The sequence below is a fragment of the Mycoplana sp. 10N416 genome (assembly GCF_056394765.1).
The window spans coordinates 223,834-281,504 of record NZ_JBFTIM010000008.1; the positions used below are offsets into that span (position 1 = coordinate 223,834).

Genomic DNA, 57,671 nt, shown 5'->3' on the forward strand with positions numbered 1-57,671 from the left:
GGAAACCGGACACGAGATAGAGCACCGGGTTGAAGTGGCTGACCGTCTGCCAGAACGGCGGCAGCATGTCGATCGAGTAGAAGCTGCCGCCGAGGAAGACGAGCGGCGGGATCACCAGCATCGGGATCAGGTTCAACTGCTCGAAGTCCCTCGCCCAGATGCCGATCATGAAGCCGAACAGGCTGAAGCTCACCGCCGTCAGCACGAAGAACAGCAGCATGATGAAGGGATGGGCGATGGTGATGTCGACGAACAGGGAGGCGGTCACAAGGATGATCGTGCCGACGATCAGCCCCTTCGTCGCCGCAGCCCCGACATAGCCGATGACGATCTCGACCGTCGAGATCGGCGCCGACAGGATTTCGTAGATCGTGCCGGTGAACTTCGGGAAGTAAATGCCAAAGGCTCCGTTGCCGATGCACTGGTTCAAGAGCGTCAGCATGATCAGGCCCGGYGCGATGAAGGCGCCATAGGGCACGCCACCGACCTCCTGCACTCGCGAGCCGATCGCCGCACCGAAGACGATGAAGTAGAGCGAGGTGGACACCACCGGCGAGACGATGCTCTGCAGCAGCGTCCGGCGGGTGCGCGCCATCTCGAACCGGTAGATGGACTTGATCGCCTCGACGTTCATTTCGCCTCTCCCACCAGTTCCACGAAGATGTCCTCGAGCGAACTCTGCTCCGTCGCCACGTCCTTCAGTCGCAGCCCCTGCTCGGCAAGGGCCGCCAGCAGGCCGGTGATACCGGTCCGCTCGCCCGTCGCGTCGTAGTCGTAGACGAGCGTTTGTCCGTCGGCGCCAAGCGACAGGTTGTAGTGCGCCAGCGCCTCCGGCACCGTCACGATCGGGTCGGCCAGTTCCACCGTCAGCTTCTTGCGTCCGAGCTTCTGCATGAGCGCCGCCTTGTCCTCGACGAGCAGGATTTCGCCCTTGTCGATGACGCCGATCCGGTCGGCAATCTCCTCGGCTTCCTCGATGTAGTGGGTGGTGAGGATGATCGTCACGCCGGTGGCGCGCAGCCGTTCCACCAGTTGCCACATCTCCTTGCGCAGGCTCACGTCCACGCCCGCCGTCGGCTCGTCGAGGAAGAGGATCTTCGGCTCGTAGGACAGCGCCTTGGCGATCAGCACCCGCCGCCGCATGCCGCCGGACAGCTGGCGCAGCATGCTGTCCTTCTTGTCCCACAGCGACAGGTCGCGAAGGATACGCTCGATCAGCACCGGATCCGGCTTCTTGCCGTGCAACCCGCGCGAAAAGGAAACGGTGTTGAATACCGTCTCGAAGGCATCGAGCGTCAGTTCCTGCGGCACGAGGCCGATGATCTCACGCGTGTGGCGAAAATCCCGCACCACGTCGTGGCCGGCGACCGTCACGCGTCCGCTAGTCGGCGTGACGATGCCGCAGACGATCGAGATCATCGTCGTCTTGCCGGCGCCGTTCGGGCCGAGCAACGCCAGGATCTCACCCTCCTCGATGTCAAGGCTGACGCCTTTCAGCGCCTGAAATCCACTGGAATAGCTTTTCGTCAGATTTTCGATGCGGACGACGGGCGCCATGGAGAAGTCCATTCGGAAGGAAAAACCGTAGGAAGAACGCGCAATGTGGTACTTCGGATGCGCACTTTCATCCCTTTCCTGTCGAAAAGGCAATCTCAGCCGTAGATGCTGTAGAGAAAGCGCGCGCCGACGAAGAGCAGGAAGATGCCGAATCCCATTTCCAGGTGGCGCTTGCTCATCGCATGCGCCATCTTCACCCCATAGGGGGTTACGACGAGGGCGATCGGAATGATCAGCGCCACGGCGATCCAGTTGATGAAGCCGGTCGACAGCGGCGGCAGGCCCGGCGCGCCCCAGCCGGCCCAGATGTAGCCGAAGATACCGGGAATCGAGATCAGAACGCCGACGCCCGACGAGGTCGCCACCGCCTGGTGGATCGATCGACCGTACATCGTCATGAAGGTGTTGTTCAGCACGCCGCCGCCGATCCCCATCAGCCCGGAGAGCGTGCCGATGACGACGCCGGCGATCCACTTCCACGGATTGGGCGGCAGATCCTTGCCGAGCCGCCAATGCGGCTGGTCCAACAGCATGCGTGCGGCAACCCCAAGCGAGATGACGACGAAGATCAGCCGCAACCCGACGCTCGAGATCATGGCGGCGATCACCGAGGCGAGGATCGCGCCAAGCGGCAGCGCCACGATCCAGCCCTTGAGCAGGTCGATGTCGACCGCACCGCGCTTGCGGTGAGAGGTGAACGAACGAAGCGAGGTCGGCACGATGATCGCGATCGAGGTGCCGACCGACAGGTGCATGCGCACCGCCTCCGGCACGTCGAGATAGCCGAACACCTGGTAAAACACCGGCACCAGGATCGCCCCGCCGCCGATGCCGAAGATGCCGGCCAGCAGGCCCGAGACGACGCCCGCCGCGGCGAGCGCGAGGGCAAACACAATGAGATCGGTGACGGGCGGCATGGCGGCTCCAGACAGGCGGCGGGACTCAGGTGGGAGTCGGGCGGAGGCCGCAACTGTCATGAAACGGCAAGGAAGATCAACCACTGCCTCGATCGAGGCACGCAGGCGTTGCAACCCAATCGCCCCATGCCGCCACTCGCAATGACTGCGAAACCGCCCGCCCCTGCGCGGAGCCGATCGGATGGATGAACGTCCGCCAGAATGCCAAGCACGCACGCCCTGGTGACCGGACAGTGCCTTGCTTTGCCGGTCGCGCCTGCTTCAGCCAGCCTCCGCGCCGGCCTTGTCTATGCGCCTACAGGCTGCAATGCCGATAGCCGGATTTCCGCATCCGCAGGTCGAAGTGAAAATGGTCCTTGTGGAAGCGGTCGCTGCCGGGGCCCAGTACAGTAGTGAAGTACTTGCAGCTGTCGGTGCGCACCGCCTTCAACAGACCCTTTTCACGGAAGGCAAAGAAACCCTTTTTGCGGATCAGGATCTCCTTGCCGTTGTTCAGCACGATCTTGCCGACGTCGATCGCGTTGCCTTTGGCGTGTTCCGACATCGCCGCACCGCTCTGCGAGTTCATCGTCCGGCAGGAATAGGACGACATCTGGTGGATCGACCGCACGCCGGAGAGGTAGCGCAGGCGCGCCGATGGCGCGAGTTCGTTCTTCACCCACTTGGCGAAGGCTTCTGTGATCTGGCAGTTCACCTGCGCTGCCGGCCGGATCTGGATCCCGCCGGAGAGCCCCTGCAGCTCGATCGGATAAGGAATGCCGCAGGAACGGTTTTTCGAGATCGTCGGAATGTCCCGGAACTGCACCCCCAGCCGCTGCAGCCGCTGCCGACAGGCCTTTTCGGAGGCCGGCATGCCGCCTTGCGCCTCCGGCACCGCCATCGGATCGTTGAACCGCGGGATAAAGGCGACCTTCTGTTCCTCTTCAACCGGCGCGGCACGTCGGCCCGGCGCCGAACGCCCGACCTCGGTGGCCGCCTCCGTCATCGGCATCGATACCGGTTGGCCGAGCTGTTGCGGCGCGTCCGTTCCGATACCGTCGACCACCACTTGGGTGGCGTTGCCTTCGGCGATTTCTGCGGCCTGCGCCTCGGCCAAGCCCTGGATCGGCTGCACCCCGAGACCGGCGTCCATGTTCACGCCTTCGTCCGGCAGGCGCAGCGTTCCCCCCGCTGCGGACGCTTGCGACGCACCGAGTGCGTCGTCGCTGTCGATCATCGGCAACCTGCCGTCCGGCTGCGAGGCCATGGGACCGGCTTCCACGGGATAAGCGTTTCCGCCCGCGGTCGTGAGCGGCGCATCGCCGGCCGGATAGCCGGTAGAACTCGAACCGGCGGCGCGCATGGCGCGCCCTTGCCCGACATCCTGGCTCGGCCTGATGGCATTCACCGTGTTCTCGCCGTCAATGCTGGCCGACGGCAGCAGATCGCCGGAACAGCCGGCCACGACCATCGCCGTCAGCACGACCATCGGCATCCGGGAGCAAAAGGCAGACGCAATACTCATGACCGTTCCCGCGTGCGTATCCCGGCATGGTGCGATGCCCATGTGTTCGCATTCGGGAGGAAATCTGCGAACGGATGCCGGCAGGGCCAGGCCGCTGCAAAACAAGGAAAGATTAGGTCGATAAGGTAAATGAACGGTTTCGCAGCGCCCCGCCGGGATCGGTGGGGCTTTCCGGGACAGCAAGAAAAAAGCCCCGGCGTAAACGCCGGGGCAAGCCCTCTCCGATCGTCTTTCTGTAGTCTCAGGCCGCCCGCGCGCGCCGCATCGCCGGCTGCGACGAAAGCTGGAAGTTTTGCAGCAGCACCCTCAACTGGTTGCTCTCCTGCGTCAGCGTTTGGCCGGCGGCGTTGGTTTCCTCCACCATTGCCGCGTTCTGCTGGGTCATCTGGTCCATCTGGTTGACGGCAGTGTTGACCTCGGCGAGGCCGACCGCCTGCTCGCGTGCGGCCGTGGCGATTGATTGCACCTGATCGTTCACCTGGTTGACCAGTTGCTCGATCTCGGTGAGGGCCTCGCCGGTCGAGCGCACGAGCGCCACGCCATTGCCGACCTCCGTCGCCGAATTGCTGATCAACCCCTTGATCTCCTTGGCGGCATTGGCCGAACGCTGCGCCAGTTCGCGCACCTCCTGCGCCACGACCGCAAAGCCCCTGCCCGCCTCGCCGGCGCGGGCGGCTTCGACACCGGCGTTCAACGCCAGCAGGTTGGTCTGGAAGGCGATCTCATCGATCACGCCGATGATCTGGCCAATCCGATTGGATGCCTCCTCGATCCGTCCCATGGCCGAGACGGCATCCCGAACGATCGCGCCCGAACGCCCCGCACTTTCCTTCGTCTGCGCGACCATCCGGCTGGCCTCGCCGGCCCTGTCGGACGCGCTGCGGACGGCGGCGGTGATCTCGTCGAGTGCGGCCGCCGTTTCCTCCAGCGACGCCGCCTGCTGTTCGGTGCGGTGAGAAAGGTTGCCCGCCGCTTCCGCGATCCCGCCGGCGCTGCCGTGCACGACATCGGTCGAATGAGCAATCGCGCCGATCACCTCGTCGAGCGCCCGCGCCGCCTGGTTGAAGTCGTCCCGGAGCTTGGCGTACTCGGGCGAAATAGCACCGATGGTGGCGGAAAGGTCGCCGCTCGCCAGCCGCTCCAGGGCCGCGCCGACGGTGTCCATCGCGTCGGCCTGCGTTTGACTGACATCCCTCTGGCGGCGCTCGACTTCGCTGCGCTCGGCATCGAGGTGCCGCTGCTGCTCGCCTTCGCGGATGCGCAACTCGGCGCGCTCGCGGACGGTATCGCGCAACACCGACACCACCTTGGCCATCTCTCCGATCTCGTCGCGCCGACCCGTTTCCGGGATGTCGCTGGACACGTCCTCCTCGGCGATCGCCTGCATCGCAGCCTTCAGCCGTGCGATTGGCCGCACGACGCTGCGCACGATTGCAAACGCCACCAGCACGATCGCCGCCGCCCCGAGCGCCAGCATGCCGGCCATCGAGACCGCATTGCTGCGGAACATCGCCGCCAGGTCATCCGCGTAGACGCCCGTTCCGACCACCCAGCCCCAGGGCGCAAATCCGGCGACATGCGAATATTTCAGCACCGGCTCGTCCGCGCCCGGCTTCGGCCAATAGTAGTCGACGAAGCCCTCGCCCTGCGCCTTCGCGATCTTGGCGAACTCCTGGAAGATGAACTTTCCGGTCGGGTCCTTCATGCCGGACTGGTCGGTGTTGTCGAGCTCCGGCTTGATCGGATGCATGACGATGCCGGCATTGTAGTCGTTGATCCAGAAGTAGCCGTTGCCCTCGTAGCGCAATGCCTTTACCGCTTCTTTCGCACGCGCCTGCGCTTCCTCCGCCGTCAGCGCCCCGGTGGACTCCAGGCCATGATAATACTCGAACAGTTTGACGAGGTTCTCGTCCATGGCGCGCAGTTTCGACTTGCGTTCCGCCACCATGGCATCCTGATAATGAAACAGGCTGTAGACGGAGACGGCCGAAAACACGGCCAGCGCCAACGCCACAAGCAGGTACAGTCTGAATGAAATCTTGAGTCTATTCACAAGCAGCCCCCTCGCCGATTTTGCTTTCTGCCGGCTTTGCGGGGACGTTCGACCGCGATCAGTTAAATTAGCATGAACTAACGATTATCAAGTCCGGCAGCCATCTGCGGCCCGACACCGCGCGCAAGCAGGTCGTCCAGTCAGCGCGCACTCGATTTCTCCCGGCACGGGAGCGCGCTTGCGCCATTCTGGAAGGTGCCGCCGATCGAAATGCCGATTTTCTCCCAGGGCTAGAAAGATTGAAGATTCAAACCCTTCTGTCCAATTGGCACCGTCGTCACCGCGCTCGACTCGAACCGGTTGCGGCGAGAGAGCGCTGCCCGCACCCAAAATACCGCCGGTGTCATTGAGCGAAGGGCATCAGTCCAGGAGCAACGTCACAACGGGACTGGCCGCCCCTCTTACGACTAAAGTCCCATGCGAATTCGCGCCGCCCGGCAATATTCTCACCACTACGGACGATAAACGGCGCCGCCGTCACGCAAACAGATATCGACCGGCGGGCGAGTAGGCTAAGAGGTTGAGTCTCAGAAGGAGAGATACCAGCGATGACCGAAACCGCACATCCCCACGGCCAATTGACCCTTCGTACCCTCGCCATGCCGGCCGATGCAAACGCCGCCGGCGACATCTTCGGCGGCTGGGTGATGTCGCAGATGGACCTCGCAGCAGGCATCCGCGCCGCCGAGCGGGCGCACGGACGCGTCGTCACCCGGGCCGTGAAGGAAATGGCCTTCCAGCTGCCAGTCAAGATCGGTGACACGATCAACGTCTTTACGGAGATAGGCGCGGTCGGGCGAACCTCGATCACGCTGCAGGTGGAAGCCTGGGCACGACGCTATCTGACCGGTGAACTGGACAAAGTAACGGCCGCGACCTTCATCATGGTTGCCCTCGACCACGAAGGCCATCCAACGCCGGTGCCGGCCGAGTAATTCCGCCGCTGCACTTGTGCACCGATCCCCGCTCGGCTCCGGCGGTCTCGAAGCCGAACGGGTTTCCGATCATTGGCAGCGTGCCAGCGTCAGCCGTGCAGAAAGCTCGCGCCCGTGTCGAGCGACAGGCCCGGAAAGATCCGGTTCCCTAGGTCATGCGCCGGAATTCCGAACTGTTGGTAGAGCATCGCCGCCGCCAGTTGGCGCAGGTCCGTCGTCGGCGCAAGGTCGCGATCGTCCAGCAGGCTACCCTCCTTCAGCGTCGGCCAGACCCCATGCACCTTACCGCCGGCGACCGCGCCGCCGGCCAGGATCGCCAGCCCGCCCGTGCCATGGTCGGTGCCGTTGGAACCGTTCTCCCGAGCCGTGCGGCCGAATTCCGTAATCGCCAGGATAGCCGTCTTTTCCCATATGGCCGGGGCAAGCTGCGCCTTCAGCGTCAGGATGGCAGTGCACAAGTCCGTCACCGGCCGCTTGAATGTCTTGTCTTGGCCGACATGCGTGTCCCATCCGTTGATGGAAAAGCTGGCGATCCGATGCTCGCCCGACAGCATTCCAGCCGCCAGCTTCGCCACGTCGGCGACACCCGTGCCGCGCTTCTCGCCGGCAAAGATGCCATCGGAAAACATGTCGGCCTCCACCGCCTCGCTCATCGCAGTCGAAAAGGCCGGATCGTTGCGGTAGAGCCGCTGGAAGAAGGCCTGCTCATCGAGACCAAGTTTCAGATCGGCGCGTGGCGACCAGACATCGACCGGATTGGGGCCGGTCAGGATGAGCTCCGACGTTGTGTTGACGTCGATCGCCTTGCGCTCGGAACTGCGCGGAATGGTGGCGATGGCCCGGTTCAACCAGCCGGTCCGCTCCTCCTGTACCGCGGCGCCGCCGCTTTCCAGCATGTCCTGTCCGTCGAAATGGCTGCGGCCGGAGCGGTAGGGTGTGGAAATCGCATGGACAAAGCCGACTTCATTCGTGCGCCAGAGCGGCATCAGCTCTGCGGCGAAGGGATGCAGCCCGAAGAAGCCGTCGAGATCGATAAGACCCTGATCAGACGTCAGCGAGAGTTTTGGCCGCAGGCGGAGAAGCGCCGGATCGCCGTGCGGCTGCACCAGCGCCAATCCGTCCATCGCGCCGCGCAGCACGATCGTCACCAGTCTATTGTCTCCCGGAACCGCGGCAAAACTCACCGGTGTCGCAAGCGGCGACGCGGCGAGGCAGCAAGCGCCCGCGAGGAAGGAGCGGCGGCTCAGTTCGATCGTCATTGTCGTCTCCTTCGGGGCCGCCGCAGCGTTCTACAGCTGGATGTTCTTAGCGCCGGTTGAATTCGGGTGATGCCAGTACAAACGAAAGACCGGCGTCCCTGCTCGGCGCGCCCGCCACCACCTGGATCGTGTCGTCGCGGGCCGCATCGGCCAGCACGGCCTGCAGCAGCGCTCGCGGGTCGCTCGACCCGCCAAAGCGTTTCACCAGACGCCGGATCCAGGCAATGCGCTGGGCCAACTGACTTGCCGTTACCCAAGTGGAAATACTTTCGTCCCAGCCAGCCGGACTAGGCGGTCGCCAGAGCGGCTGACCAAGGATCTGCAATACGCCGACGGTGAGCGGGTTTGCGCGGATCGGAATCTTGCCGTCGGCGGTAGGTGCGGCGATCAAGTCTGTTTCGGCCATCGCTGCCCCGTCCGCTGGAGCGACCAAAGTTTGGCCCATCTCCAACTCCATCGGCGCAATCATCGATCCATCCACGGTCGCCGTTTTATCGACCGCCGCCGGCAGTGGTTCCAGCGCGTCCACCGGGACATCGAGCGCTCGCAATCCGGCGACGACGAAATCAAAGGGTTGCCGCGCCTTTTGTCCGTCCTGCTCCCAACTGCGCGGATGCTCCAGCATCGCCCGATAGACCTCGACGAGACTGCCGCCGTTTCGTTCCCAGGCCGTCTCCATGGCCTGCACGACCTCAACGGGCGGATCCTCGGTGACGAAATGGGCGACCAGCTTGCGGCAGATGTGTCTGCGTGTTTCCGGCTTTCCTGCCAGATCGGCAAGCAGCGCGTTCACGTCGTCGAGGCTCCGGACCTCGCCGCCATAGCCGCGTCCCAGCACATGATGGACACCAGGCTCTGCCCGGTTCGGTCGATAGCGCGTTTCGAATACCCAGGGTTCGAAGTCGAGGCCGGTCAGGACATACGCCGCGGCGCGCACGTCGTCCTGCGTATAGCCGCTGCCTGCGCCCATGGTGTGCAGTTCGATCAACTCGCGGGCGAGATTCTCGTTCAGACCCCGGCCCTTTTTTGTCCCAAAGGGCGAATTCGGCCCGATCGACTTTGACTGGTCGAGATAGATAAGCATCGCCGGATGCAGCACCGCGGCGCGAAGCAACTGCTCGAATGACCCTGCCAGGTTGGGTCGCAGCGCCTCGGCTTCATAGAGCGCCACGAGGAAACGCATGTTCGGTGCCTTGATGGCGCTGATGGCGAAATGGTCGCTCCAGAAGGACACGAGCCGTTCGTAGAAGCCGTTCGGCGAGGAGACGGCGTGCTGGACCTTGAGATGCTGGTCGCGCAGAAACGCCGCAGTCCGGCCGATCTGGTAGAGATTGACCGGCCGACCGCCGACCTTGCGGACGGTACCGTTCTTGCGCGCCTCCCTGTCAATCTCGGCCAGAAGGCGAAACTGCTGGAAACTGGCGCGCCGGCCAGCGATGCCGTCGTAGGGGAACGGACAGACCTCTCCCACACCCCGATTGACCTGCTGGATCAGTTTGTCCACGTTTTGCGGTGGCACCTCGCCGGACCTCAGTCCGTAACCAAAGCGGCGCGCCGCCATTGTGCCGAAAGAAATGCTCATTGCTCTCACCCAGTCAGCGACCCGCTATAGCAGAATGTGCCGCGCTCGTCGCCGGTCCTATGCTTTGAACACGAAGGCGGCACCGGCCGCGATCAGCGTGAAGCCGATCAAATGGTTCCAGCTCAGGCTTTCTTTCAGCCAGAACACCGAAAAGCCGGCGAATATGATGAGCGTGATAACCTCCTGGATCGTCTTCAACTGTGCCGCTGAATAGACCTGGTGGCCGATCCGGTTCGCCGGCACAGCCAGACAGTACTCGAAGAAGGCGATCGTCCAGCTGGCGAGAACGACGATATATAGCGGCGACGACTTGACCTTGAGATGGCCGTACCAGGCGAAGGTCATGAAGACGTTGGACAGGCAGAGGAGGACGATCGGCCAGACGGCCGCAGGGTTCAGTCCAAATGGCATCGGCGATTCCTTGTTCGGCGCGCAGCCCTTCCTTAGCTCGCCGGACCATCCCGTCAAGCCGCTCGCGGCTCACCGGATGGCGGCGAAGGTCGTTCCGCAGCCTTTGTTCTGTCCCGGCCCAGGCCGAACCAGCGGAGAAGCGCCCACCTCTTCAGCAGCAAGTATATCAAGGCACCCGGAACAACGCCTGCAACCGTACCGAGCAGGATGTGAACAGGAAGTGAACCGATGCCAAGCTTCACCAGAATGATGCGAACGGCGGCGAGCGGGATCACGTGCGTGACGTAGATGGCGATCGACGCGCGCCCAAGGAAGGACATGGGCGTCACGATCGAGACGGGTGCCAACGCGGCGACCCAGGCGATGAAGGAACAGAACGAGAGCGTCGCAATCAGCCCGAACAGGTAGGCCGGCGCCGTGCCGAGCAGCGACCAGTTGTGGGTCGCCCACACCTCGCAGGCGATGAATGCCAGGAGCGCCACCGGACCGGAAGCCGCCCCGAGGCCGAAGCGGATGTTGCCGCTGCGCGTGAGCAAGACGCCTGCGAGAAAGAAGGAAAGGTTGTCGGTCACGAATTCCAGTCGAGGGAACGGCCAGACATCCAGTGCCAGAAGCAACGCAAAGCTGGCCGCGAAAACCGCCAGCACGTGGACCGTCCTTGCGGTGGCGAACAACGATGCCAGGGTCTGTATGAAGAACAGCGACCACAGGAACCAGAAAATATCCTTCGGTGGGAACGGGTAGAGAAGCGCTTCCGTCAGCGAGATCGGCGGACGGTTCGTCAACGATCCGGCAAGTATCAGAAATCCAGCCGTAACCCAGGACCAGATCAGAAGCGGGTAGAGCAGCGTCTCGACACGCTGCCAAAGCGACGGGACGATCCCTGCCCGGCGCACCGATTGCTCGAAAAACAGTCCCGACACGAAAAAGAACAGCGGCATGTGAAACAGGTAGATCGCCGCATCGACGGATTGAAATAGGGGGGCGTCCGAAATAAGCCCCGCCCCGTCCAGACCCCGCCAGACATGCCCGAAGGTAACGAGAACGATGCCGGCGCCCCGCGCGGCATCGACCCACATGACGCGGCTGTCTGTTCGAATGCTCATTCCATGCCTCAGTCGTGCAGCGGCAGCTTGTGCGCTTCTGCCCATGGCTGCTCGACATCAACGCACCTGATAGCCCTCACGACTTCGAGATGACAAGCCGGACCCGGCGAAGTTTGCAAAGATGGTTGACGGCCTTGGGGCGGCGACCCGTTCGATCTGGACCCGTGATGCGGCGCAACGCGATCCGCATCCAAACGACAGCCGATCAACGATCTGCACGGCCCAATTCGTTTCTGTTTTGTACTCACCGCCCCTTTCCTTTCCAACGGACTCTCTCCATATTCCCGTCATGGCCAGATCGACGAAGAAATCCCCCGCCCCTGATGGTTTCGAGGAAGCCCCGCAGTCCGACTTCGAAGGCGCGCCGCTTTCCGGCAGCGTCTCCGACTGGGTGCGGCAGCTTGAGGCCGACGCCGAGGCCTCGGCGATCGAGAGCCAGCGCGAGGTCGCCTCCAAGGCCGGCAAGCACCGCAAGAAGGTCGAGAACGCCGCCCGTCAGCACGCCGAGAAGGTGGCGCTGGAGAAATCAACCGGCGGCCGCAAGCAGGGCGCCGACAAGGTCAGCGCAACAAAAACCGCCCGCGGCGTCTCCATCGGCGCCTCCTCCGACCCGAAGACACGCGCCGCCGCCGGCCTCAACCCGGTCGCCGGCCTCGACGTCGCCCTGGAGGATGCCTCCTCGCTGAACGCCGCCTCCGCGGTGACCGCCACCGTCGAGGCCCTGTCCAAGCTAATCGAATCCGGCAACCCGCTGCACAAGAACGGCGAGATCTGGACGCCGCACCGCCCGGCCCGGCCGGAAAAGTCGGAGGGCGGCATCGAGATCCGCATGGTCTCCGACTACCAGCCCGCCGGCGACCAGCCGACCGCCATCAACGACCTCGTCGAGGGCCTGAACAGCGGCGAGCGCAGCCAGGTCCTGCTCGGCGTCACCGGCTCCGGCAAGACCTTCACCATGGCCAAGGTGATCGAGGCGACGCAGCGCCCGGCGCTGATCCTCGCGCCGAACAAGACGCTCGCCGCCCAGCTCTATTCCGAGTTCAAGAACTTCTTCCCCGACAACGCCGTCGAGTACTTCGTCTCCTACTACGACTACTACCAGCCCGAGGCCTACGTGCCGCGCTCGGACACCTATATCGAGAAGGATTCCTCGATCAACGAGCAGATCGACCGGATGCGCCACGCCGCCACGCGCGCCATCCTCGAGCGCGACGACTGCATCATCGTCGCCTCGGTCTCCTGCATCTACGGTATCGGCTCGGTCGAGACCTATACCGCCATGACCTTCCAGATGAGCGTCGGCGACCGCCTCGACCAGCGCCAGCTGCTCGCCGACCTCGTCGCCCAGCAGTACAAGCGCCAGGATATCAACTTCGTCCGCGGCTCGTTTCGCGTCCGCGGTGACACCATCGAGATCTTCCCGGCCCACCTTGAGGACGCCGCCTGGCGCATCAGCATGTTCGGCGACGAGATCGACGCGATCACCGAGTTCGACCCGCTGACCGGCCAGAAGACCGGCGACCTGAAATCGGTAAAAATCTACGCCAACTCGCACTACGTCACGCCGCGCCCGACGCTGAACGCCGCCATCAAGTCGATCAAGGAGGAGCTGAAATTCCGCCTCGAGGAACTGGAGAAGGCCGGCCGCCTGCTGGAGGCGCAGCGCCTCGAGCAGCGCACCCGCTACGACCTGGAGATGCTGGAGGCGACCGGCTCCTGCGCCGGCATCGAGAACTATTCGCGCTACCTCACCGGCCGCAAGCCGGGCGAGCCGCCGCCGACGATGTTCGAATACATCCCCGACAACGCGCTGGTCTTCATCGACGAGAGCCACGTCACCATCCCGCAGATCGGCGGCATGTACCGCGGCGACTTCCGCCGCAAGGCGACGCTGGCCGAATACGGCTTCCGCCTGCCCTCCTGCATGGACAACCGCCCCTTGCGCTTCGAGGAATGGGACGCGATGCGCCCGGACACGATCGCCGTCTCCGCCACCCCCGGCGGCTGGGAGATGGAAGAGGCCGGCGGCGTCTTCGCCGAACAGGTGATCCGCCCGACCGGCCTGATCGACCCGCCAGTCGAGGTCCGCTCGGCCAAAACCCAGGTCGACGACGTGCTGGGCGAGATCCGCGACACCGCGCAGGCCGGCTACCGCACCCTTGTCACCGTGCTGACCAAGCGCATGGCCGAGGACCTCACCGAATACCTGCACGAGCAGGGCGTGCGCGTCCGCTACATGCACAGCGACATCGACACGCTGGAGCGCATCGAGATCATTCGCGATCTGCGCCTGGGCGCCTTCGACGTCCTCGTCGGCATCAACCTGTTGCGCGAGGGCCTCGACATTCCCGAATGCGGCTTCGTCGCCATCCTCGACGCCGACAAGGAAGGGTTTTTGCGCTCGGAAACCTCGCTGATCCAGACCATCGGCCGCGCCGCCCGCAACGTCGACGGCAAGGTGATCCTCTATGCCGACCAGGTCACCGGCTCGATGCAGCGCGCCATGGAGGAGACCAGCCGCCGCCGCGAGAAGCAGATGCTCTACAATGCCGAGCACGGCATCACGCCGGAATCGGTGAAGGCAAGAATCTCCGACATCCTCGACAGCGTCTACGAGCGCGACCACGTCCGCGCCGACATTTCCGGCGTCGGCGGCAAGGGGTTTGCCGAGGAAGGCCACCTCGTCGGCAACAACCTGCAGGCCCATCTCGACGCCCTGGAAAAGGCCATGCGCGACGCCGCCGCCGACCTCGACTTCGAAAAGGCCGCCCGCATCCGCGACGAGATCAAGCGCCTCAAGGCCGCCGAACTGGCGGTCATGGACGACCCGATGGCACGGGAAGAGGCAAGGAGCCAGGAGCGCAGCGGGGGGAAAACCTCGGCGAAATCGTCCTCAGGCTCTCTCTTCCAGAAGCCCTCGCTCGACAACATGGGTCCGGGCACCGACACCGAAGTCCCGGCCGGCACCTCGCTGTTCCGAAAGAACACCCTCGACGAGATGACCGTCGGCCGCACCGAAAAGCCGGTTGCCGGCACGATCCCGGAAAAACCCGTCGTCCGCGGCAAGATCGGCGTCGGCTCCTACGAGGACCCGGCCGAGCAGGCACGCAAGGCAAAGACGACGGGCAAGACGGGCCGGCCGGGGCGGTAACCAGTCCCACGCCGTCCCTTTTCCTCCGTCATGCCGGACTTGATCCGGCATCCAGCGCGCGATGTCCATCGCGCGGGAGACTCAAAAGAAATCGTGCGAAGCTTAGTCATTCACGGCGCAGACGCGCCGTGGCTGGATGCCGGATCAAGTCCGGCATGACGGTGAGATCCCAGCCAACCGCAACTACAGCTTGCCATCGTACGAACCTACCCGCATCCTTCCGCCATGAAGGGCTACGTCTACATCCTCGCCTCGCGGCGCAACGGCACACTCTACACCGGCGTGACCACCGACCTGCCGCGCCGCCTCTACGAGCACCAACACGCCCTGACGCCCGGCTTCACCAGCCGCTATCGTGTCAAGACGCTGGTCTGGTTCGAGGAACACGACCTCGTCACCGACGCCATCGCCCGCGAAAAGGCCATCAAGAACTGGCCGCGCAAATGGAAGCTCGACCTGATCGAAGCCGCCAACCCCGACTGGGCCGACATCGCCTACCACCTGCACGGACTCTGATCCGGCCTCCGCCTTATCTTCGTCGTGCCGGACCGACGCGTGTTGCCCACCCGCCGTCATGCCGGACTTGATCCGGCATCCAGCCACCGCGCGTCCGTGCGGTGAATGCCTCTTTCCATCACGGTAAAGCCGGCAATGCTCCTCTCACGCGATGGACATCGCGCACTGGATGCCGCATCAAGTCCGGCATGACGGAGGAGCATTCGCCGTCGTCCGCGGCAAGGTCGGCGTCGGCTCCTACGAGGACCCGGCCGAGCAGGCGCGCAAGACAAAGACGAAAGGCAAGACGGGGCGGCCGGGGCGGTAAAAGAACTCATCCCCGACTCATCTCTATGGTCAGCACCGAAGTGTGGTAACCATGATTCAGTACGTTAATAAATCAGGCGTAGAGCGTCCGATATAGCTTGTTAGCAATTTTGGAACGGAACGAGTCCGTCCATTTGCGAATGACCGAAATCGAGAAATAGTCCAACACTGAAAGCAAAACCACTACACTCGCCGCGAGCTTTCCTATAAGCCAAATCGGTGTCCACTCCGAAAAGAGCGAGAATGCATCAATAATCAAGAAAAGTATCACACCTAATGAGGCCAGAATTTCGCCCCAAAAAACCAAGGTATTTGCGATATTTCGACAGCGGTTTTGATGTGTCTCTTGTAATTCTTCAGAATAACCTAAACGACCTGAAAGCTCCCCCTCCGCTTTCGCTTGGATCTTCTCTTCTTGCGCTCGCCGCACACCTTCCTGAACTGCCTCTTCGGCCCTAGCAAGGATATCCGCAGCGCTCAGCACCCGAAGAATTGCCGTCTTACCAAAAGAGTCTTGGCGCGCTATTCGCTTGACCGACGCCAGCAGCGTACTATCAATATTATCTAAATCGCGATACGCACCAACGACATTGAAAAGCTCGGTGTAGAAATTGGAGTCTGGACGCATCGCCTCATAGCAATTGGCCATCAGCTCTTGGCTCGCATTGCGTTCGGAAATATCCCCGTCCTTTGCCAACCAAAAAATAGTACTTGCCTGGGATACATGCATGATGGGCGGCACTTCGAAATTGCGGAGATGCCCCTCTTCGACAAGGAATTGCCGAGCGCTAGCCGCGAGAAGTCTATTCGATGTAATGAATATTGCAGGACACTCAGCAACATCGCGAACGACTTGCGTACGACGCATTCTTACCACGTGAGCCAAAGAAATCGCATCGTGATCGGCATTCTCTTGCGAATATGATCTATTCCTAGCCTTGGCAGATGACATTAGATATTTTGAGAATGCAGCCTCGTCTATTTGCCCTCGCACATTTTTCTGAAAGCCGGACTGCTCGTACTTTGAAGGGAACACTCCCTTCTGGGCCAATCTTTCGACGAAAGTGTACTCCATCGAGCGGATCTCTGATGTAGTTATCTCGCCACGGATTATTGCTTCGCCAGTCTCGCCGTAGATTCCATATCCACCATCTTTGCTGGCAATTATCGCGGATAATATATTCGCAACTTCTTGTTCGTTGTTGGCAAAAAACTCGGTGCTAATGTTGAGGCCTTCGAGATAACGGTGCAGCTCTATTGACGCCGTTTCCAGTAGGGTCCCTGATGTGCCTAATAGCCTCAACAACAGTGACGTATCATAAAATATCTTTAGTTTCGAAAAATCCTGATTCGAGCCGACCGTACTTATTGTCGAAGTAAATTCTTCAATTAAAACTCCAACGAATACGTGAGTAATAGCTTCGTACAAAACAGAATCTTGATCGTGAGCAAATTTAATAAATTCGGCAATCAGGTATCTCTCTAATTCTATGGGATCAGACACCAGAACCTTCTTAAAAGAAACGGTTTTTTTATCGGAATCGCGGGAGGGCTTAAGAAAATTTATAAACGCATCCACAGGATTTCCAGAAATAATCACATCACGCGCATCACGATTATCTATAAATAAATCAAGAGCTCTCTCAATCTCTGTAATCTTCTCACTTATGACAACATCAGATTTATCGTCATCTATCGCATTGGCGACTATGTATAATTTTGCTATATTGTCATATACGATAACCCCATCCGCCCGGAGGGTTGGCAACATGTTTTCTATTGTATAAACTGGAATATCTAACCCAAAGTCATTATTCAAATCTATCTTTAGTATCTCAAGATCTATTTGACGACCAGATTGCTTTCGGCAGGCGCTCCGAACAAAAGGAATATAGCTGTCATAAACATCCCTTATGGGGTTTTTACTGCGCTCAGTCATAGAGAACAGAGAATGCAATACAGCATAAGTTAGAGACTTGCCGTTAGTAGAAACCGCCTGCTCCAAGTTCGACAGCGGAATTGAAATGCCTGCCACGAGTATCCCCTTTATCTCGCCCTATGTTCGCGTGGGGACATCAAGTATGACTCGCAAGCTTTAATCAACAACTTATCCGGGAAGTCCGGATGAGCCGCCCTAGCTCGCAAATGCTTGCGCGCGCCCTTTGCATTCGGAAAATGTTGCTCAAATTGAGTACGGCAACTTCGTATTGCTAAACAAAATCAACACCCCCACCACCGCTTCATCCTCTCCGCACATAACGCGTGCCATAATCCCCCCATCCCGCCGCGGATACACCGCAAGGCGTTGCGGCGAGGCGGGGACGGCGCGGGGCGTGGGGGACAGACGCGACACCTCATGATCCGGGCCTGCGAGACAGGTCCCCTCTGGTGACGGCGGGCATTTCGCCCGAGTGGCGCACCGGACGTGCCCCTGCGGCGGCACACAGAGCGCCCGCGTCAATGGCGGGCGAGGCAGAGGACCGCGTTTGCGGGCAAAAACCGCCGAACGGGGCGCCGGAGGGTGCCACCCACCCATTTCCGATGCGGCAGCTCCCAGCGCCCCGTCCGAAGCAGATTTTTTGAAAACCACGACGGCAGGCCGGGCGTGGCCGCGGGCGCATGGGCGGTGGGCGCGCACCGGCGCGATGCCGGGCGGGACAAGGCCGGCGTCCCGGCGGGCAAGCGACGCGGCACCGCCCGGCCACGCCGACCGAAGCAAAGGAGCAAGCCCATGCAGACCGCATCTTCCGGCACCCCGGCCCGAAAACCGACCAGCCGCCTCGACGACGACATCCGGCTGCTTGTCGCGCGCGGCGTCAGCACCCTGCTGCTCTGTCCCGAATATGCCTGCCGCTGCCGGCCGTGCCGCCGCGCGCGCTGCTGCGTCATGGTCGGCCGCGACGGCCAGCCGGACTGCCTGTGGGCGCCGGCGCCCGACCTTCTGGCCCTGCACCGGGCGCTGCAGGCGGAGACGATCCGGCTGCTCGAAACGATCGCGTTCGCGCCGTCGACACCGGTCGAGCCGCCGAGCCGCGACCCGGACGACCGCGAGTTGCAGGATGCGGCCATCGACCTCGTGCAGGCGCTGCTGCCGCGGCAGGGCAACCTGCGCAACCGCTTTGACGCCCGGCGCCGCCAGCGCGATGCCGTCGCGCGCCCGCCCTTTGCCGGCCGGGACCTGGCGGACTACCGGGACCTGCTGCGCTTGATCCGCGCCAAACGGATCGCGCCCGCGCTGACCGGCGGCGGCCTGCCCGCCAGCCTGCCCCGCCCGCCCGGGAAGGTCAGTGCCGCCGCGCGCTTGCCCTATCCTATCGGAAACGTCGCTGCCGCTGCGCGCTTGTCCGGCCCGCCCGGGAACGTCGCCGCGCGCTTGCGCCGTCCGCCAGGGAAGGTCGGTGCGGCCGCGCTCTTGCCCCGTCCTTCCGGAGAGGGCGATCGGTTCGCGCGCTTGCCCCATCTTTTCGAAAACGTCGCTGCCGCTGCGCGCTTGTCCGGCCCGTCCGGGAACGTCGCTGGCTGCTTGCCCTGCCCGCCAGGGCAGGTCGGTGCGGCCGCCCTCTTGCCCTATCTTTTCGGAATGGGCGGTGGATCCGCGCGCTTGCCCCATCTTTTCGGAAAGGTCGCTGCCGCTGCGCGCTTGTCCGGCCCGTCCGGGAACGTCGCTGGGCACTTGCCCTGCCGGCCAGGGCAGGTCGGTGCGGCCGCGCTCTCGCCCTATCTTTTCGGAATGGGCGGTGGGTCCGCGCGCTTGCCCCATCTTTTCGGAAAGGTCGCTGCCGCTGCGCGCTTGTCCGGCCCGTCCGGGAACGTCGCTGCGCGCTTGCCCTGCCCACCAGGGCAGGTCGGTGTGGCCGCGCAACGGCCCCGCCCGCCAGGGAAGGTCGGTGCGGCCGCGCTCATACCCCGTCCTTCCGAAGAGGGCGATGGGTTCGCGCGCTTGCCGCGTCCTGCCGGACTGCGCGCCGGTGATTTCGGGGATCTTCTTCGCACCGGCTGCTCGATGGTCCCGCCTGTCGCCGGCTGGCCGGCGGCCGGGGTCGTGCCCTACTCCGCCGCGGCCTTGGCGGCGGCCGCCTCCAGCACCGCGGCGAACGCCGCTGTGATCACCTCCGGCCCCGCCCCCGGCCTGGTGGCGTCGGCCGAAAGGATCTGCCGGTAGCGGCGTGCGCCGGGAAACCCCTGGAACAGCCCGACCATGTGGCGGGTGACATGGTTCAGTCGCCCGCCGCCTTCGATCACGCCCGCCGCGTAGTCCATCATCGCGTCGCGCACGCCCTCCCAGAAGGCGGTGTCGGCCGCAGCGGCGGGGTTGGCGGCGTTGGCGGCTGCGTGGGCCGTATCCGGCGTCTCGCGATCCGTCCGGACAGCGACCCGATCCACGGCGGCCGCGGCGTCCGCCGATCGCCCCCCTTGCGGGAAAAATGCCCCGACGGCGCTGACGGCGGCAACGCCGCCCGGCCGCGCAAACACCGCGTCCACGCCGACCAGCATGCCGCTGTCCTGGTAGGCAGCGCGCCCGAGCATGGCGCCATCCAGCCCCTCGCCCGGCGCGCCGATCTCGGCAACCGCCCGATCCAGCGTATGAAGACCGCCGTTCAACCCGATGAAAAGATCAAGATTTTCCGCCTTCAGCCGCCGCACCAGACCATAATCGAGCGGCGGGATGTCGCGGTTCTCCTTCGGGCTCAGCCCCTGCAGCCACGCCTTGCGCGCATGCACCCACACCGCATCTACCTCGGCGGCCTTGACGCGGGCGACAAGGTCGCGCAGCGCCACCTCCGGATCCTGGTCGTCGACGCCGATGCGGCACTTCACCGTCACCGGAATTTTGACCGCCGCCTTCATCGCCGCGACGCAGTCGGCCACCAGCTGCGGTTCGCGCATCAGGCAGGCCCCGAACGTGCCGGACTGCACCCGGTCGGACGGGCAGCCGACATTCAGGTTGATCTCGTCATAGCCGAAGTCTTCGCCGATCCGCGCCGCTTCGGCGAGCTTGTGCGGATCGCTGCCGCCAAGCTGCAGCGCCAGCGGGTGCTCGACCGGGTCGTAGCCCAAGATCTTCTCGCGGTTGCCGCGCAAAATCGCGTCGGCGACGATCATCTCGGTGTAGAGGACGGCGTTCTTCGTCAGCTGCCGGGCGAAATGGCGATAGTGCCGGTCCGACCAGTCGATCATCGGCGCCGTGGCGAAGAGTTTTGTCCCCGTCTTGAGTGCCTGCTGGTACATGATCCGTCCGCGTCCCTCGTCGATATCGTTGCCAGATCGCGACCGCCCGCGTCATCGCGCGCCAGCTGCCGTCCTGCCCGAGAAAATGGTTTCGCGCCGCTCATAGCGCAAGGAGGGCTAAAAAACCACCCTCGCCGCCTTCACGGCTAGGCCGCGTGCCGCTGGAGGATGTTAGAGTGCACCGACAGAATCGGAACGACCGCCTGAGGAGTTTTTCATGTCGCTCTACGCACTCGGTAACCACGTCCCCACCCTGCCCGCCGACGACCGCTACTGGGTCGCGCCGGACGCGCAGGTGATCGGCAAGGTGGTGGTCGGCGAGGATGTCGGCATCTGGTTCGGCGCGGTCCTGCGCGGCGACAACGAGCCGATCACGCTCGGTGCCGGCACCAACATCCAGGAAAACACCGTCATCCACACTGACCCCGGCAAGCCGGTGACGATCGGCAAAGGCTGCACGATCGGCCACGGCGCAATCATCCACGGCTGCACTATCGGCGACAACTCCCTGATCGGTATGGGCGCGACGGTGCTCAACGGCGCCGTGATCGGCAACAACTGCCTCGTCGGCGCCGGTGCGCTGGTGACGGAAGGCAAGGTGTTTCCCGACAACTCGCTGATCGTCGGCTCGCCGGCCCGTGTCGTGCGCACGCTCGACGAGGCGGCGATCGAGGGGCTGAAGACGTCGGCCGAAAGCTATGTCCGGAACTGGAAGCGCTTCAGGGCGGAGCTGCGCCGGCTCGACTGAAGGACGCGCCCGCCCATGCAGGTCTCCGAAATGGGGGACCCGGTTTGGGACCAAGGCGTGCACGAAGAGAAGCATGGCGCGGAAAGAACGCTCCGCATCAGGCGCAGCCGGTGCAGTGCCCGCGAACCTCGATGGTGGCCTTGCCGGGCCTGAAACCGTGATCGCGGGCAAAGGCGGCAAGCCGCTCCTCGATCAGGTGGTCGTGGAACTCCGTCACCTTGCCGCAGGCTTCGCAGATGGTGAAGGCGGTCAGGCCGTGCGTGCAGCAGCCCTGATGCGGATGGGCGCAGGCGACGAAGGCGCTGATGCTCTCCAGCCGATGGACGAGGCCGAACTCCTGCAGCTTGTCGAGGGCCCGGTAGACCTGCAGTGGGGCCCGAAAGCCGTCGTCACGCAGCCTGTCGAGGATGGTGTAGGCGCTGAGCGGCGCTTCGGAGTGGGAGAGCGCGTCGAGGACGAGCGACTGGTTGCGGGTCAGCTGCGGGGTCGTCATCGGTCGCTCCCTCCAGATTGTGCCGCAGCGATGCCACCGCGTTCGCTGCGGCGCCACGGCAGCAGGCTGAGAAGGAAAATCACGAGCGCCGCGACGACGATCGAGGGGCCGGACGGCGTGTCGAACTTCAACGAACCGAACAGTCCGCCGGCAACCGCGACGGCGCCGAGCAGCGAGGCGAGCACGGCCATGATCTCCGGGCTGGCGGAGAAGCGGCGCGCGGTGGCGGCGGGGATGATCAGCAGCGCGGTGATCAGCAGGATCCCGACGATCTTCATGGCGATGGCGATCACCAGGGCCATCAGCAGCATAAAGGCCAGCCGCGCCCGTTCCGGCTCCAGTCCCTCGGCGGCGGCGAGTTCCGGGTTGACCGTCGAGGCGATCAGCGGCCGCCAGAGATAGATGATCGTGAAGAGAACGAGAATGCCGCCGCCCCAGACGAGGCTGACGTCCGCCGGCGTCACCGCAAGAATGTCGCCGAACAGGAAACCGACGAGATCGATCCGCACCCAGGTCATGAAGGACACGATAACGAGCCCGGTCGCAAGCGTCGCGTGCGAGAGAATGCCGAGCAGCGCGTCGGTGGACAGCGAGCCCCGCTTTTGCAGCAGCAGCAGCACGATCGACACGGTCGCGGCCACAGCAAAGACGCTGACCGTCAGGTTCAACTGAAACAGCAGCGACAGCGCCACCCCGAGCAACGCCGAATGCGCCATCGTGTCGCCGAAATAGGCCATGCGCCGCCAGATGACGAAACAGCCGAGCGGACCGGTGGTGAGCGCCAACCCGATGCCGGCAAGCAGGGCGCGGGTGAAGAAGTCGTCAAGCATCGCGCCGCTCCGGCAGATTGTCCCCGCCCGTTGCGGCGGCGTTAGACTGGTCCTGCCCGCAACCGCAGTCTGGCCCGTGCGCGTGCACGATGCGCATCGGCCCGGCGCGTGCGGCGGCACCGGCGTCCTGATGATGGTGGCCGTCGGCGGGGTGGCAATGGTCAGTGACGGAGCCGTCGGCGTGCAGCACGCGGCCGTCCGGCAGATGGGTGTGATCGTGATGATGACTGTAGAAAGCCAGCATCTGGCTGGCCCGCGCGCCGAAGAGGCGCAGATATTCCGGACTCTCACGCACCGCTTCCGGCGTGCCGCGGCAGCAGACGTGACCATTGAGACAGATGACGGTGTCCGTTTCGGCCATCACGACATGCAAATCGTGGGAAATGAGCAGGATGCCGCAGCCGGTGGTGTTGCGGATCGTCTTGATCAGATCATAGAGCGCGATCTCGCCGGCGAAATCGACTCCCTGCACCGGCTCGTCAAGCACCAGCAGGTCAGGCTTTCGAGCGATGGCGCGCGCCAGCAGCGCGCGCTGGAACTCACCACCGGACAGATGCTGCACCTCGGCACGGGCGAGATGGCGGATGCCTGTCGCCTCGAGCGCGGCATCGATCTCGCGGTCTCGCAGCGACGAGGTCAGCGTCATCAGACGGTCGACCGTCAGTGGCATGGTCCAGTCGATCGCGAGCTTTTGCGGAACATAGCCGACGCGAAGGTTCGCCAAGCGCGAGACGTGACCTTCGTCCGGCCGGGCCACGCCGATGGCCAGCTTGGCCGTCGTCGACTTTCCCGAGCCGTTCGGTCCGATCAGGGTGACGATCTCGCCGCGGGAGATGGAAAAGTCCACCCCGCGCACCAGCCACCGGCCTTGCCGGTGCATTCCAGCGCCGGACAAGGCGACCAGCGGTGTGGCTTGAACGTTGGTTTGCAGCATGAAATCGTCCGCGGATTGGGTTGCCCTATTGCTATGGCACACGTTATACCATAACGCAACAAATGTAATAACATTACATCACTCAATGGAGACCTCCCCAATGAGGCTTGCGCCCACCCTGTTCCTTTCGGCCGCGCTGCTTGCTGGTAATTATGGTGTCGCGCGGGCCGACACCCCAAATGTGGTCGTCTCCGTCAAGCCGATCCATTCTCTCGTCGCTTCGATCATGCAGGGCGTCGGCGAACCAAAGCTGATCGTCGAGGGCGCCGCGTCTCCCCATACCTATTCGATGAAGCCGTCCAATGCGGCAGCGCTACAGGACGCCGATATCGTGTTCTGGGTTGGACACGGCCTCGAAGCCTTCCTCGAAAAACCGCTACAGGCTTTGGCAAGCGGAGCGACGATCATCGAACTCGAAGATGCGCCGGGCCTGACGAAACTGAAGTTCCGCGAGGGTGGCGCCTTCGAGACCGACGACCACGCCGGTGAAGATCATGGTGAGCATGAGCATGCGCACGAAGACGGCTTCGATGCGCATCTTTGGCTGGATCCGATGAACGCCATGGCCATGGCCGCAGCGATCGAAAAGACGCTCTCGGCGCAGGATCCGGCGAATGCAGTCACCTATCAGACAAACCTGTCGGCGCTGAATGCCAACATCGCATCACTCGACAAGGAGGTCGCCGAAACAATCGCTCCAGTGAAGGACAAGCCGTTCATCGTCTTCCACGACGCCTACCAATATTTCGAGCATCGCTACGGCGTGCGTGCCGTCGGCTCCATCACGGTCAGCCCGGAAACGATGCCGGGCGCAGAGCGGCTCTCGCAGATCCGGCAAAAGGTCAGCGAACTCGGCGCCAGCTGCATCTTTGCCGAGCCGCAGTTCGAGCCCAAATTGATCAATGTCGTGATGGAAGGAACACAGGCCAGGTCGGGCGTTCTCGATCCTGAAGGAGCGACGTTGGCTGCGGGCCCAAATCTCTACATCGACTTGATGCGCGCCATGGCAACTTCCTTGAGGCAGTGCCTTGGGTCGGGCAGCTGAATTGCAACTGCGCCCAGCGGCGCGCCTGCCGCCGGCCGGCCAGGCATGCGACCGCCCGCGGTTGGCAGGTAAGGTCGGCGAAATGGATGCCTGCCGCTTCGCTGCAGGAACGCTGTGGCGCGGACCAACCAAACGCATAGGTTTATTGTAGGCCCACCTAATTTATCGTAGCCTCGGATCTGGTTGCAGCAGTCGGGATGGAGTACGCGGCAAGACTGTACCGCACAAGACTGCTGTGTTCACAACGGAGGAGCAAAGCACGACGCCAGGTGTGCGAAATTCGAACATCACGATGACCATCGCGCTGGAGGTGCAGCGATAGTGTAGAGTGAGATGGATCATCAGTCCCGGGCCGTTGGTTCCCAATAGCGCCCCGCCTCACTCACAAATCTCAACACATATGTGAAGTTCAAACGCCGCCAAGTGTCGTTCTGCGTGCTGCGGCGAAGGAGGAATCATGACCGCCAGAGCGCGACTGCACTCGATATTTTTGGAAACACCGCTGGACAGCGATCCGATTGCCTCTCTTTCCGAGAACTCCTGGCTCAAGACTGCCCTGGCATACCACAGCGAAGGTACGGCGTATCCTTCGCAGGCGATCCAGGCGCTCTTTGGGACTGCCTTGTCGCCAGCGCTCTGGCAAACCGCGATTGGCCGAACCGCAGAAACCCACAGCGTGGGTGGTTGGTCGGAGGCTACCGCTTACCAAAGCCCCGCCGCCAACCCCTCTGCCACGCAGGAGAATGGCGCAGCGTCCATGACGACGTCAGTGGCCTCCACAGGCAATGCAATTATCGACGGTCTACTCAGCGGGGTCCGCTGGAATGAGGCATCGATCACCTACAGCGACACCGATTCTCCGTCCGACTACCCCTCCGGCTACGTGGTTGATGATGATGCCAACGGGGTCAGCGCCCAGTTCCAAGACTTCTCGCAACTGACAGCTGCGCAAAGGCGCGCCTTCCATGCCGCCCTGGACACGACGCAATATTCGCAGCTTGCCGGTGCGACCGGGCTGTCTGTGGAAGGCTTCACCAAGCTGGACATCAGCTATGCCGGCTCGGGCGCCGGCGGCGCGACGATTCGAGCAGCAAACTCTGGCGATGCCGCCACCGCCTATGCCTTCTATCCCGACAATGATCCGCATGGCGGCGACGCGTTCTACGGCAATGCCTATGACGGAACCTCCAACAGCTTCAAGACTCCGATCGCCGGCAACTATGGATGGCATGGCGTGTTGCATGAGCTTGGGCATGCACTGGGCCTGAAACACGGCCAGGAGGCGGGTGGCCCGGGCGACACCGCCCTGCCCGCGGCGTACAATTCGCTGGAATTCAGCGTCATGACCTATCCAAGTTTCATCGGCGACACGACCGATGGCTATGACTACGAACCGTTCGGCGCACCGCAAACATTCATGATGGCCGACATACTCGCCCTGCAGACGATGTACGGCGCCGATTTCACGGCCAATGGCGGTAACACCGTCTATTCCTGGGACCCGTCGAGCGGCAACTTCTATGTCGACGGCGAGCTGGCGATCGCGCCCGGTGCCAATCGGGTTTTCTCGACGATCTGGGACGGAAACGGCATCGATACCTATGACCTGTCCAACTACGCGACACCACTACGGATCAATCTGCAGCCCGGTGCGAGCTCGACCTTTTCGGCCGCCCAGCTCGCCTATCTGGGTGGCGGGCCGAACGACGGCTTTGCCCGCGGCAACGTGTTCAATGCCTTCCAGTTCGAAGGGGATCCGCGCTCCCTGATCGAGAATGCCAATGGCGGCTCGAACAACGACTCCATGACCGGCAATGCCATTGCCAACGTGCTGCGCGGCAATGGCGGTGCCGACCGGCTCGACGGCGGGGCCGGCAACGATACGCTCTATGGCGGCGACGATGACGACACGATCCAGGGCGGATCCGGTGTCGACCGCGCGTTCGGTAACAACGGGAACGATCGCTTCTACATCACCGCCGGTTGGACCGGTGGCGTGGGCGAAAGCTTCAACGGCGGCGCGGGCACAGACACGTTCGACGCGTCGGCGGTGACCACTGCAGGGTTCAATGCTTCCATCAACCTCGACACGGGCGTGTTCGCCCCTTCGCAAGGTGGCGGCGGCATAAGCCTCTCCAGCGTCGAAGTCGCCATCTCGGGCAGCGGCAATGACACCCTGACCGGATCGGATGGCGCCAACCGGCTTCGCTCCGGCGACGGCAACGACAAACTCTTCGGCCTTGCAGCCGATGACTGGCTGATGGGGGATACCGGCGACGACCTGCTAATCGGTGGTACAGGTGCCGACACGCTCGACGGCGGTGCCGGCCGCGACACGGCTTCCTATGCCCAGGCCGCGCGGGGCGTGACAGCGAGCCTGGCGAATGCTGCGCTCAATGCTGGCGAAGCAGCCGGCGACAGCTTTCGCAATATCGAAAACCTCGTGGGGTCGGCATTCGGCGACCAGCTCTATGGACGATCCGACGCCAACAACATCAGCGGCGGCCGCGGCAACGACCTGATCTCCGGAGCTGGCGGAAACGACCTCATGACAGGCGGAGCCGGAGCGGACACCTTCCTTTTCAACACCGCGATCGACGGGACGGCGAATGTGGACAGGATCACCGATTTCTCGGTGCCGAGCGACACGATACGGTTGGAGAATGCCATCTTCGCCGCGCTCGGGTCCGGTGTGCTGGCCGCATCCGCGTTTCGGGCGAACACCAGCGGGCTGGCCGCGGACGCCTCCGACCACATCATCTACGAGACCGATGCGGGCCGTCTGTACTACGATTCCAACGGCAATGAGAGCGGCGGGCGCACGCAGTTCGCCTCGCTGTCACCGGGCCTGGAGCTGACGCACCTGGACTTCATGGTGGTCTGACCCGTTCCAGTTCGCCACGATTACCCAGCCCGACAAAGGAAAAGGCCGCCCTGACGGGCGGCCTTTCCAATTCCATCACGATCGCTCGAGATTACTCGGCGCTGTCGTCCGCAGCCTTCTTCTTGGCCGGAGCCTTCTTCTTCGGAGCGGCTTCCTCGCCCTCAGCGGCCTCGGCCTTGGCGGCAGCCTTCTTCTTCGGGGCCTTCTTGTCTTCCGACTTGCCTTCCTCGGCTTCGTCGTCAGTCATCAGCTCTTCCTTCGAAACGGTCTTGTCCGTCACGGCAACCTGGCCCAGCAGGTGGTCGACGACCTTTTCCTCGAACAGCGGCGCGCGCAGCGATGCGGAAGCGCCTGGCGTGTTGCGGAAGTAGTCGAGGATCTGCTTTTCCTGGCCGGGGAACTGGCGCAGCTGCTCAAACAGCGAACGCTGCATTTCCTCGTCGGACACTTCGACGCCGGCCTTCTCGCCGATCTCGGAGAGAACGAGGCCGAGGCGGACGCGGCGCTCGGCGAGCTTGCGATACTCGTCGCGGGCTTCCTCTTCGGTCGTGTCCTCATCGGCGAAGGTCTTGCCGGCCTGCTGCAGGTCGGTGTTGATCTGGCGCCAGATGTTCTCGAACTCGGCGTCGACCAGGCGCTGCGGCGTGTCGAACTTGTACATCTCGTCCAGCTGGTCGAGAATCTGGCGCTTGACCTTCTGGCGGGTGACCGAACCGAACTGGCCCTCGATCTGGCCGCGAACGACTTCGCGCAGGCGATCGACCGATTCGAGGCCGAGCTTCGTGGCGAGTTCGTCGTCGATCTTCAGCTCGGCCGGAGCGGCGACGTCCTTGACCTTGATGTCGAAGGTGGCTTCCTTGCCGGCGAGATGGGCGGCCGGGTAGTCGGCCGGGAAGGTCACGGTGATGACCTTTTCGTCACCTGCCTTGAGGCCGACCAGTTGGTCCTCGAAGCCCGGGATGAAGCGGTTGGAACCGATGACCAGCTCGGCGTCCTCGTCCTTGCCGCCGTCGAAGGCTTCGCCGTCGACCTTGCCGAGGTAGTCCATGGTGACGCGGTCGCCGTTTTCGGCCTTGCCCTTCTTGCTTTCGTAAGTGCGGGCGCTTTCGGCGATCTTCAGGATCTGGTCATCGACTTCCTGGTCGGCGATCTCGACGACTTCGCGGGTGACCTTGATGCCGGAGGCATCCTTCAGCTCGATGGCCGGGATGATCTCGTAGGACAGGGTGAACTCGAAATCCGCCTGGGCGGCGAGGATCTTCTCGGCCTCGGCCTGATCCTCGGTCATGGCGATTTCCGGCTGGGTTGCCGACTTTTCGCCACGCTCGGACAGAATCGCCGTCGGCCGCTCGCGAATGATCTCGTTGACGAGATCGGCCATGATCGACTTGCCGTAGACCTTCTTCAGGTGGGCGACCGGAACCTTGCCGGGACGGAACCCGTTGATGCGAACGCGATCCTTGGCATCTGCCAGGCGCTCGTTCATCTGAGCTTCCATATCCTTGGCCGGAATGACGACCTTGAGTTCGCGCTTCAGCCCTTCAGCGAGCGTTTCGATTACCTGCATGTTCAAACCTTCGTTTCGATATGGCGGTGCCCCGGCCGGAACCGGTCCTTTGGCGGGCACCCCTCCGGGTCCATTTGCCGGGAGTGGCTTTACTGTTATCGGTGGCCTTTTGGCAAGCAAAATGGCGCTCCCGCGCACGATCCGCCCGTCGAATTTGCGTTCGATGGATCCTCGTGCGCCAAATTCCAGGCCATGCCGCGCCTCCTTCCGAGGCCGGACATCACTCTTCGGGCAAGGCGCAGTATGCCAGGCCTGAGCGCTTCTGGTGCGGGTAGAGAGACTCGAACTCCCACGCTTTTGGCGCTTGGACCTAAACCAAGTGCGTCTACCAATTCCGCCATACCCGCGTTCAGAAAGCCGCATCAGCGGTTTTGCCGTCCGGCGCCCAAGATAGGCGCGCCTCCTGAGCGCGGCGTCTCTATAGCACCCGTTTGGCAGGTATCAAAGCAAAAATGTGACCGAGAAGGCACATGGCGCCGGTTGTCCCACGAAGCTGGGAAATCACCGGAAATTCACTCGAAAACCACGGTGATCTCAATAGAGAGGCTCGTCGTAGACCGGTTTGCCGTCCAGCAAGATCTGCCGGATCTGCATCCTGCCGGCCGACGACACGCGCGCGGCAACTTCGAGCGCCTGCGCATTCCGAGCCTCCTCGAGCACCCTGCCCTCGCCCTCCGGGACGTAATAGCGCTCGATCCCGTAGGAGACAAAAATCGACTCGGGCACTTCGCCTTCAGCACCGGGATAGTAGTCGAAGGGCAAGGTGCGCGCGACGACGCTGCCGGGCTGTTCCGGCAGGGAACCGAACGACGCCTGGCTTGCACTCCATAGCCCATCGGCACCCGGCACGAGCCGGACCGCCATCGTCTGGCGCCCGGCCGTCTTCGGCGTCTCGCCAACGATCATCGACCGGTCGATCGTCGAGATCGCATAGCCGAGCGTCACGTAATCGCCCCTCAGAAGGTCGCGCGGATCGATCGGCACGGTTTTCAAGCGCACATCCACGCCGTTCCGCAGAATCGACGCCCGGCTTTCGACCATGTAGCCGAGAACAGCCGTCTGGATCAGGGCCACGAGCACGGCCGCCAGCAAGGGAGAAATGCGCAGGATCGAAACGGGTTTGTTCCTTGCCCTGCCTCCATATTGCTGCGGCCGGCGAAACGCCGCTCCAGGCGAATGACGATCCAGGCGATCGCCGCCACCACCAGGCCGGAGATGAGAAAGAACCCGGAAGTCCCGAGAATGGAGCCGAGCGTCTCCGACGCCAGGTAGAGCGCTTCCACCGCGAAGGCTGCATAGGCGAGATAGCGCACGGCACCATTGTCGCGTCCGGACAGGGCAATGCCTCCGATGGCCGCGGCCAGCGTCACGATGCCGAGGGCCAGCCGCTCGCCGACGCTGTTCGTCTCAAGGTGCAGAATGGCAAGGCCGATCAGCAGCAGCAAGAAGGCATAGAAGGCCGGCGCTGCTCCCGCACCTGCGGCCAGCGGCCGAAGCGGCGATTCCTTAAGCGTGGCCAGCAGGTAACACACGCCGCCAACGCCGGCGATCGTCAAAGCCGTCGCGGGACTCTCGTACTCTCCATAGAGGAGCAGGACCCACGCCATCATCAGGAGATAGGCGAGATGGCGCGCCCGTGATGCGCCGGTGAAGCGCACGAGACCGATCACGACGAGCGCCATAACGGGCATCAGCCAGAGCAGCAGCCTGTCATCCATGCCGAAGCTGTCGGACCACTCCACGCCGGCCACCACAAAGGCGAGGAAACCACAGACCACCGTGGCCGCGATCGAGCGATAGAGCAAGGCTGCGACCACGGCACCGGCAAACCAGACGAGAGAGGCCTCGGTCGCATCGCCAGAGAGATGGTACATCTGGCCGACGAGTGCGATCGCGCCACCGAAAAGCAAAAGACCGGCGACGAGAACGGCCTCGGACAGACGCAGCGCGTCGCGATTGCGAAGCAAGGCGGCCACCAGATGGGCAGACCAGATCAGCGCGACGATGCCGATGAGCCTGGCGACGCGCGGTATTGCCTCCCAGTTCGCCGCGATCAGCAGCAGCACCGCACCGCCCAGCAGCAGCGCCGCGATCACCATCAGCACGCGGCCGAGACTGAACGAGCTCTCGCGCTGGTCATACTCGGCCAGAAGCCTGCCGGCCGTAATCTGGTCGATCAGACCCTTTTCGGCCCATACCCCAAGGTCCCGCTCCAATCGTCCCCGATACATCGATGCCCAGTCCTTCCCGATAGCAGAAATTGGCGGCGCTCAGCCGCCTCTCATTGCCGGCCAGACTAGCGCGCAAGCAGCAAACGATACAACTGCAGCGGAAAGCATGGATGTCGCTTTCTTCACCGTAAATTAGGGCCATTCCTTGCTTCAATGCCAGACGCAAGCTCATCGACCCTGCAAGCCTCCCGGTGGCATGCGCCTGACGCATACCATCCATGCCCATATTGCACTGCACAAATCGGAACCACCGGACTATATTCAAAACATCGGATCGGGAATGATCCGAAGCCGCAGGAAACCAGGCGCCGCAGGGCGACGGAAGAAGCGGCGAAATGGCACCGGCCAGCCATCTGGATATCCAGAAAGGCCCGTCCGCTGAACAGGCGGTCGACAGAATTCGGTGCGGCGCACTCCTCCTCCCAGTGCCGCCCCGATACGATTGGCAACACTCCTCCTCCCAGTTGCCAATCACCCTTAATGACGCCCGCCGGATCTCCTCCCCCGGCGGGCGTTGTTGATTCCGCCCTTGCCCATTGCTCACGATACATCGCAGCGGCCGCGGCCAGGTCAATTCACCCACCATTTCAGTCATGTCATTCATGTATCTGCCCAATTCCGATTCCAGGGGGCGACGTGGCTGCGACATTATTGCATGGGTGCCATTCACCATTGCCCCTTTAAACCGCCGCAGCCCGCCTCTATATAGCGGTCGTCAATCGGGCGACGCACTCCTCCTCCCAGCGAAGCCCGATGCGATTGGCAACACTCCTCCTCCCAGTTGCCAATCAAGATAGCGACGCCCGCCGGATCTCCTCCCCCGGCGGGTGTCGCGCTTTTTGCACCGCAACAAACAAAATACGGATCCCTGCCCCAAAGGGCGCGACATATGCGCGCCATTTGAGCAGAAATTTGTCATTTTTCAGCTTGACATGCGCGGCATGCATGACTGCCATTCGGCTTTGTCTCTGTCATTCGCACGCTGCTCAGCCTATATTCCAACCATCAGATCAGGGCGACGCCAACAGAGGCTGCCAGCCCCCAGAACCCAGGAAAGGGGTACGACCATGAACCTCGCACGTTCCTTCAGCAATTGGCGCAAATACCGTCAGACCGTCTCCGAGCTCGGCCGCATGAGCGACCGCGAACTCAGCGACCTCGGCATCGGCCGTTCGGACATCCCGTACGTTGCCCGCCAGGCGATCAAGTAAGCCCGACAGACGGTCTTTGCGATCCACGTTTGTACGCCTTCCGGAGAAATCCGGGGGGCGTTTTTCTTTGCCGCCATACCGCAATGCAGCATCCACTTGTCGGTCGGCCCTTGCGCACTCAAAAACGTGCGGTTACAAGAACATATCGCCCAAACAACAGGCACGCACATTTGCTGTTCACTGCAATGCACAAATGCATGGCAGCTGCACTTTCTTTGCACTGCACAAACCAGGGCAAAGAGAGTAGATAGAGATCAACAACCGAGGACGAGATGTCCCGGTCAACCCTGAGGAGAAGAACATGAACCCGCTTCGCATTGCCAAGAACTGGATCAGCTACCGCCGTACCCTGAACGAACTCGGCAACCTGTCCAACCACACGCTGTCCGATATCGGCCTGACCCGCCACGACATCCGCAGCATCGCAGCCCGTTCCTTCCGCTAAGACAGCCGAATTCCGACGCTGCGGCCGAAAGGCGACGCGCGAGGAACGTATCAAACGGCACCATTCGGTGCCGTTTTTGATTCGGGCGATTGGAAGTGCCGCAGCCGCGTGATATGCACCCGCCCATGACGAACTCGACCTCCCACTCTCCAATCCATGTTGTCGGCGGCGGCCTCGCCGGTAGCGAAGCGGCATGGCAGATTGCCGAAAACGGCATCCCGGTCATCCTGCACGAAATGCGCGGCGTGCGCGGTACCGATGCGCACAAGACCGATGGGCTGGCAGAACTGGTCTGTTCCAACTCCTTTCGCTCGGACGACGCGACCAGCAACGCGGTCGGCGTGCTCCACGCCGAGATGCGGCTGGCGAACTCGCTGATCATGCGTGCGGCAGACGCAAACCAGGTTCCGGCCGGTGGGGCGCTCGCCGTCGACCGCGAAGGCTTTTCCGCGGCCGTCACCGCCGCGATCGAGGGCCACCCGCTCATCACGGTCGTGCGCGAGGAAATCACGGGATTGCCACCGGTCGAGTGGGACCAGGCGATCATCGCAACCGGGCCGCTGACGGCTCCGGGTCTTGCCGCCGCGATCCAGGAGCGCACGGGCGCTGATTCGTTGGCGTTCTTCGACGCCATCGCGCCGATCATTCACACCCACTCCATTGACATGGACATCTGCTGGCACCAATCGCGCTACGACAAGGTCGGGCCGGGCGGCACCGGCAAGGACTACATCAACTGCCCGATGGACGAGGTGCAGTACAACGCCTTCATCGACGCGTTGATCGCAGCCGACACGACCGGATTCAAGGAATGGGAGGGCACGCCCTATTTCGACGGCTGCCTGCCGATCGAGGTGATGGCGGAGCGTGGCCGGGAAACGCTGCGTCACGGCCCGATGAAGCCGATGGGCCTGACGAATGCCCACAACCCGACCGTCAAGCCCTATGCGGTGGTCCAGCTTCGGCAGGACAACGCGCTCGGCACGCTCTACAACATGGTCGGCTTCCAGACGAAACTGAAATACGGCGCGCAGGGCGAGATCTTCCGGCTGATTCCCGGCCTGGAGAACGCCGAATTCGCACGACTCGGCGGCCTTCACCGCAACACCTACCTGCAGTCCCCGATTTTGCTCGATCGCTCACTGACCCTGAAGGGTCGGCCGGGCCTGCGCTTTGCCGGACAGATCACCGGCTGCGAAGGCTATGTCGAAAGCGCAAGCATCGGTCTTTTGGCCGGTCGGTTTGCTGCCGCCGAACGTCGCGGCGAGACGCCGGCATTGCCGCCGGAGACGACTGCCTTCGGCGCGCTGCTCGGCCACATCACCGGCGGCCACATCGTGTCCGACGACGAACCGGGCAAGCGCTCGTTCCAGCCGATGAACATCAATTTCGGTCTGTTTCCCGAACTCGAACCCGGCAGCATCGTCAAGCCCGAGGGCATGAAGCGGTTTCGGGGCAAGGACAAGGCGATCGCCAAGAAGCAGGCGACCGCGGCGCGTGCGCTCGAGGCTTGCCGGCAGTGGTTGCAGGCCAGCCAATAATCGGGGGCAAGAAGCGCCGCATTGGGATGCAGCGTGCAGCGGCCATGATCAGGTGTCGGTGATCAGCGCTCGCGGAGTTTCCTCTATTTCCGCTGCCGGAAGCAGGCTTCCCAGCAGCCACAACGACACTTCGGCCGCCTCACCGCTCGTGCCAAATTCGAAAGTGCCGTTGTCCGAGGCGTTTCCGAGGAACTCCAGCATCAGCCCCTTGCCGCTGGCCGAATTGTGCACGCGCACCAGGCCGGGTTCGATCAAGTGACTGGTGAAATGCTGCCCATGCGCCCGCATGCAGCCGACCTTGCCGTCATGCAGCCGGAGAAACACGCTGTCGCCGTTCGCCGTGCTGATTACCTCGCGGATGGCCTCGTTCGGATAGGCCTGGCCGAATTCGAGGATCGCCAGACCCGTGTCGTTTGAGGCCCGTCTGGGCTCCTCGCGCCATTGCACGCGCATGAAGATATAGCCCGCAAGGAAAATGCAGGCGATTACGACGGTCCAGATCATCTTGCATCCTCCCGACGGCCGCGTTGGATCGGACCCGACATACACCACGTGGCTTGCGCCAATTTTGCGTGTGGCAGGATTTTCGGACGAAATAGACGACTGTGGGCTGATTAGAAGCACTCGGACGTCGACCCGCCGATTGGCAGGGCAACCGTCATGCCCCATCCGGGTACGTTCAGAAGGTGCCTGTTCGAAGCGCGCGCCACATCCACCACTGGCGGCGCCACTGCGCCGGCAGCAGCGTCCGCTCCAGCGCGTCTGCTCCTGCCCTTTCCGCCAACTTGAACACATGCGGGGCGATCGCAACCGGCAGGAACGCCGCTCGATTGGCTGGCGCAATCTCCCCGGCCACCCTAGCCTTGCGCAGGTGATCGCGTCCAAGGCCGGCGAAGGCCTCCACCGCGCTTGCAATGCGCGCACGATCCGTTCCGGCGAGGAGTTCTTCGGCGCTGAGCCCGGTTGCGGCAAGCAGGTCACCCGGTATGTAGACCTGCCCGCGGCGGCGATGGATCGGCAGCAGCAGAAGAAGGCCCGCGATCGCCTGCGCAACACCGGCATGGCCGGCGATCGTTGCCGATCGCTCCGCTCCGCCTGGATCGAGAACCAGGCTCGCAAGCTGGATCAACGCCGACGCGGTCTCGCCGGCATACCCTTCCAGCGCGCCCCGATCCGGCATCGGGTCGTCGTAGAGATCGAAGATGCGTGCCTCGATCATGTCGGTCAGCACCCGGACGGGCAGCCGGTGCTCGGAAATGCAATGAAGCAGGCCCGCCGCAAGCGGGTTCGCCTTGGCATCGCCTTCCCCGCGGCCCTCCAGCGTGTCTCGCCACCACTGCAGGCGGATCTCTCCCGGCAACGGCTCGTGAACAAGATCGCGGACGCGGGCGATTTCCGCGTTGAAGGCGTAAAGTGCGGCCAACGGTCCGCGCCGGTCCTGTGGCGCCAGCAGGCAGGCGAGATAGCGGTCGCGGTCGGTGTCGCGGAGGACCGAGAGGCAATGGGCGTAGTTCGCCTCGACAGGCGCCTTCCCGTCGCGCCCTTCCACTGGATGATGATGCTGCATTGGATCGTCCGGATGCCGTCGCGGGTTTGAATTCTAGACTGCGATCAGCGCCGCCGCGACGGCACGCGATTCGGCGAGCATGACATTGAAGGTGCGCACGGCGGCACCGGTCGACATCGGGTCGGCGCTTATCTGGTGCTCTCGAAGGATGGCGCGCAGTTCCTTGGAAAGCGGCTTGATCTCCAGTCCCGTGCCGACAAGCAGCACCTCGATTTCCGCCGCTTCGGCCAGGACCCGCTCGAGATCCGCCGCGGTCAAGGACTGCGCGTCCTGCTTGTCCCAGCCATAGATTCCCGAAGGCAGGAAGAGCACGGAACCGCGATGCGACATGTCGGCGAATCGAAAGCCACCATTGCCGTAAGCGTCGATCGGTGCGCGGCCGGGGAAATGCGCCTGTCGAATTTCGATGCCCTTTGCCATCGTCATGCCTTTTCTGCCTCGGTCCCGCGACCGCCGAGACGATAGCGATCGGGCCGCAATCCAAACAGGATCAGCACGGGGCCGGCTATATAGATAGAAGAGAAGGTCCCGACCGCAATACCGAAGAACATCGCCACCGCAAACGCGCGGAGGATCTCGCCTCCGAAGATGGCCAGTGCCGCCAGCGCGATCAGCGTGGTCGCCGCCGTCAGCACCGTGCGCGACAATGTCTGGCTGATCGCGGCATCGATCAGCAACGGCAACGGCATCTGCCGGAATTGGCGGAGATTCTCACGAATGCGGTCATAGACAACGATCGTATCGTTCAGCGAATAGCCGACGATGGTCAGAAGAGCGGCCACGCTGCCGATATTGAACTCCATGCCGGTCAGCGCGAAGAGGCCTGTCGTCAGCAGGATATCGTGCATCGTCGCGACGACCGCGCCGATGGCGAACTGCCAACCGAACCGAACCCAGACAAAGCCGATCAGAGAGACGAGCGCGAACGCCATGCCGATCGTGGCAGCGGCGATCAGATCGCCAGAGACCGTGGGGCCGACGACTTCGACCCGGCGTATGTCGTAATCGCTCTCAAGCTCGCCACGCGCGACCAGGGCCGAGGTCTGCTCGGCGTTCTCGCCGCCACCCTGCGGAGGAATGCGGATCGTCGCCATGGCGGGGTCCAGGCCGACCCGCACCGCGACGTCACCCAGATTCATCTCTTCCAACTGGCCGGCGATCTGCGCCGCATCGGCATTGCCCTGTCTCGCCTTGACCTGGAGGAGCGCGCCGCCGGTGAAATCGATGCCAAGGTTGAGGCCATTCAGCGAAACGAGGACGGCCACGGCAATGGAGACCAGCGCGACCACCGAGAAAACGTAGTTGCGGATCGCCATGAAGCGCAGATGCAACCCGCCGAACAGGCCGCTGCGGACGGTTCGGGGCAGATGCGAGATTTGCCGGCTCTTCACCCACCGCCAGGCGAGCCAGTGCGTCAGCGTGAAGGTGATGAAGACGGTGGTGACGATGCCGATGCCGACGATGGCGGCAAAGCCCTGCATCGGCCCGGATCCGAGGAAGAACAGGACGAGGACCGCGATCATGGTCGTCACGCCGGCATCCGCTACCGTCGAAAAGGCACGCGAGAAGCCGGACGCGAGCGCCTCCGACAAGGGGCGGCCATTCGCAGCCTCCTCGCGCATTCGCTCATAGATCAGCACATTGGAATCGACGGCCATGCCGATCGTCAGCACCATCCCGGCGATGCCCGGCAGAGTCACGACGGTCCCGGTCAGCGCGACGATCGCCAGAATGAGCAACAGGTTGAAAGCCAGCGCGATCGCGGCGATGGCGCCAAACGCACCGTACCACCCGACCATGAACAGGGTGACCGCAACCCCGGCGACGCCGACCGCCAGAAGCGCCGACCGCAACGAGGCCGATCCGAGCGCCGGATCGACCGAGCGTTCCTCGACGACGGTCATGGAGGCCGGCAATGCGCCGCTGCGCAGAACCGCGGCGAGGTTTGCGGCGCCCTGCTCATCGAACTCGCCGGTTATCTGGCCGCGCCCGTCCGTAATGGGGCCGTCGATTGTAAAAGCGGTCAACACCTGATCATCGAGCAGGAGTGCCATCGTTCGCCCGACATTGTCGCGCGTCGCTTCCACGAGCCGGGTCGTTGCCTCTGGCGACAAACGGTAGGAGATCGAGGTCGCGACCCCTTCCTCGCCCGACACGACCTCGGCGGCAACGAGATCGCCTGAGGTGAACAGGCTCGCGCGCCTCACGACGTAGCCGACCGGCGGCTCGCCCATCGTGTAGGCGACCTCGGTGCCGGGCGGCGGTCCGTTTTCGAGCGAAGCGTTCGGTTCGACGAGACGGGCGGAAAACGCTCCGCGCTGCGCCAGAACGTCCTTGAGCCGCTGCGGGTCGGCAAAGCCCGGAACCTGCAAGGCAATGCGATCCTGCCCCTCGCGGCGAACGTTCACCGCCAAGCCGCCGACTTCGCTGACGCGCCGACTGACCACGTCGAGGCTTGCGGCCGCCGCCTCGTCCCGTGCGATGTCGAGCGATTCATTTGTCAGATCGAGCCGCACCACGCCGTCGGCTTCGATGGTCAGCGCGGTCCCGGATATCGTGGCGAGCGCGGCTTTCGCCTGTTCGGTGCGCGCGGCATCCGTGATTCGAACAGACAGGCTGCGCTCGGACCCGGCGAGTCCGGCATAGGGAATTTTCGCTGCCCTGAGTGCTGCCCCAGCCGCGTTGACCGCGGCCACCAGTCGATCGTTCTCGATGTCCGACCGTTCGAGTTTGAGCACGAGACCGGCCCCGCCGCTCAGATCAAGGCCGGGCAGCAACCGAGGAAGCGGCATGCCGGGAAGGTCCGACCGCCGATCTGTTCCCAGAGTATTGGGCAAGAGAACGACAAGGCTCGCCACAACGGCGAGCCAGGCGAGCAAGGTTTTCCAGCGGGCAGGTTGCAGCATCACACTCTCGAAATGCCCGGCAATCGTGCCGGCAGGAAACCCGACAAAACGACGTCGCCCGGAAGCGGTGGTACACCGCCGCCGGAGCGAAGATCACATTATTCCTTTACCGGCTCGCCCTTGACGCGAACCTCGGAAATGCCGCCGCGCACAACCCGAACCTTGATCCCTTCTGCGAGTTCAACCTCGAGTTCCTTGTCGTCGATGACCTTCGTCACCTTGCCGACGATGCCGCCGCCAGTCACGACCTGGTCGCCGCGCCGGATGTTCTTCAAGAGTTCATCCCGCCGCTTTGCAGCAGCGCGCTGCGGACGGATGATGAGGAAATACATCACGACGAAAATCAGAAGGAACGGCAGCACGGACATCAGAAGATCCGTGCCACCCGCTGCGGCAGCCGGCGCCGTCTGGGCGAAAGCCTCGGTAATGAACATTCAAAACTCCTTGAAACTGGTAGCACCGGGCGAATATCCACTCGATGCAGTCGGCGCGAATATAGGCAAGCCAAGCTCGAATGCAACAGAACAGCCCCAATCCTGCCGGAAATTCAGGGATTTCTCTCTTTTCGCCCCAACACCGACATGCTACCGCCCCAGAGCAATGTTTGCCGTGACGGCAAAGGAGTGTGAAACGTGCAGGAAGAACAAACGCAAGCGATCCTGAATGAAATCGCGGGCCTTCGGGCGGCACTTGAGCGACTTGCCGGCCCGCCACCGGCCGAGAATGACTGGAACGCCGCGGAATGCTTCGTCTGGGTACCGGCGCGGCAGTATCTGCAGCCGGTCTCCCGGCCGAATCGCGTCGATCTGAGCCTGATCCGCGGCGTCGACCATGTGCGGGACATCCTCGCCGACAATACCCTGCGCTTCGCCAACGGCCTGCCCGCCAACAACGTGCTACTCTGGGGCGCGCGCGGCATGGGCAAGTCTTCGCTTGTCAAGGCGGTTCACGCCTCGACGGCGCGCGAAACGGGATTGCCGCTGAAACTCGTAGAGGTTCATCGCGAAGACATCGCCACCCTCCCCGCGCTGATGGAGATCCTCAAGGCTGCGCCGATGCCGGTCATCGTCTTCTGCGACGACCTTTCCTTCGACCATGACGACACATCCTACAAGTCCCTGAAGGCGGCGCTCGACGGCGGCGTCGAGGGGCGGCCGGACAACGTCATCCTCTACGCCACCTCAAACCGCCGACACCTCCTTCCACGCGATATGATGGAGAACGAGCAGTCGACCGCCATCAACCCGTCCGAAGCCGTCGAGGAGAAGGTCTCGCTGTCGGACAGGTTCGGCCTGTGGCTCGGCTTCTACAAGTGCAGCCAGAACGACTACCTGGAAATGATCGACAGCTACGCGGACTACTTCGGGCTGGACGGCGACCACGGCGAGATCCATGCCGAAGCGCTCGAATGGTCGACGACACGCGGTTCGCGCTCCGGCCGTGTTGCCTGGCAATTCATCCAGGATCTGGCCGGCCGTCTCGGCAAGTCGCTAACGAAATGAAAAAAGGCCCGGTCTCCCGGGCCTTTTTTCTGTTTGGTTTGCCTCGTCGCTATTCGAGGAATGTCATCGGATTGACCGGCGAGGCGTTCTTGCGCACCTCGAAGTGAAGCTTCGGGCGGGCGGCGCTGCCGCTCATGCCGGATGCAGCCAGCGTCTGGCCGCGCTGGACCTTCTGACCGCGCTGGACGTTCAGGCTCGATGCGTGACCATAGACCGTCACGGTACCGTCGTCGTGGCGGACCAGAACGGCATTGCCGAGCTCCTTCAGGCTGCTGCCCGAATAGATGACCACGCCGTTCTCGGCGGCCTTGATCGGAGTTCCCTCCGGAACTGAGATATCGATGCCTTCGTTGCGGCTGCCCTCGACGTTTGCACCGTAGCCGGCAATGACCGCTCCGCGCACCGGCCAGCGGTACTTGCCGATGCCGGTCGATTCGGGTGCCGCCTCGCTCAAATCCGCCTTCGTCTCGATCTCGGCCACCGTCTGCGTCTTTGCCACCGGCGCGTAGGCCTCGGCCTTTTTCTCGACCGGTTCTACCGCCTTCTTCGCATCGGGGAGCGACGCCGTCATCGTCTTGTCGGTCGCCGACGGGCTTGGAATGCTCAGCTTCTGTCCGACACGGATCGACGCGGCCGTCAAGCCGTTTGCCTTCTTCAACTCGTCGACCGTGACGCCGTTCCTGGCTGCGATCTTGGCCAGCGAATCACCCGGCTGGACTTCGTAACCGCCGGTCTTGCCTCCATCGCTAGCTGCAAGCTTGGTCTTGTCGGCATCACCGGCAGCCTTGTCGCGACCCTTCGCGGAACCGGGAAGGATTGCCACGTCCTCGCCCGTCTTCTTGTCGGGCAGCGGCTGCCGGTTGTCGGTGTTGAGCGCAGTATCGATCGAAGCCTTGGCAGCACTGGGCGTCGTGCCAAACACCGGGATCGTAATCTTCTGACCCGGCTCGGCGTCCGATGCGCTCTTCATGCCGTTGGCCTTGAGGATTTCCTTCTCCGGAACGCCATAGCGGTTCGACAGCGTCTTCACGCTCTCACCGGGGCGCATCATGACGACCGGAGCGTTGGCAGTCGACCAGCCGTTGCTGCTCTTGCCACCCTTCGAGGTACCAGTATCGACGGCGGCTTGCGCCTTCGGAGCCGTCGGCATCGGCTGTGCCATCGCGACTTCCCGCTGGCTGGAGCTCGACGCGACCGTGGGATCGGCAAGCGCGGTGCGCTGTACGTCCATCGGCGTCGTCGCCATGCGGGCGCTGGAGCCACCTGCGCCGTTGCCGGCGTCCTGCACCGGATAGGGTTGGTTCATGGCCACTGCCTGACCGGCGCTGTTCACATCGCCACGCGGAACGGGGCTGCTGTTGCCGAACAGCGTGCGCCGCGGGATCGAATTGGTCGTTATGTCGTCGGAAGATGAAAACAGTCCGCCAAAGCGGGTGGCATCGGAACTGCAGCCAGTGGCCGCACCGGCCAGCAACACCGCCACGAGAAGCCGTGGCGCGGTCTTACCAAAACTCGGTGATACACTCTTACGCATGTCTGACAACCCAATCGAAACACAACAACAGCCGTGCAATGATTAAAGCGCGTTAGAGTTACTGCCCGGTTAAGACCGGACCAACAGCGTCAGATCTTTGAGATATTGCTAATCGTGATCCGGCCGAAAAGCGGGACCGAACCGCCTGGGTCTCCGGCAAAAGCGGTCAGAAGCTGCCGAGATACATGGACGTGGCGCGGGAAGCGGCAAAGCTTTGCCGGCCCAGGCCATCGGCACTATGAAGGGCGGCACCCGGCGACAGCATCTGCGGAACATCGCGACGAATCGTGTTGCCGCTGGCGAGGATTGTATCCAGCACCGCCGGCACCTCGGTTCCCAGGTCGTCATCCAGCGCCTTTTCCGCATAGGCGAGCGACCGCAAGGAGGAAACCGCAACCTGGCGGCTGCCGACATAACGCGGGCTCGATTGATCCTGCGGCCTGAGGTTGTCGAAGTACTCGATAAAGGCGCGGTAGTAGCTCTTCATGTCACCGTCATCGCGGAAGTGGCGGAAGGCGGCGTACTCACGTTCTTCAAGCTCCGGCGAGACGATATTGTTGCGCTCATCCTCGGTCAGGGGCCGAAAGCGCTGAGTGTCGCGGGACGCACTCAGGACCAACAGGGCTTCGACGGAAAGCGAAACCTGGTCGGACGGATCATACGAGCCGGCCGTGAAGCCGTTCTGCCGCCCACCGTCTACGGCCTCTTCACCGGCCTTGCCCGCGGCCCTGGCGGCGAGATTTGCAAGGCTGTCGCTCGTTGCGCTGCCGGCGATCCTGTTCGAGATTTGCATGCTCATCTCCATCGGATGGCGATCCATTGCTGGTTCGTTCGACGTGTGGATACATGTCGCTAGACAACCCGCTTAGGGGTCGAACCTTGCGCGAAGCTTGCATTGGTTAACGAAAGATTAACAAGTAATGATTTCCGGAGCTCGCTGGCCGCTGCGTGCATAGGATGTCGAGCACCCGAACTGGCGAACCGCGAGCAGATGCGCACCGGTCAAATCTGCCAGTCGATTCGCGTCCGATGAGACGGGGGTGATCGGTCAGAGGCTCTTGGCCTGATGGGGCACGATCGGCAGGTATGGGACCTCGAACAGGTCCTCGCGATCAAAGCGGCTGCCGGTCTTGACCAGCTTCACCATCCTGCAAGTCTCGTCACTGACCATGACCGGGGCGAGCAGCATGCCGCCCGAGACGAGCTGATCGACGAACTGGCGCGGCATCGCCGGGAAGGCGGCGGTCACGAGAATCCGGTCGAACGTCCCCTCACCCACCAGGCCGTTGCTGCCGTCGGCCTGGCGGACGATCACGTTGCGCACGCCGGTCTTTTCGATGTTCTGCTGCGCCCCTGCCACGAGCGTCTTGTAGCGGTCGACGGTCAGCACCCGCTCCGTCAGGCGCCCCATGACCGCCGCGGTAAAGCCGCTGCCGGTGCCGACCTCGAGGACGCGCTGGCCGGATTTGAGATTGAGCAGATGCAGGAGCCGAACGGCCAGGTCGACCCCCTCTACGAAGGAGCCGCAGTCGATCGGCAAGAGGCGGCTCGAATAGGCCTCCCCGGAGAACTGCGGCGGCACGAACAGCGTGCGCGGCGTCTGCTCCACGGCGGTCAGGAGATCGAGGTTGTTGATACCCTCGCCGCGAAGCCGCAAGGCAAGTGCCGCGAAGCCTTCCTTCTCAATCACTCGTGCCGTGTTCAATCGCAGCCTCCAGCTTAGCCAAGCGCACGCTTGACGCGGTCGAGCACCGCGTAGTCCGTCAGATCGAGCTTGAGCGGCGTCACGGAAATCGCATTCTCCCGCAGGGCATGGATGTCCGTCCCGGCGCGGAAATCACCGTGTCGATCGCCAAATCGCAACCAGAAATACGGGTACCCGCGGCCATCCTTGCGCTCTTCGATACTGATCCCGAAATCCAGCTTGCCCTGGGAGGTGACCTCGGTACCTGCAACGGCATCGGCAGGACAGTTGGGAAAGTTGAGGTTGAAGAACGTCCCATCGGGAAGCTCGACGTCCATCAGACGACGGATCAGATCCGGCGCGTGCCGCTCCACAACCTCCCAGGGCACCATATGCCCGTCGGCATGGCGGAAGGCCTGGCTCAGTGCCATCGACCTTATGCCCTGCAAGGTGCCCTCGATCGCACCGGCGATCGTCCCCGAATAGGTGACGTCGTCGGCCATGTTCGCCCCGGCGTTGACACCGGACAGCAGCAGATCGGGCGGGCCCGGCAGGATCTCACGGACAGCCATGATCACGCAGTCGGTCGGCGTGCCGCGCAGGGCAAAGCGCTTGTCGCCCACCTTGCGCAGGCGCAGAGGCTCGGAAAGGGTCAGCGAATGCGCCAGCCCGCTCTGGTCGGTCTCCGGCGCCACGATCCAGACATCGTCGGACATCGTGCGCGCAATCCGCTCCAGGACGGAGAGGCCTTCGGCGTGCACGCCGTCGTCATTGGTCAGCAGAATGCGCATTCGCTCCGTCGTCCCTTCAATTCGCCTTTTCGATCTTCTTCAGCCCGCCCATGTAGGGCAGCAGCACGTCCGGGACGGTGACCGAGCCGTCCTCGTTCAGATAGTTCTCGACGACGGCGATGAGCGCTCGCCCGAGCGCGACGCCCGAACCGTTCAGCGTGTGCACGAATTTCGGGCTCTTGTCGTCCTTGCCGCGATAGCGCGCGTTCATGCGCCGCGCCTGAAAATCGCCGCAGACCGAGCAGGAGGAAATCTCGCGATAGGTGTCCTGTCCCGGCAGCCAGACCTCGATGTCGTAGGTCTTCTGGGCTCCGAAGCCCATGTCGCCGGTGCAGAGCGTCACGACCCGGTAGTGAAGGCCCAGACGCTTGAGAATCGCTTCGGCGCAGGCGGTCATCCGCTCGTGCTCGGCCACCGAGCTCTCTGCGTCGGTGATCGAGACCAGTTCGCACTTCATGAACTGGTGCTGGCGCAGCATCCCGCGCGTGTCGCGGCCGGCCGAGCCGGCTTCCGAGCGGAAGCACGGTGTCAGTGCGGTGAAGCGCAGCGGCAGCTTCTCCTGGGCGAGGATTTCGTCGCGGACGAGGTTGGTCAGCGGCACTTCCGCGGTCGGGATCAGCCAGCGGCCATCGGTCGTCTTGAACAGATCCTCGGCGAACTTCGGCAACTGCCCGGTGCCATACATCGCCTCGTCGCGGACGAGCAGCGGCGGCTGGACCTCGGTGTAGCCGTGTTCCTGCGTGTGGGTGTCGAGCATGAACTGGCCGAGCGCCCGCTCCAGTCGCGCCAGCTGGCCCTTCAGGATCGTGAAACGGGCGCCGGCAATCTTCGCCGCGCCCTCGAAGTCCATCCAGCCGAGCGCCTCGCCGATCTCGAAGTGTTCGAGCGGCTTGTGATTCCAGCCCGGCTTTGTGCCCCACTTGTGCTTTTCGACGTTGTCATTTTCATCGGCGCCGACGGGAACTTCGTCGAGCGGTATGTTCGGGATGCGTGACAGCGCATCGTTCAGCTCGGCGGTGATCCGGCGCTCTTCCTCTTCGGCTGCCGGAAGCATCGTCTTGATCTCGGCAACCTCGGCCTTCAGCTTTTCGGCCAGTGCCGTGTCCTGCTGGGCCATGGCAGCGCCGATCTCCTTGGAGGCGGCATTGCGGCGCGACTGCATGTCCTGCGCCTTCTGGATGACGTTGCGGCGGGTCTCGTCGAGCGCGATCAGGCTGGCCGCGAGCGGCTCGGCGCCGCGCTTTGCCAGCGCTGCGTCGAGAGTCTCGGCGTTTTCGCGGATCCATTTGATATCAAGCATTGTCGCTCCAGGCGTAATAGGGTTGCGGCCCCTCCGCCCGGCAGCGTCCGCTTGCGCCAGCTATCGTGTCAAGCCTTGTCGGCTTCCTGCGATGCCGGCACGTCCGCCGCATCCTTTTCGGAGTCCGAATCCTGGGCGGCGCTCGCCCGCTGCCGTTCGATGAGTCGGGCCGTATAGATGCCAATCTCGTAGAGAAGGATGGTCGGTAGCGCAAGGCCGATCTGGGAGATCGGATCCGGCGGCGTAAGAACCGCAGCTGCAATGAAGGCGATCACGATCGCGTACTTGCGCTTATCGACCAGCGACTGCGAGGTGATGAAGCCGGCGCGCACCAGGAGCGACGACACCACCGGCAACTGGAACACTAGGCCGAAGGCGAAAATCAGCGTCATGATCAGGCTGAGATACTCTGACACCTTCGGGAGAAGCTGGATCGAGACCTGCCCCTCGCCGCCGCCCTGCTCCATCGACAGGAAGAACCACATCACCATCGGGGTGAAGAAGAAATAGACGAGCGCGGCGCCGATCAGGAACAGGATCGGCGACGCGATCAGGAACGGCAGAAACGCGGCGCGCTCGTTCTTGTAGAGACCGGGCGCGACGAACTTGTAGATCTGCTGGGCGATGATCGGAAAGGCGATCACCAGCGCGCTGAACATCGCCACCTTGATCTGGGTGAAGAAGAATTCCTGCGGCGCAGTGTAGATCAATTCAATATTGCGATGCGTCAGCCCGGCCCATTCGACCGACCACTTGAACGGCAGTACGAGCAGATTGAACAAGCCCTTGGCGAAATAGAAGCAGACGAGGAAGGCGACGAAGAACGCGCCGACGGCCCACATCAGCCTCCGCCGCAGTTCGATCAGGTGCTCGATCAGCGGCTGGGGCTTGTCCTCATAATCGCCGCTCATGCCTGGTCCTTCTTGGGCTTGCGTGTCGTGGCCTTCTTGGCGGTTTCGCCGGCGGTCTTGCGCGCCGGCTTGGCAACCTTGTCCGCGGCCTTGGCGGCACTGGCGGACTTCGCGGGCGCTTTCGCACTCGAAGGCTTCCGTGCCGGCTTCTGCTCCGGCTCCTTGGCCTCTGCCGCCGGCGCCGGCTTTGTGGTTGCCGGCCTTTTCGCCGTTGCGGCTTGTTCGATCGCCTTCGCGGTCGCCTCAACCGGATTGATCGGAGCCGATTTCACCGGCTGAACCGGGGCCGCCGCCACAGGCGAAGCAGCGGTTGCCGACGCTGCCGCCCCGGCCACCGGAGCTGCGGCACCGTTTTCGGTGACGGCCGGTTGAGCCTCGCCGGGCGCCTCCGTCGAGAGCGAAGAAGCGGCAGTCGATTCCATCTGACTGACGCTCGTCGCCTTCTGCAGGTCCGACTTGATCTCGTCGCCCACCTGGCGAAGCGGATTGACCGCGTCCCGGATGGCGTTCATCGGGTTCAGCTTCTGTGCGTCGTCGATCGTCTTTCGGACGTCGTCGAGATCCGCTTCCCGCAGTGCCTCGTCGAACTGCTGGCGAAACTCACCCGCCATGCTGCGCAACTTGGTGACCATGCTGCCGAACGTCCTGAGCATCTGTGGCAGGTCCTTCGGACCCACCACGATTATCAGGACGATCGCAATGACAAGAATTTCGGTCCAGCCGACTTCAAGCATAAGAACATTTCCTCAGACCGCTGCGACTGCCGCGGCCATGGCCGATCACTTGGTTTCGTCGGCCTTGTGCTCGACAGTCTTGGCCTTGTCGGCGGCTTCCTCGTCCGACATGCCTTTCTTGAAGTTCTTGATGCCCTTGGCGACGTCGCCCATCAATTCCGGAATCTTGCCGCGGCCAAACAACAGCAGCACCACTGCCAGAACGATCAGCCAATGCCAGATGCTGAAAGAACCCATTCCCGTACTCCTTTAGAATTCCATCGATGTAAGACGTTCAGCCGTCTTTTTCAAATACTAGTATATCTCGCTCGTTAGCGGAAAGCTTGACCTCGCGCAATCCAAACGGAAGTTGGCCGGCACGAATACGGGCGCGAACCGGTTGATCGGAGCCCGGAACCGCAAGTTCCAGCAACTCGACGACCCCGAGGAAGCGCCGAGACAGCACGCGCGCCGGGACCGCCCCGTCCGACTGCGACACTGCGACGCCCGAAAGCCGCACGGCGATGCGCACTTTCGCACCGTCCGGAAGCGGACCGGCCGCAACATTTCCCAACGGGGTCTCCACCTTCCCCGCCTGAACAGACCCGCGAAAGATGTTGATCTCGGAAAAGAACCCGGCGGCAAAAAGGTCCGCGGGCTTGAGATAAAGTTCCTCGGCTGTTCCGACCTGCACGAGCTTCCCGTCGCGCAGCAGCGCGATGCGGTCAGCCATCCGCATCGCCTCCTCGGCGTCATGGGTGACGACGATCGCGGTTGCACGGGAATGGCGCAGGATCGCCAGCGTATCGGCACGAATGGAGTCCTTCAGCCGCGAATCGAGCCCAGAGAACGGCTCGTCCATTAAAAGCACCGACGGGCGCGGAGCCAGTGCGCGGGCAAGGGCGACGCGCTGCTGCTCGCCGCCGGAAAGCGCGTGGGGAAATTTGTCCGCGTAGTGCGCAAGCCCCACGCGCTCGAGCGCCAGATGCGCTTCTGCCACGGCTTCCTTCTTCGGCAAGGCTGTCAGCCCGAAGCGGACGTTGTCCAGCACCGACATGTGCGGAAAAAGCGCGAAATCCTGAAACATCAGGCCAACACCGCGACGTTCCGGTGGCAGGAAGACCTTGGGACCGGCAATCTCCTGGTCGTTCAGGAGCACGCGCCCGCCCTGCTGCGCCTCGATTCCAGCAGCGATTCGCAACAGCGTCGTCTTGCCGGACCCGGACGGGCCGAGCAGGCACAGGACCTCTCCCGGCTGCGCCGACATCGTAATGCCGCGGATCGTTTCCTTGCCGTGATAGCTGTGGTGAATGTTCTCGAAGGATAGCTTTGCGGCAAAGGTGACCGCCGATGCGGTTCGCATTGCGCTCCCGTTCAACTCAGACGAACCTGAAGCCATGCCTTGCCAATCCCTGCCTTCACGCTTGAGCGCAGGGAGGTCCCTGTCGCTCCTGCCCTTCGTCCGAAAAGCGCAGGCAATTCAGGACGACGATAAGCTTCCGCTATTCGTCTTCTTTTCCGCCCGGTGTCAAGAGGCCAAGCTCCTCCAGATCCAGCGATGTGATCGGATCCTCGTCCTCGGCGAGTTCATCCTCGCCGAGCGGCAATGGTATCTGGAAGTTCGAGGGGATGCGGCCGGACAGGAGGCCGGCCCCTTTCAATTCCTCCAGGCCCGGCAGATCTCGAAGCTCCTCCAGTCCGAAGTGATCGAGAAAGTCCTTGGTGGTTCCGAACGTTACGGGGCGGCCAGGCGTGCGCCGGCGACCGCGAAAGCGAACCCAGCCAGCCTCGAGCAGCACGTCGAGCGTCCCCTTCGACGTCTGCACGCCACGGATGTCTTCGATTTCCGCGCGCGTCACCGGTTGGTGATAGGCGATGATGGAAAGCACCTCGAGGGCTGCACGCGACAATTTGCGTACCTCGCCCTCTTCGCTGCGCACGACAAAGGAGAGGTCGGCCGCAGTGCGGAAAGCCCAATGATCGCCGACCTGAACGAGATTGACGCCGCGTCCTGCATACAGCGTCTTCAACTGGCGCATCACGTTGCCGACGTCGACGCCAGCCGGCAGCCGATCGGCGATGTAGCCCTCGGCCACCGGGCCGGCGGAGGCGAAGACCAGGGCTTCGGCAATGCGCGCGGCCTCGTGCAGGCGACGGGGATCGACGATCGTCGCGCTATCGGACGCACTGGCCTTGCTTTCGACGTCGCTCGCCTCAGACACGGTCGTTATCCTCAGCGCTGCCTGTGCGCGGCGGCACGCCGCGGCGCAGATAAATCGGCTGGAACGCACCTTCCTGCCGGATTTCGAGGTGTCCCTCGCGCACCATTTCGAGAGAGGCGGCAAAGGCGCTGGCGATCGCCGTCTTGCGCTCGGAAGGGTCCGTCATGTAGCGCAGCAGGAAATGGTCGAGGGCCGTCCAGTCATCGATCTCGCCGATCAGCCGATGCAGGATCTCGCGCGCATCGGCCAGCGACCAGACATTGCGCTTTTCGATCGTGACCTGGGTAATGGCGTGGCGCTGGCGGAGCGAGGCATAGGCGCTGAGCAAGTCATAAAGCGAGGCGTCGAAGGCCGACCTGCGCTGGGTCGGAATGTGCTCCGGTGCACCGCGCGCGAAAAAATCGCGGCCAAGCCGGTTACGGTTGATCAGCCGTGTCGCCGCGTCGCGCATCGCCTCCAGCCGCTTGAGGCGGAACGCCAGCGTCGCCGCCATCTCCTCGCCCGTCGGGCCTCCGTCCTTGGGAGCCTGCGGAATGAGGAGCCGCGACTTGAGATAGGCAAGCCAGGCCGCCATGACGAGGTAGTCGGCGGCCAGCTCGATGCGGATGCGTTGGGCGCGATCGATGAAATGGAGGTACTGTTCCACGAGCGCGAGGATGGAGATGCGCGCGAGATCCACCTTCTGGGTCCGGGCGAGGTGCAACAGCAGATCCAGCGGCCCTTCGAAGCCGGCGATGTCGACGACGAGCCCCTCTTCGTGCAGTCCACGACCGTCGTCGTCCTGCCACAGCTCTTCCATCGGCGCACTGTCCGATCCTTGAAGCTTCTGCGGCTTGAACCTCGATCCGTACACCTGTGCTCCTAGCGCTCGCTTGCCTGACCGCGCAGCCTCAGGCGATCGCGATCAGGGCATTGAATTCCTCTCGCAGCGCCTGTTCGTCCGCGCCGTCGGCCTGCGGGAAACCGGCCGTGACAGCGTCAGCCCGCTGACGGCCTTTTCCTACCAGCGGCGGCACATTCTCCGCAACTGCAATCATTTCTTCCATGATGCCGTGGCAATGCAGCACCAAGTCGAGACCGGCCGCGACGATCCCGCGCGCCCGCGCCGCGATATCGCCGCGAAGGGCGTTCATCGACACGTCGTCGGACATCAGCAGTCCGTCAAAACCAATATGGCCACGGATGATGTCCCGAACGACCTTCGGCGATGTCGTCGCCGGATTGTCCCGGTCGATTTCCGTGAAGACGATATGGGCCGACATGGCCATCAGCTCGTCCTTCATGCGCCGGAAGGGAACGAAATCGACCGCCTCAAGCTCCTTAATCGGCGCGTTCACCACCGGCAGATCGTGATGGGAATCGACCATGGTGCGGCCATGTCCGGGCATGTGTTTCATCACAGGCAGCAGGCCGCCCGCTTTCAGGCCCTCGGACGCCGCCTTCCCCATCGCTGAGACGATCTCCGGTTCCTGCCCGTAGGCGCGGTTGCCGATGACGTCGTGCACCCCGGGGACCGCTACATCCAGCACCGGCAGGCAATCCACGTTGACGCCGAGGCGCGAGAGGTCGAAAGCGAACAGGCGCGACATCAGCCAGGCGGCGCGAAGCCCCTTTTCCTCGTCCTGCCGATAGATGGCCCCGAGTGCCGCGGCGTTCGGATACTGCGGAACGTATGGCGGCTTCACGCGCTGAACCCGACCGCCTTCCTGATCGATCAGCACGGGAATGCGCGCGTCACCGCCGATGGTATCGCGCAGTGCGGCCGTCAGATCGGCAACCTGCGACGGCTCGCCAATGTTGCGGCCGAACAGAATGAAGCCCCAGGGGCGTTCGTCCCTGAAGAATGCTTTTTCGTCATCGGTGAGGGTGAGCCCCTTGCAACCGGAAATGAAGGATTTTGATTCGCTCATGGGGTCGAATCATACGGGGCCTGACGCGAAAGGCGAGAGTGGTCACGGCTCTTTCACAAAAAAGCACGCCCCCAACGCAAAAGTGGCGCGGGTTAACCGCGCCACTTGTCGATATGTCTTGTCGCTCTGCTTACCGCGTCACGAGGCAGCTGCCGCCTGCACTCTTGTACTTGGCACAAAGCGCATTGGCCTCTTCGCGCGACCCCGCTGGAATTCGGACGCGGAAGTAGGTTCCCTTGTTCGGGATATCGGCCTGCTTGATGTCCACGCCGCGACCGCCGATGACGCCGGAGAATTTCGCAGAAAGGCTGTTGTAAGACTTTTGCGCTTCCTCTGCCGACGGCAACGAAGCGATCTGGATGACATAGCCACCCGGATTGGCGGCGGCGGCCGGTGCCTGTTCAACGGCCGGCTGCTGAGCGGCGTCCGACGCGAGTGCCGCGGTCTCGGTGGGGTTGGCATCGGCCACGCGCCCGCGCTCGGTCACCGTTCCGACGACATTGACGGGCTGATCGGCCGGCCGGGTGACGGGGACAGCCACCTTTCCAGCCGCCTGTTCGCCCCCAGCCGAAGCCGTTGCATCGGCAGCAGCGCCGAGGGTTGTCGTCCTTACGACACGAACCGGCGCGCTGTCCGTAACTGCGGCGTCGGCGGCATCTTGCAGCGCGCGCGCGTTTTCATCCAAGGCTGCGGCGGCTTCGCCGATATGCTCCGCCCGCAGTCCGGCCTCAGCCGTTGCCGAAGCGACGGCGGACGCAGGCGCGGTGGTCCCGGCGGCCTCGACAGCATTATCGGCGGAAGCGAGCGCGCTTTCCGGTGCGGACACGGGCTCCTCGCGGGCAACGAGCGTTCCGTCGGGCTTGACGATCATCGTGCGGACCTTGCGCGGCGAAACGACCGGCGATCTGTCGTCGTGCCTGCCAGGCTCCCCTGCGGTATCGTCGACGCCAGGCAACAGACGCTCGTCCGCGGCGGTTGCATCGTCGGCCGGCATCTCGTCTTCCGGTCCGTCGAAGGGCAGCGATTCCGGCGCCAAGGTGCGTTGAACGACGTCCACCGGCTCTTCGGTCGAGGTGACGAGCTGTTCCTGCTGCGGCCTCGCTTCGGACGATCCGGCAACGCGATCATAGACGGCCTTGTCCTGGTTCGGCACCGTCTTGCCGCCCTTCTCTTCCGGCACGATCTTCACCGGCTCTTTGTCAGCCATGATGACGCGCGGTTCTCCCCCGCCGGTTCCGATCGCGCCCGAACCAGCCATGAAGGCATAAACACCTGCACCACCAAGGACGACCACGGCCGCCGCGGCGGCAACCAGCAGCCCCCTGCCGCGACGCACCGGTTCGTCATAACCATCGCCGACAAAATCGCCGTCGACCTGCTGCGCATCGAGCGGGATAGCGTGGCGCTCCGGCTGGGAGAGCGAGCGGCGCAGATCCTCCTCCAAGGCCTTGTCGAATTCGTCGGTCTCGACGGCTCCTGCTTTCGCCACGGTCGCGGCGGGCGTGGCAGTGCCGGCCCGCTCGCCATCGCGAGACTGTTCCCCGGCCCCCGGATTTGCGAACAGCTGCGCCATTTCGGCATCGATGTCGAAATCGAATTCCGGCGGATGAACCGGCGGCTTTTCCTTTTCGATTGCCGGCAACTGCGGCACATCCAACTCGGCGACGGGCGCGACGCCGGTATCGGTGTCGGCGATCAGCGACGGATCGAACGGCAAGACGCCATCATTGTCGAACGGCTCGGGCGCATTTGCCGCTGCAGTTTCCACCGGCAAGGCAGGCTCGAAGCTCGCCTGTGCGACCTGAGGTGAAAGCGGCTGTACCGGTACGCGCGCAACCTCCACCGTTCCGGCTAGCGGAACGGATACCGAAACGGGCGCCGGTTGCGGCGCCAATTGCGCAGCCGCGGGCTTCGCCTCATCCACCAGCACGAGCTCGGAAGGATCCAGGTTGAACTCAACGTCGGAGAAATCGATCTCGAAATTCGCGAAGGCGTCGTCGACGGCAGCTTCGGCAGCGTCGCGATCGCCCACCGGCTCCGCCGGCTGCTGCACCGTATAGCGAGGCGCCGCAACTTCTGGCAGCGGCTGGACAGCCACGACAGCCGGAGGTTCGACCGGCGCAACCACCGGGGCCGGTGCAACCGGTGTCGGCGCGGCGGGCAGCGGCTGTGCCGCAGCACTGGCCTGCTGCCGATCGATCGCAACTGGGGTGGCGCGGCCGAACTTGATGCTCGAAAAGCCGTCCAGCGTTCCAGGGCGCGGGCGCGACGTCTCCAACGGGGTCGCAACCGGTGTACGGCTCTCCGGCACAGGGAAGCGTTCGACCTCGGCCAGCAGTTCATCGAGCTCGTAGCCATTTTCCGCGCGCGCGGCAGGTGCGACCTCGTAGGACGGCTCGGGCTCGAACGTTACGATTGTTTCCGCTGCGGATGTAGCCAGCGCATCCTCGGCGACAGCCAAAGGAGCATCGACCTGCTGTTCGGGCATCCAGGCAGGCACGAAATCGACCGAACCAACCTCGACCGGGAGCTCCGCAGCCGCGAAATGCGCCCCATCGCCGCCTTCCGGACCTACCGGCATCAGTTCCGAATAGGCAGGCGGCGGCAGATCCGCGTCCGCACGATCGGACGCGTTCCCCGTGAAGAGTGATTCGATGACCGAGCCACTCACCGCACCGACATTCGCGTCGTCGGCAACGAGGCCGGCCGCGGCTGCGTCATAGGATCGGGCCGCTTCGGGCAGGCGCGGTGTATCGGCATGATGCGTCTGCGCCGCAACGTGCGAGACTTCCGTTGTTTCGGCGAAGGCATCCCCGAGCGACAGCTCCAGCTCCCGATCAAGGTCGAGCGGAGCCGGTTCGACAGCTACTTCAGAAAACTCGGCGGGCTGCAACCCGAGGAACACGGGCTCATCAGTTGGCGACGCATCGTGAGCGAGCACAGGCACAGGCGTTGCTGGCACAGGCGTTGCGACAGGCCACCATTCGACATCCGAAGCCGACAGATCCGGCACCGGCTCCGCCGTACCGGGGTTGTCGGTTGCGACACCGTCCGGCCCTTCGACAGGCGGCAACGTGCCAGCGGCCGGCAGCGGATCGAGCTGATCGGGCATCGGCAACTGGGTTGCCTCATCGGAATGAAGACCGGAATGCGCAACTACCGTGTCCGACAGGTCGGCTACGGCCGGGACGCCGTCGTCGCCGGACAAATCGGTCGCGGCGTCGCGATCGACATCGGCTATTGGATCAAGCGGCGGAGCGTCGTAGCGCGCAAACTCGCGGAGCAACTCGCCTTCCAGATCGAAGGCGGGCTCCTGCAAGGGCTCCGGCGGCACGGGGCGCGCCGCCGTCGGCACATTGCGTGGCTCGTAGCCGACAATACGTGCGAGTTCCGCTAATGGATCATCGTCCGACAGAACGTCGATGTCGGCGGCTCCGCTACGCGCAAGATTCTTGTCTGCCATACTGCTCCACTCGCAAGCTACAAAACGCGTTTGCCAGCTTAATGTGGGCAAATGGTGACACTACCGCATCTCGTCCGGCGCGGCAGTGCCCGTAATGGCAAGGCCCGACTTTAGAACAGATGCGACGGCATACACCAGCCCGAGTCTGGCTATACTCAATTCTCGGTTTTTATCATTAACAAAACGTAAGTCGGGCTGATCTTTGCCCTTGTTCCAGTGCGCATGGAATGCACTTGCGAGATCATAAAGATAAAACGCAATCCGGTGCGGCTCGTGGGCCGATGCCGCCGCCTCGACCGCGCGCGGATACTCTGCGAGCTTTGCGAGCAACTGCAGTTCAGTGGGATCGGCGATCTTGTCCTTCACCGCCGAAGCGAGATCAAGACCATCGAAGTCGACGTCCGGGAAGGCTTCCGCCGCCTGCCGGAAGACCGACATGCAGCGCGCGTGCGCATACTGCACGTAGAAGACCGGATTGTCCTTAGACTGCTCGGTAACCTTGGCGAAGTCGAAATCGAGCGGCTCGGAACTCTTGCGATAGAGCATCATGAAGCGCACCGAATCACGGCCCACCTCCTCGACGACCTCGCGCAACGTGACGAAGTCGCCCGAGCGCTTCGACATCTTCACCGGCTCGCCGTTGCGATAGAGCTTGACGAGCTGGCACAGCAGAACCGTCAGCTTCGCCTTGCCCTCGGAAATGGCGCGGCAGACGGCTTCAAGCCGCTTGACATAGCCGCCGTGGTCGGCGCCGAGGACGTAGATCATCTCATCGAAGCCGCGGTCGAACTTGTCCTTGAAATAGGCCACGTCGGCGGCGAAGTAGGTGTAGCTGCCGTCGGATTTGATCAGCGGCCGGTCGATGTCGTCGCCGACTTCCGTGGAGCGGAATAGGGTCTGCTCGCGATCTTCCCAATCCTCCGGCAACTGGCCCTTCGGCGGCGGCAGCACACCCTTGTAGACATGCCCCTTGAAGGTCAGGTCGTTGATCGCTGTCCGAATCGGTGCGCCGCCATTGGCGTGCAGCGTGCGCTCGGAGAAGAAAACGTCATGGGAGACGTTCAGCGCCAGCAGATCCTCACGGATCATCGCCATCATCGCGTCGATGGTGCGGTCCTTGACGATCGGAAGCCATTTTTCCTCGGGCATCAGCCGGAGGCTCGAGCCGAACTCGGCCGCCAGCGCCTCGCCGACCGGGACAAGATAGTCGCCGGGGTACAAGCCCGCCGGGATCTCACCGATGTTCTCGCCGAGCGCCTCGCGATAGCGCAGGAACGCCGACCGGGCGAGGACGTCGACCTGCGAGCCGGCGTCGTTGATGTAATACTCTTTCGTTACGCCATAGCCGGCGAAAGCCAGAAGATTGGCAAGCGCATCGCCAACGACGGCGCCGCGGCAGTGACCGACATGCATGGGACCCGTCGGGTTGGCCGAAACATATTCGACATTGATCTTGCGCCCCGAGCCCATCTGGCTGCGGCCGAACTCCGTGCCATGGCGGATGATGTCGGCAAGCACCTTCTGCCAATAGCCGACCGACAGGCGGACATTGATGAAGCCGGGACCGGCCACCGAGACCTCGGCCACTTCCGGGTCCTCTCGCAGCTTGCCGACGATCAGTTCAGCCAGCGCGCGCGGATTGGTGCCAAGCGCCTTGGCCAGCACCATCGCGGCGTTCGTCGCCACGTCACCATGGCTGGCATCGCGCGGCGGCTCGACACCGACACGAGAGAAATCGACCTCGGCGCGTTTCTCGCGCACGACATCAAGTTCTTCCAGTACGTCTTTGATTCTGGTCTCGAAATCGACAAAGAGGTTCATGTCATCCATCCGTGCGCCAAACCGCGCCACGCGCTCAAAGCGCTGATTTTCCGGTCGGCCGGGTGACTATCGCAATTCCGGGGTCCGGTCAAACAGCCGTCTGTGGGTATCGATTGCGTAATTGTCGGTCATGCCGGCCAGGTAATCGCCGACGTGGCGCGCCTTCGCCGCCTCGGGCATTTCCCGGATGTGGTCCACCCAATAGTGGCCCTGCATCTGTTGCGGATCGTTCATGAACGCATGGAACAGGTCGGTGACGATGGTGGCGGCATTGGCGCGCACCCGCATTACCTCGGGATGACGGTAGATGCGGGAAAACAGCATCTTCTTGATCGCCTTGTCCGTCGCAGCAAACGAATCGGAAAAGGTCGCCATGACCCGCCCGGCCTGGCGCACGTCGTCTACACATTCCGGCCCGACCTCGCGCAGCGCAGCCTGCGCGTAGCCGATCACGTCCTCGACCATGGCGGTGATCTGCCGGCGCATGATCTCGTGGGTGAAGCGGGATGGCTCCAGCCCAGGATAGAGGCGCCGCACCTCCGTCATCAGCCCGACGAGGAACGGAACCTCCTCCAGCATCTCCAGCGTAAGATAGCCCGCACGAAGTCCGTCATCGATATCATGGGTGTTATAGGCAATATCGTCGGCAATGGCGGCAACCTGAGCCTCGAGGCTGGCGTAGCTGGCAAGTTCCAGATCATGCAGGGCGCAATAGTCGAGGATCGGCTGAGGCACGGGGCCGCGGGTGCCCTCGCCTTGCGGCGTCAGCAACGGCCCGTTGTGCTTGACCAGCCCTTCGAGGCTTTCCCAGGTCAGGTTCAGCCCGTCGAACTCCGCGTAGCGCCGCTCCAGCTTGGTGACGATCCGCAGCGATTGCGCGTTGTGGTCAAAG

50 protein-coding genes and 1 tRNA gene (2 of these 51 only partly in view) are annotated in these 57,671 nt (G+C 63.2%); 12 read left to right on the forward strand and 39 right to left on the reverse strand.

The features are described from left to right. The 5 genes from AC1DDS_RS17805 to AC1DDS_RS17825 all read right to left on the reverse strand — a co-directional run. On the reverse strand, window positions 1–634 hold the 5' portion of the coding sequence (locus AC1DDS_RS17805; protein WP_477480101.1) for an ABC transporter permease. The gene continues 128 nt to the left of window position 1, outside the view; the window shows 634 of its 762 coding nt (coding positions 1–634); it begins with the start codon at window positions 632–634; its stop codon lies off the left edge, out of view. Beyond that, window positions 631–1,557 (reverse strand): ABC transporter ATP-binding protein, encoded by a 927-nt coding sequence (locus AC1DDS_RS17810; RefSeq protein WP_477480102.1) that lies wholly within the window; start codon window positions 1,555–1,557, stop codon window positions 631–633. Before AC1DDS_RS17810 ends, AC1DDS_RS17805 begins: the two co-directional genes overlap by 4 nt. A gap of 95 nt (window positions 1,558–1,652) precedes the next feature. Next, window positions 1,653–2,474: a sulfite exporter TauE/SafE family protein gene (locus AC1DDS_RS17815; RefSeq protein ID WP_477480103.1), complete on the reverse strand. Its 822-nt coding sequence runs from the start codon at window positions 2,472–2,474 to the stop codon at window positions 1,653–1,655. Between the two features lie 295 nt (window positions 2,475–2,769). Continuing rightward, window positions 2,770–3,978: an extensin-like domain-containing protein gene (locus tag AC1DDS_RS17820; RefSeq protein WP_477480104.1), complete on the reverse strand. Its 1,209-nt coding sequence runs from the start codon at window positions 3,976–3,978 to the stop codon at window positions 2,770–2,772. Between the two features lie 241 nt (window positions 3,979–4,219). Continuing rightward, window positions 4,220–6,031, reverse strand: a complete 1,812-nt coding sequence (locus AC1DDS_RS17825) for a methyl-accepting chemotaxis protein (RefSeq protein WP_477480105.1) — start codon at window positions 6,029–6,031, stop codon at window positions 4,220–4,222. A gap of 548 nt (window positions 6,032–6,579) precedes the next feature. Here AC1DDS_RS17825 and AC1DDS_RS17830 point away from each other — a divergent pair. Continuing rightward, on the forward strand, window positions 6,580–6,966 hold the full coding sequence (locus AC1DDS_RS17830; protein WP_477480106.1) for an acyl-CoA thioesterase: 387 nt from the start codon (window positions 6,580–6,582) through the stop codon (window positions 6,964–6,966). Window positions 6,967–7,055: 89 nt separating this feature from the next. On the opposite strand, the gene AC1DDS_RS17835 is transcribed toward AC1DDS_RS17830, so the two are convergent. The 4 genes from AC1DDS_RS17835 to AC1DDS_RS17850 are packed head-to-tail and all read right to left on the reverse strand — an operon-like array spanning window position 7,056 to window position 11,324. Next, window positions 7,056–8,225, reverse strand: coding sequence for a DUF1501 domain-containing protein (locus tag AC1DDS_RS17835; RefSeq protein WP_477480107.1), 1,170 nt, complete (start codon window positions 8,223–8,225; stop codon window positions 7,056–7,058). Window positions 8,226–8,271: 46 nt separating this feature from the next. Beyond that, the gene (locus AC1DDS_RS17840; RefSeq protein ID WP_477480108.1) at window positions 8,272–9,807 is read right to left on the reverse strand and encodes a DUF1800 domain-containing protein; all 1,536 of its coding nucleotides are present in this window, start codon (window positions 9,805–9,807) and stop codon (window positions 8,272–8,274) included. Window positions 9,808–9,864: 57 nt separating this feature from the next. After that, window positions 9,865–10,218: a DMT family protein gene (locus AC1DDS_RS17845; protein WP_477480109.1), complete on the reverse strand. Its 354-nt coding sequence runs from the start codon at window positions 10,216–10,218 to the stop codon at window positions 9,865–9,867. A gap of 53 nt (window positions 10,219–10,271) precedes the next feature. Beyond that, complete coding sequence (locus AC1DDS_RS17850; RefSeq protein ID WP_477480110.1) at window positions 10,272–11,324, reverse strand: acyltransferase family protein; 1,053 nt, start codon at window positions 11,322–11,324, stop codon at window positions 10,272–10,274. A gap of 289 nt (window positions 11,325–11,613) precedes the next feature. Between AC1DDS_RS17850 and uvrB the strand changes: the two genes are divergently transcribed. From uvrB to AC1DDS_RS17865, 3 genes are all read left to right on the forward strand, one after another. Continuing rightward, window positions 11,614–14,475, forward strand: a complete 2,862-nt coding sequence (gene uvrB, locus AC1DDS_RS17855) for an excinuclease ABC subunit UvrB (RefSeq protein ID WP_477480111.1) — start codon at window positions 11,614–11,616, stop codon at window positions 14,473–14,475. A 225-nt stretch (window positions 14,476–14,700) separates the two neighbouring features. Then, window positions 14,701–14,991: a GIY-YIG nuclease family protein gene (locus tag AC1DDS_RS17860; protein ID WP_477480112.1), complete on the forward strand. Its 291-nt coding sequence runs from the start codon at window positions 14,701–14,703 to the stop codon at window positions 14,989–14,991. A gap of 169 nt (window positions 14,992–15,160) precedes the next feature. After that, window positions 15,161–15,298, forward strand: coding sequence for a hypothetical protein (locus AC1DDS_RS17865; RefSeq protein ID WP_477480175.1), 138 nt, complete (start codon window positions 15,161–15,163; stop codon window positions 15,296–15,298). Between the two features lie 72 nt (window positions 15,299–15,370). Here the strand turns inward: AC1DDS_RS17865 and AC1DDS_RS17870 are convergent, their stop codons facing one another. Beyond that, window positions 15,371–17,332 (reverse strand): hypothetical protein, encoded by a 1,962-nt coding sequence (locus AC1DDS_RS17870; protein ID WP_477480113.1) that lies wholly within the window; start codon window positions 17,330–17,332, stop codon window positions 15,371–15,373. A gap of 696 nt (window positions 17,333–18,028) precedes the next feature. Here AC1DDS_RS17870 and AC1DDS_RS17875 point away from each other — a divergent pair. After that, a complete protein-coding gene (locus AC1DDS_RS17875; RefSeq protein ID WP_477480114.1) occupies window positions 18,029–19,459 on the forward strand; it encodes a hypothetical protein in 1,431 nt (476 codons plus the stop codon). Here AC1DDS_RS17875 and dusA read toward each other — a convergent pair. Continuing rightward, window positions 19,345–20,526 (reverse strand): tRNA dihydrouridine(20/20a) synthase DusA, encoded by a 1,182-nt coding sequence (dusA, locus tag AC1DDS_RS17880; protein WP_477480115.1) that lies wholly within the window; start codon window positions 20,524–20,526, stop codon window positions 19,345–19,347. The two genes, AC1DDS_RS17875 and dusA, sit on opposite strands and share 115 nt — an antisense overlap. A gap of 217 nt (window positions 20,527–20,743) precedes the next feature. Between dusA and AC1DDS_RS17885 the strand changes: the two genes are divergently transcribed. After that, the gene (locus AC1DDS_RS17885) at window positions 20,744–21,274 is read left to right on the forward strand and encodes a gamma carbonic anhydrase family protein (protein WP_477480116.1); all 531 of its coding nucleotides are present in this window, start codon (window positions 20,744–20,746) and stop codon (window positions 21,272–21,274) included. Between the two features lie 97 nt (window positions 21,275–21,371). On the opposite strand, the gene AC1DDS_RS17890 is transcribed toward AC1DDS_RS17885, so the two are convergent. Genes AC1DDS_RS17890 through AC1DDS_RS17900 form a run of 3 tightly spaced genes read right to left on the reverse strand, consistent with a single transcriptional unit; the run spans window position 21,372 to window position 23,531 of the window. Continuing rightward, entirely contained in the window at window positions 21,372–21,767 is a 396-nt protein-coding gene (locus AC1DDS_RS17890; protein WP_477480117.1) for a Fur family transcriptional regulator, read from the reverse strand. Further along, on the reverse strand, window positions 21,764–22,597 hold the full coding sequence (locus AC1DDS_RS17895; RefSeq protein ID WP_477480118.1) for a metal ABC transporter permease: 834 nt from the start codon (window positions 22,595–22,597) through the stop codon (window positions 21,764–21,766). The genes AC1DDS_RS17890 and AC1DDS_RS17895 overlap by 4 nt, the downstream gene beginning before the upstream one ends. Then, window positions 22,590–23,531: an ATP-binding cassette domain-containing protein gene (locus AC1DDS_RS17900; RefSeq protein ID WP_477480119.1), complete on the reverse strand. Its 942-nt coding sequence runs from the start codon at window positions 23,529–23,531 to the stop codon at window positions 22,590–22,592. The genes AC1DDS_RS17895 and AC1DDS_RS17900 overlap by 8 nt, the downstream gene beginning before the upstream one ends. A 100-nt stretch (window positions 23,532–23,631) precedes the next feature. Between AC1DDS_RS17900 and znuA the strand changes: the two genes are divergently transcribed. Continuing rightward, the gene (znuA, locus tag AC1DDS_RS17905; protein ID WP_477480120.1) at window positions 23,632–24,576 is read left to right on the forward strand and encodes a zinc ABC transporter substrate-binding protein ZnuA; all 945 of its coding nucleotides are present in this window, start codon (window positions 23,632–23,634) and stop codon (window positions 24,574–24,576) included. Between the two features lie 757 nt (window positions 24,577–25,333). Continuing rightward, window positions 25,334–27,460, forward strand: a complete 2,127-nt coding sequence (locus AC1DDS_RS17910; protein ID WP_477480121.1) for a M10 family metallopeptidase — start codon at window positions 25,334–25,336, stop codon at window positions 27,458–27,460. Between the two features lie 91 nt (window positions 27,461–27,551). Here the strand turns inward: AC1DDS_RS17910 and tig are convergent, their stop codons facing one another. The 5 genes from tig to AC1DDS_RS17935 form a co-directional block, all read right to left on the reverse strand. Next, window positions 27,552–29,027 (reverse strand): trigger factor, encoded by a 1,476-nt coding sequence (gene tig / locus AC1DDS_RS17915; protein ID WP_477480122.1) that lies wholly within the window; start codon window positions 29,025–29,027, stop codon window positions 27,552–27,554. Window positions 29,028–29,290: 263 nt separating this feature from the next. Next, window positions 29,291–29,374, reverse strand: a tRNA-Leu gene (locus AC1DDS_RS17920). Window positions 29,375–29,561: 187 nt separating this feature from the next. Continuing rightward, entirely contained in the window at window positions 29,562–30,101 is a 540-nt protein-coding gene (locus tag AC1DDS_RS17925; RefSeq protein WP_477480123.1) for a GDYXXLXY domain-containing protein, read from the reverse strand. Next, window positions 30,092–31,258 carry a DUF2157 domain-containing protein gene (locus AC1DDS_RS17930; protein ID WP_477480124.1) on the reverse strand — a complete coding sequence of 389 codons (1,167 nt, stop codon included), beginning with the start codon at window positions 31,256–31,258 and terminating at the stop codon, window positions 30,092–30,094. The genes AC1DDS_RS17925 and AC1DDS_RS17930 overlap by 10 nt, the downstream gene beginning before the upstream one ends. Before the next feature lie 788 nt (window positions 31,259–32,046). Further along, window positions 32,047–32,214, reverse strand: coding sequence for a hypothetical protein (locus AC1DDS_RS17935; protein ID WP_477480125.1), 168 nt, complete (start codon window positions 32,212–32,214; stop codon window positions 32,047–32,049). 111 nt (window positions 32,215–32,325) lie between these two features. Here AC1DDS_RS17935 and AC1DDS_RS17940 point away from each other — a divergent pair, with 111 nt between their 5' ends. The 3 genes from AC1DDS_RS17940 (at window position 32,326) to trmFO (ending at window position 34,455) form a co-directional block, all read left to right on the forward strand. Continuing rightward, window positions 32,326–32,469, forward strand: coding sequence for a DUF1127 domain-containing protein (locus tag AC1DDS_RS17940; RefSeq protein ID WP_108002957.1), 144 nt, complete (start codon window positions 32,326–32,328; stop codon window positions 32,467–32,469). Between the two features lie 301 nt (window positions 32,470–32,770). Then, a complete protein-coding gene (locus AC1DDS_RS17945) occupies window positions 32,771–32,914 on the forward strand; it encodes a DUF1127 domain-containing protein (protein WP_310421172.1) in 144 nt (47 codons plus the stop codon). A gap of 125 nt (window positions 32,915–33,039) precedes the next feature. Further along, a complete protein-coding gene (gene trmFO / locus AC1DDS_RS17950) occupies window positions 33,040–34,455 on the forward strand; it encodes a methylenetetrahydrofolate--tRNA-(uracil(54)-C(5))-methyltransferase (FADH(2)-oxidizing) TrmFO (protein ID WP_477480126.1) in 1,416 nt (471 codons plus the stop codon). Window positions 34,456–34,503: 48 nt separating this feature from the next. Here trmFO and AC1DDS_RS17955 read toward each other — a convergent pair whose 3' ends face one another. The 5 genes from AC1DDS_RS17955 to yajC form a co-directional block, all read right to left on the reverse strand. Then, window positions 34,504–34,959, reverse strand: a complete 456-nt coding sequence (locus tag AC1DDS_RS17955; RefSeq protein WP_477480127.1) for a hypothetical protein — start codon at window positions 34,957–34,959, stop codon at window positions 34,504–34,506. 175 nt (window positions 34,960–35,134) lie between these two features. Next, complete coding sequence (locus tag AC1DDS_RS17960) at window positions 35,135–36,022, reverse strand: phytoene/squalene synthase family protein (RefSeq protein ID WP_477480128.1); 888 nt, start codon at window positions 36,020–36,022, stop codon at window positions 35,135–35,137. A 33-nt stretch (window positions 36,023–36,055) separates the two neighbouring features. Next, the gene (locus AC1DDS_RS17965) at window positions 36,056–36,442 is read right to left on the reverse strand and encodes an Mth938-like domain-containing protein (RefSeq protein ID WP_310421272.1); all 387 of its coding nucleotides are present in this window, start codon (window positions 36,440–36,442) and stop codon (window positions 36,056–36,058) included. Window positions 36,443–36,444: 2 nt separating this feature from the next. After that, the gene (gene secD, locus AC1DDS_RS17970; RefSeq protein ID WP_477480129.1) at window positions 36,445–38,928 is read right to left on the reverse strand and encodes a protein translocase subunit SecD; all 2,484 of its coding nucleotides are present in this window, start codon (window positions 38,926–38,928) and stop codon (window positions 36,445–36,447) included. 98 nt (window positions 38,929–39,026) lie between these two features. After that, window positions 39,027–39,362 (reverse strand): preprotein translocase subunit YajC, encoded by a 336-nt coding sequence (gene yajC / locus AC1DDS_RS17975; protein WP_477480130.1) that lies wholly within the window; start codon window positions 39,360–39,362, stop codon window positions 39,027–39,029. Window positions 39,363–39,560: 198 nt separating this feature from the next. On the opposite strand from yajC, the gene AC1DDS_RS17980 reads away from it, so the two are divergent. Next, the gene (locus AC1DDS_RS17980) at window positions 39,561–40,430 is read left to right on the forward strand and encodes an ATP-binding protein (RefSeq protein WP_477480131.1); all 870 of its coding nucleotides are present in this window, start codon (window positions 39,561–39,563) and stop codon (window positions 40,428–40,430) included. A 49-nt stretch (window positions 40,431–40,479) separates the two neighbouring features. Here AC1DDS_RS17980 and AC1DDS_RS17985 read toward each other — a convergent pair whose 3' ends face one another. The 15 genes from AC1DDS_RS17985 to AC1DDS_RS18055 all read right to left on the reverse strand — a co-directional run. Continuing rightward, window positions 40,480–41,964 (reverse strand): peptidoglycan DD-metalloendopeptidase family protein, encoded by a 1,485-nt coding sequence (locus tag AC1DDS_RS17985; RefSeq protein WP_477480132.1) that lies wholly within the window; start codon window positions 41,962–41,964, stop codon window positions 40,480–40,482. A 166-nt stretch (window positions 41,965–42,130) separates the two neighbouring features. Continuing rightward, complete coding sequence (locus AC1DDS_RS17990; protein ID WP_477480133.1) at window positions 42,131–42,757, reverse strand: biotin biosynthesis protein BioC; 627 nt, start codon at window positions 42,755–42,757, stop codon at window positions 42,131–42,133. A gap of 255 nt (window positions 42,758–43,012) precedes the next feature. Then, on the reverse strand, window positions 43,013–43,669 hold the full coding sequence (locus AC1DDS_RS17995) for a protein-L-isoaspartate(D-aspartate) O-methyltransferase (RefSeq protein ID WP_477480134.1): 657 nt from the start codon (window positions 43,667–43,669) through the stop codon (window positions 43,013–43,015). A gap of 14 nt (window positions 43,670–43,683) precedes the next feature. Beyond that, window positions 43,684–44,439 carry a 5'/3'-nucleotidase SurE gene (gene surE, locus AC1DDS_RS18000; RefSeq protein WP_310421191.1) on the reverse strand — a complete coding sequence of 252 codons (756 nt, stop codon included), beginning with the start codon at window positions 44,437–44,439 and terminating at the stop codon, window positions 43,684–43,686. A 16-nt stretch (window positions 44,440–44,455) separates the two neighbouring features. Beyond that, a complete protein-coding gene (serS, locus tag AC1DDS_RS18005) occupies window positions 44,456–45,739 on the reverse strand; it encodes a serine--tRNA ligase (protein WP_477480135.1) in 1,284 nt (427 codons plus the stop codon). A gap of 68 nt (window positions 45,740–45,807) precedes the next feature. Continuing rightward, window positions 45,808–46,650, reverse strand: coding sequence for a twin-arginine translocase subunit TatC (tatC, locus tag AC1DDS_RS18010; protein WP_310421195.1), 843 nt, complete (start codon window positions 46,648–46,650; stop codon window positions 45,808–45,810). Beyond that, entirely contained in the window at window positions 46,647–47,384 is a 738-nt protein-coding gene (tatB, locus tag AC1DDS_RS18015; protein WP_477480136.1) for a Sec-independent protein translocase protein TatB, read from the reverse strand. Before tatB ends, tatC begins: the two co-directional genes overlap by 4 nt. A 45-nt stretch (window positions 47,385–47,429) precedes the next feature. Continuing rightward, window positions 47,430–47,621: a twin-arginine translocase TatA/TatE family subunit gene (locus AC1DDS_RS18020; protein WP_310421199.1), complete on the reverse strand. Its 192-nt coding sequence runs from the start codon at window positions 47,619–47,621 to the stop codon at window positions 47,430–47,432. A gap of 37 nt (window positions 47,622–47,658) precedes the next feature. After that, on the reverse strand, window positions 47,659–48,726 hold the full coding sequence (locus tag AC1DDS_RS18025; protein ID WP_477480137.1) for an ABC transporter ATP-binding protein: 1,068 nt from the start codon (window positions 48,724–48,726) through the stop codon (window positions 47,659–47,661). Window positions 48,727–48,865: 139 nt separating this feature from the next. Continuing rightward, the gene (gene scpB, locus AC1DDS_RS18030) at window positions 48,866–49,531 is read right to left on the reverse strand and encodes an SMC-Scp complex subunit ScpB (protein ID WP_477480172.1); all 666 of its coding nucleotides are present in this window, start codon (window positions 49,529–49,531) and stop codon (window positions 48,866–48,868) included. Window positions 49,532–49,577: 46 nt separating this feature from the next. Beyond that, complete coding sequence (locus tag AC1DDS_RS18035; RefSeq protein WP_310421203.1) at window positions 49,578–50,384, reverse strand: segregation and condensation protein A; 807 nt, start codon at window positions 50,382–50,384, stop codon at window positions 49,578–49,580. 91 nt (window positions 50,385–50,475) lie between these two features. Then, the gene (gene nagZ, locus AC1DDS_RS18040) at window positions 50,476–51,495 is read right to left on the reverse strand and encodes a beta-N-acetylhexosaminidase (RefSeq protein WP_477480138.1); all 1,020 of its coding nucleotides are present in this window, start codon (window positions 51,493–51,495) and stop codon (window positions 50,476–50,478) included. Between the two features lie 130 nt (window positions 51,496–51,625). Next, a complete protein-coding gene (locus AC1DDS_RS18045; protein ID WP_477480139.1) occupies window positions 51,626–54,958 on the reverse strand; it encodes an SPOR domain-containing protein in 3,333 nt (1,110 codons plus the stop codon). A gap of 60 nt (window positions 54,959–55,018) precedes the next feature. Beyond that, window positions 55,019–56,779, reverse strand: a complete 1,761-nt coding sequence (argS, locus tag AC1DDS_RS18050) for an arginine--tRNA ligase (protein ID WP_477480140.1) — start codon at window positions 56,777–56,779, stop codon at window positions 55,019–55,021. Window positions 56,780–56,845: 66 nt separating this feature from the next. Then, a protein-coding gene (locus AC1DDS_RS18055) for a deoxyguanosinetriphosphate triphosphohydrolase (protein ID WP_477480141.1) crosses the window boundary here: on the reverse strand, window positions 56,846–57,671 show its 3' portion. 392 nt of this gene lie beyond the right edge of the window; the window shows 826 of its 1,218 coding nt (coding positions 393–1,218); the start codon falls outside the window, past its right edge; the stop codon is at window positions 56,846–56,848.

Coding starts and splice junctions, on each gene's coding strand:
- AC1DDS_RS17810 (WP_477480102.1), bottom strand. CDS start 1,557: ATGGCGCCCGTCGTCCGCATCGAAAATCTGACGAAAAGCTATTCCAGT.
- AC1DDS_RS17815 (WP_477480103.1), bottom strand. CDS start 2,474: ATGCCGCCCGTCACCGATCTCATTGTGTTTGCCCTCGCGCTCGCCGCG.
- AC1DDS_RS17820 (WP_477480104.1), bottom strand. CDS start 3,978: ATGAGTATTGCGTCTGCCTTTTGCTCCCGGATGCCGATGGTCGTGCTG.
- AC1DDS_RS17830 (WP_477480106.1), top strand. CDS start 6,580: ATGACCGAAACCGCACATCCCCACGGCCAATTGACCCTTCGTACCCTC.
- AC1DDS_RS17835 (WP_477480107.1), bottom strand. CDS start 8,225: ATGACGATCGAACTGAGCCGCCGCTCCTTCCTCGCGGGCGCTTGCTGC.
- AC1DDS_RS17840 (WP_477480108.1), bottom strand. CDS start 9,807: ATGAGCATTTCTTTCGGCACAATGGCGGCGCGCCGCTTTGGTTACGGA.
- AC1DDS_RS17845 (WP_477480109.1), bottom strand. CDS start 10,218: ATGCCATTTGGACTGAACCCTGCGGCCGTCTGGCCGATCGTCCTCCTC.
- AC1DDS_RS17850 (WP_477480110.1), bottom strand. CDS start 11,324: ATGAGCATTCGAACAGACAGCCGCGTCATGTGGGTCGATGCCGCGCGG.
- uvrB (WP_477480111.1), top strand. CDS start 11,614: ATGGCCAGATCGACGAAGAAATCCCCCGCCCCTGATGGTTTCGAGGAA.
- AC1DDS_RS17860 (WP_477480112.1), top strand. CDS start 14,701: ATGAAGGGCTACGTCTACATCCTCGCCTCGCGGCGCAACGGCACACTC.
- AC1DDS_RS17865 (WP_477480175.1), top strand. CDS start 15,161: ATGCCGCATCAAGTCCGGCATGACGGAGGAGCATTCGCCGTCGTCCGC.
- AC1DDS_RS17875 (WP_477480114.1), top strand. CDS start 18,029: ATGCAGACCGCATCTTCCGGCACCCCGGCCCGAAAACCGACCAGCCGC.
- dusA (WP_477480115.1), bottom strand. CDS start 20,526: ATGTACCAGCAGGCACTCAAGACGGGGACAAAACTCTTCGCCACGGCG.
- AC1DDS_RS17885 (WP_477480116.1), top strand. CDS start 20,744: ATGTCGCTCTACGCACTCGGTAACCACGTCCCCACCCTGCCCGCCGAC.
- AC1DDS_RS17890 (WP_477480117.1), bottom strand. CDS start 21,767: ATGACGACCCCGCAGCTGACCCGCAACCAGTCGCTCGTCCTCGACGCG.
- AC1DDS_RS17895 (WP_477480118.1), bottom strand. CDS start 22,597: ATGCTTGACGACTTCTTCACCCGCGCCCTGCTTGCCGGCATCGGGTTG.
- AC1DDS_RS17900 (WP_477480119.1), bottom strand. CDS start 23,531: ATGCTGCAAACCAACGTTCAAGCCACACCGCTGGTCGCCTTGTCCGGC.
- znuA (WP_477480120.1), top strand. CDS start 23,632: ATGAGGCTTGCGCCCACCCTGTTCCTTTCGGCCGCGCTGCTTGCTGGT.
- AC1DDS_RS17910 (WP_477480121.1), top strand. CDS start 25,334: ATGACGACGTCAGTGGCCTCCACAGGCAATGCAATTATCGACGGTCTA.
- tig (WP_477480122.1), bottom strand. CDS start 29,027: ATGCAGGTAATCGAAACGCTCGCTGAAGGGCTGAAGCGCGAACTCAAG.
- AC1DDS_RS17930 (WP_477480124.1), bottom strand. CDS start 31,258: ATGTATCGGGGACGATTGGAGCGGGACCTTGGGGTATGGGCCGAAAAG.
- AC1DDS_RS17935 (WP_477480125.1), bottom strand. CDS start 32,214: ATGGCAGTCATGCATGCCGCGCATGTCAAGCTGAAAAATGACAAATTT.
- AC1DDS_RS17940 (WP_108002957.1), top strand. CDS start 32,326: ATGAACCTCGCACGTTCCTTCAGCAATTGGCGCAAATACCGTCAGACC.
- AC1DDS_RS17945 (WP_310421172.1), top strand. CDS start 32,771: ATGAACCCGCTTCGCATTGCCAAGAACTGGATCAGCTACCGCCGTACC.
- trmFO (WP_477480126.1), top strand. CDS start 33,040: ATGACGAACTCGACCTCCCACTCTCCAATCCATGTTGTCGGCGGCGGC.
- AC1DDS_RS17955 (WP_477480127.1), bottom strand. CDS start 34,959: ATGATCTGGACCGTCGTAATCGCCTGCATTTTCCTTGCGGGCTATATC.
- AC1DDS_RS17960 (WP_477480128.1), bottom strand. CDS start 36,022: ATGCAGCATCATCATCCAGTGGAAGGGCGCGACGGGAAGGCGCCTGTC.
- AC1DDS_RS17965 (WP_310421272.1), bottom strand. CDS start 36,442: ATGGCAAAGGGCATCGAAATTCGACAGGCGCATTTCCCCGGCCGCGCA.
- secD (WP_477480129.1), bottom strand. CDS start 38,928: ATGCTGCAACCTGCCCGCTGGAAAACCTTGCTCGCCTGGCTCGCCGTT.
- yajC (WP_477480130.1), bottom strand. CDS start 39,362: ATGTTCATTACCGAGGCTTTCGCCCAGACGGCGCCGGCTGCCGCAGCG.
- AC1DDS_RS17985 (WP_477480132.1), bottom strand. CDS start 41,964: ATGCGTAAGAGTGTATCACCGAGTTTTGGTAAGACCGCGCCACGGCTT.
- AC1DDS_RS17990 (WP_477480133.1), bottom strand. CDS start 42,757: ATGCAAATCTCGAACAGGATCGCCGGCAGCGCAACGAGCGACAGCCTT.
- surE (WP_310421191.1), bottom strand. CDS start 44,439: ATGCGCATTCTGCTGACCAATGACGACGGCGTGCACGCCGAAGGCCTC.
- serS (WP_477480135.1), bottom strand. CDS start 45,739: ATGCTTGATATCAAATGGATCCGCGAAAACGCCGAGACTCTCGACGCA.
- tatC (WP_310421195.1), bottom strand. CDS start 46,650: ATGAGCGGCGATTATGAGGACAAGCCCCAGCCGCTGATCGAGCACCTG.
- tatB (WP_477480136.1), bottom strand. CDS start 47,384: ATGCTTGAAGTCGGCTGGACCGAAATTCTTGTCATTGCGATCGTCCTG.
- AC1DDS_RS18020 (WP_310421199.1), bottom strand. CDS start 47,621: ATGGGTTCTTTCAGCATCTGGCATTGGCTGATCGTTCTGGCAGTGGTG.
- AC1DDS_RS18025 (WP_477480137.1), bottom strand. CDS start 48,726: ATGCGAACCGCATCGGCGGTCACCTTTGCCGCAAAGCTATCCTTCGAG.
- AC1DDS_RS18035 (WP_310421203.1), bottom strand. CDS start 50,384: ATGGAAGAGCTGTGGCAGGACGACGACGGTCGTGGACTGCACGAAGAG.
- nagZ (WP_477480138.1), bottom strand. CDS start 51,495: ATGAGCGAATCAAAATCCTTCATTTCCGGTTGCAAGGGGCTCACCCTC.
- AC1DDS_RS18045 (WP_477480139.1), bottom strand. CDS start 54,958: ATGGCAGACAAGAATCTTGCGCGTAGCGGAGCCGCCGACATCGACGTT.
- argS (WP_477480140.1), bottom strand. CDS start 56,779: ATGAACCTCTTTGTCGATTTCGAGACCAGAATCAAAGACGTACTGGAA.